At 63.4% G+C, this 47,727-nt stretch carries 53 protein-coding genes, 2 tRNA genes and 3 pseudogenes (1 of these 58 cut by a window edge); 19 read left to right on the top strand and 39 right to left on the bottom strand.

Features of this window, described 5'->3' with window-relative positions:
- Nucleotides 1-36: 36 nt before the first annotated feature.
- The 4 genes from G4223_RS18795 to G4223_RS18780 form a co-directional block, all read right to left on the bottom strand.
- A complete protein-coding gene (locus tag G4223_RS18795) occupies nt 37-1,818 on the bottom strand; it encodes an ATP-binding protein (RefSeq protein WP_163682881.1) in 1,782 nt (593 codons plus the stop codon).
- A 73-nt stretch (nt 1,819-1,891) separates the two neighbouring features.
- On the bottom strand, nt 1,892-2,122 hold the full coding sequence (locus G4223_RS18790) for a TraR/DksA family transcriptional regulator (RefSeq protein WP_163682880.1): 231 nt from the start codon (nt 2,120-2,122) through the stop codon (nt 1,892-1,894).
- A gap of 87 nt (nt 2,123-2,209) precedes the next feature.
- The gene (locus tag G4223_RS18785; RefSeq protein WP_163682878.1) at nt 2,210-2,938 is read right to left on the bottom strand and encodes a PhoH family protein; all 729 of its coding nucleotides are present in this window, start codon (nt 2,936-2,938) and stop codon (nt 2,210-2,212) included.
- Nucleotides 2,939-3,235: 297 nt separating this feature from the next.
- Nucleotides 3,236-3,988, bottom strand: a complete 753-nt coding sequence (locus tag G4223_RS18780; protein ID WP_163682876.1) for a tetratricopeptide repeat protein — start codon at nt 3,986-3,988, stop codon at nt 3,236-3,238.
- Between the two features lie 111 nt (nt 3,989-4,099).
- Here G4223_RS18780 and G4223_RS18775 point away from each other — a divergent pair, with 111 nt between their 5' ends.
- Nucleotides 4,100-4,942 carry an SDR family oxidoreductase gene (locus tag G4223_RS18775; protein ID WP_163682909.1) on the top strand — a complete coding sequence of 281 codons (843 nt, stop codon included), beginning with the start codon at nt 4,100-4,102 and terminating at the stop codon, nt 4,940-4,942.
- Between the two features lie 51 nt (nt 4,943-4,993).
- Entirely contained in the window at nt 4,994-6,487 is a 1,494-nt protein-coding gene (locus tag G4223_RS18770; protein ID WP_163682874.1) for a DnaJ domain-containing protein, read from the top strand.
- A gap of 164 nt (nt 6,488-6,651) precedes the next feature.
- Here G4223_RS18770 and G4223_RS18765 read toward each other — a convergent pair whose 3' ends face one another.
- Nucleotides 6,652-7,632, bottom strand: a complete 981-nt coding sequence (locus G4223_RS18765; protein ID WP_163682872.1) for a response regulator — start codon at nt 7,630-7,632, stop codon at nt 6,652-6,654.
- Nucleotides 7,633-7,856: 224 nt separating this feature from the next.
- On the opposite strand from G4223_RS18765, the gene ubiT reads away from it, so the two are divergent.
- The 5 genes and pseudogenes from ubiT to G4223_RS18740 form a co-directional block, all read left to right on the top strand.
- Nucleotides 7,857-8,498 carry a ubiquinone anaerobic biosynthesis accessory factor UbiT gene (gene ubiT, locus G4223_RS18760; RefSeq protein WP_241004216.1) on the top strand — a complete coding sequence of 214 codons (642 nt, stop codon included), beginning with the start codon at nt 7,857-7,859 and terminating at the stop codon, nt 8,496-8,498.
- Nucleotides 8,498-9,493: a ubiquinone anaerobic biosynthesis protein UbiU gene (ubiU, locus tag G4223_RS18755; protein WP_163682868.1), complete on the top strand. Its 996-nt coding sequence runs from the start codon at nt 8,498-8,500 to the stop codon at nt 9,491-9,493. The genes ubiT and ubiU overlap by 1 nt, the downstream gene beginning before the upstream one ends.
- A 5-nt stretch (nt 9,494-9,498) precedes the next feature.
- The gene (ubiV, locus tag G4223_RS18750; RefSeq protein WP_163682866.1) at nt 9,499-10,407 is read left to right on the top strand and encodes a ubiquinone anaerobic biosynthesis protein UbiV; all 909 of its coding nucleotides are present in this window, start codon (nt 9,499-9,501) and stop codon (nt 10,405-10,407) included.
- Nucleotides 10,408-10,521: 114 nt separating this feature from the next.
- Nucleotides 10,522-11,547, top strand: coding sequence for a hypothetical protein (locus G4223_RS18745; protein WP_241004215.1), 1,026 nt, complete (start codon nt 10,522-10,524; stop codon nt 11,545-11,547).
- A 209-nt stretch (nt 11,548-11,756) separates the two neighbouring features.
- Nucleotides 11,757-11,864 (top strand): annotated as a pseudogene (locus G4223_RS18740) (IS481 family transposase); the annotation flags it as partial.
- A gap of 3 nt (nt 11,865-11,867) precedes the next feature.
- Here G4223_RS18740 and G4223_RS18735 read toward each other — a convergent pair.
- The 10 genes from G4223_RS18735 to G4223_RS18690 all read right to left on the bottom strand — a co-directional run bounded on the left by G4223_RS18735 (nt 11,868) and on the right by G4223_RS18690 (nt 21,013).
- On the bottom strand, nt 11,868-13,766 hold the full coding sequence (locus tag G4223_RS18735) for a PAS domain-containing sensor histidine kinase (RefSeq protein ID WP_163682864.1): 1,899 nt from the start codon (nt 13,764-13,766) through the stop codon (nt 11,868-11,870).
- Nucleotides 13,763-14,743: a substrate-binding domain-containing protein gene (locus G4223_RS18730; protein ID WP_163682862.1), complete on the bottom strand. Its 981-nt coding sequence runs from the start codon at nt 14,741-14,743 to the stop codon at nt 13,763-13,765. Before G4223_RS18730 ends, G4223_RS18735 begins: the two co-directional genes overlap by 4 nt.
- Nucleotides 14,744-14,920: 177 nt before the next feature.
- The gene (locus G4223_RS18725; RefSeq protein WP_163682860.1) at nt 14,921-15,943 is read right to left on the bottom strand and encodes an NAD(P)/FAD-dependent oxidoreductase; all 1,023 of its coding nucleotides are present in this window, start codon (nt 15,941-15,943) and stop codon (nt 14,921-14,923) included.
- A 22-nt stretch (nt 15,944-15,965) separates the two neighbouring features.
- A complete protein-coding gene (locus G4223_RS18720) occupies nt 15,966-16,835 on the bottom strand; it encodes a TIGR01459 family HAD-type hydrolase (protein ID WP_163682858.1) in 870 nt (289 codons plus the stop codon).
- On the bottom strand, nt 16,832-17,899 hold the full coding sequence (locus G4223_RS18715; protein ID WP_163682856.1) for a quinone-dependent dihydroorotate dehydrogenase: 1,068 nt from the start codon (nt 17,897-17,899) through the stop codon (nt 16,832-16,834). The genes G4223_RS18720 and G4223_RS18715 overlap by 4 nt, the downstream gene beginning before the upstream one ends.
- A 4-nt stretch (nt 17,900-17,903) precedes the next feature.
- Nucleotides 17,904-18,251 (bottom strand): DUF952 domain-containing protein, encoded by a 348-nt coding sequence (locus G4223_RS18710; protein WP_163682854.1) that lies wholly within the window; start codon nt 18,249-18,251, stop codon nt 17,904-17,906.
- 558 nt (nt 18,252-18,809) lie between these two features.
- Nucleotides 18,810-19,475 carry an NnrU family protein gene (locus G4223_RS18705; protein ID WP_163682852.1) on the bottom strand — a complete coding sequence of 222 codons (666 nt, stop codon included), beginning with the start codon at nt 19,473-19,475 and terminating at the stop codon, nt 18,810-18,812.
- A 4-nt stretch (nt 19,476-19,479) separates the two neighbouring features.
- Nucleotides 19,480-20,394: a bifunctional methylenetetrahydrofolate dehydrogenase/methenyltetrahydrofolate cyclohydrolase FolD gene (folD, locus tag G4223_RS18700; RefSeq protein ID WP_163682850.1), complete on the bottom strand. Its 915-nt coding sequence runs from the start codon at nt 20,392-20,394 to the stop codon at nt 19,480-19,482.
- Nucleotides 20,391-20,711 carry a DUF167 family protein gene (locus G4223_RS18695; protein WP_163682848.1) on the bottom strand — a complete coding sequence of 107 codons (321 nt, stop codon included), beginning with the start codon at nt 20,709-20,711 and terminating at the stop codon, nt 20,391-20,393. The genes folD and G4223_RS18695 overlap by 4 nt, the downstream gene beginning before the upstream one ends.
- Nucleotides 20,708-21,013 carry a YggT family protein gene (locus tag G4223_RS18690; RefSeq protein WP_163682846.1) on the bottom strand — a complete coding sequence of 102 codons (306 nt, stop codon included), beginning with the start codon at nt 21,011-21,013 and terminating at the stop codon, nt 20,708-20,710. Before G4223_RS18690 ends, G4223_RS18695 begins: the two co-directional genes overlap by 4 nt.
- 156 nt (nt 21,014-21,169) lie before the next feature.
- On the opposite strand from G4223_RS18690, the gene G4223_RS18685 reads away from it, so the two are divergent.
- The 3 genes and pseudogenes from G4223_RS18685 to G4223_RS18675 all read left to right on the top strand — a co-directional run.
- Nucleotides 21,170-21,568, top strand: coding sequence for a group III truncated hemoglobin (locus tag G4223_RS18685; RefSeq protein WP_163682844.1), 399 nt, complete (start codon nt 21,170-21,172; stop codon nt 21,566-21,568).
- Nucleotides 21,569-21,606: 38 nt separating this feature from the next.
- Nucleotides 21,607-21,682, top strand: a tRNA-Ala gene (locus tag G4223_RS18680).
- Nucleotides 21,683-21,824: 142 nt separating this feature from the next.
- Nucleotides 21,825-22,055, top strand: a pseudogene (locus tag G4223_RS18675) (DUF6538 domain-containing protein); the annotation flags it as partial.
- On the opposite strand, the gene G4223_RS18670 reads toward G4223_RS18675, so the two are convergent.
- On the bottom strand, nt 22,039-22,824 hold the full coding sequence (locus G4223_RS18670) for a hypothetical protein (RefSeq protein ID WP_163682840.1): 786 nt from the start codon (nt 22,822-22,824) through the stop codon (nt 22,039-22,041). The pseudogene G4223_RS18675 and the gene G4223_RS18670 overlap by 17 nt on opposite strands.
- Between G4223_RS18670 and G4223_RS18665 the strand changes: the two genes are divergently transcribed.
- Nucleotides 22,792-24,021 carry a DUF6398 domain-containing protein gene (locus G4223_RS18665; protein ID WP_163682838.1) on the top strand — a complete coding sequence of 410 codons (1,230 nt, stop codon included), beginning with the start codon at nt 22,792-22,794 and terminating at the stop codon, nt 24,019-24,021. The genes G4223_RS18670 and G4223_RS18665 overlap by 33 nt on opposite strands.
- A gap of 32 nt (nt 24,022-24,053) precedes the next feature.
- Here G4223_RS18665 and G4223_RS18660 read toward each other — a convergent pair whose 3' ends face one another.
- From G4223_RS18660 to G4223_RS18645, 4 genes are all read right to left on the bottom strand, one after another.
- Entirely contained in the window at nt 24,054-24,341 is a 288-nt protein-coding gene (locus G4223_RS18660; RefSeq protein ID WP_163682836.1) for a type II toxin-antitoxin system RelE/ParE family toxin, read from the bottom strand.
- Entirely contained in the window at nt 24,338-24,586 is a 249-nt protein-coding gene (locus G4223_RS18655) for a CopG family ribbon-helix-helix protein (protein ID WP_163682834.1), read from the bottom strand. The genes G4223_RS18660 and G4223_RS18655 overlap by 4 nt, the downstream gene beginning before the upstream one ends.
- Nucleotides 24,587-24,666: 80 nt before the next feature.
- Entirely contained in the window at nt 24,667-25,359 is a 693-nt protein-coding gene (locus tag G4223_RS18650; RefSeq protein ID WP_163682906.1) for a DUF7168 domain-containing protein, read from the bottom strand.
- Between the two features lie 191 nt (nt 25,360-25,550).
- Nucleotides 25,551-25,994, bottom strand: coding sequence for a site-specific integrase (locus G4223_RS18645; protein WP_163682832.1), 444 nt, complete (start codon nt 25,992-25,994; stop codon nt 25,551-25,553).
- Here G4223_RS18645 and G4223_RS18640 point away from each other — a divergent pair.
- From G4223_RS18640 to G4223_RS18625, 4 genes are all read left to right on the top strand, one after another.
- A complete protein-coding gene (locus tag G4223_RS18640) occupies nt 25,993-26,169 on the top strand; it encodes a hypothetical protein (RefSeq protein WP_163682830.1) in 177 nt (58 codons plus the stop codon). The two genes, G4223_RS18645 and G4223_RS18640, sit on opposite strands and share 2 nt — an antisense overlap.
- Nucleotides 26,170-26,474: 305 nt before the next feature.
- On the top strand, nt 26,475-26,984 hold the full coding sequence (locus tag G4223_RS18635) for a GNAT family N-acetyltransferase (protein WP_163682829.1): 510 nt from the start codon (nt 26,475-26,477) through the stop codon (nt 26,982-26,984).
- Between the two features lie 181 nt (nt 26,985-27,165).
- A complete protein-coding gene (locus G4223_RS18630; RefSeq protein ID WP_163682828.1) occupies nt 27,166-27,549 on the top strand; it encodes a peptidoglycan-binding domain-containing protein in 384 nt (127 codons plus the stop codon).
- Nucleotides 27,550-27,593: 44 nt separating this feature from the next.
- Nucleotides 27,594-28,097 carry a radical SAM protein gene (locus tag G4223_RS18625; RefSeq protein ID WP_163682827.1) on the top strand — a complete coding sequence of 168 codons (504 nt, stop codon included), beginning with the start codon at nt 27,594-27,596 and terminating at the stop codon, nt 28,095-28,097.
- Here G4223_RS18625 and G4223_RS20140 read toward each other — a convergent pair.
- Nucleotides 28,040-28,423, bottom strand: a complete 384-nt coding sequence (locus G4223_RS20140) for a hypothetical protein (protein WP_241004226.1) — start codon at nt 28,421-28,423, stop codon at nt 28,040-28,042. The genes G4223_RS18625 and G4223_RS20140 overlap by 58 nt on opposite strands.
- Nucleotides 28,424-28,464: 41 nt before the next feature.
- Nucleotides 28,465-28,605 (bottom strand): annotated as a pseudogene (locus G4223_RS20135) (hypothetical protein); the annotation flags it as partial.
- A gap of 456 nt (nt 28,606-29,061) precedes the next feature.
- On the opposite strand from G4223_RS20135, the gene G4223_RS18615 reads away from it, so the two are divergent.
- Both G4223_RS18615 and G4223_RS18610 read left to right on the top strand, forming a co-directional pair.
- Nucleotides 29,062-29,146, top strand: a tRNA-Leu gene (locus tag G4223_RS18615).
- Between the two features lie 146 nt (nt 29,147-29,292).
- The gene (locus tag G4223_RS18610) at nt 29,293-29,436 is read left to right on the top strand and encodes a hypothetical protein (protein ID WP_163682823.1); all 144 of its coding nucleotides are present in this window, start codon (nt 29,293-29,295) and stop codon (nt 29,434-29,436) included.
- Between the two features lie 5 nt (nt 29,437-29,441).
- Here the strand turns inward: G4223_RS18610 and G4223_RS18605 are convergent, their stop codons facing one another.
- The 17 genes from G4223_RS18605 to G4223_RS18525 all read right to left on the bottom strand — a co-directional run bounded on the left by G4223_RS18605 (nt 29,442) and on the right by G4223_RS18525 (nt 45,668).
- Nucleotides 29,442-31,877: a hypothetical protein gene (locus G4223_RS18605; protein ID WP_163682821.1), complete on the bottom strand. Its 2,436-nt coding sequence runs from the start codon at nt 31,875-31,877 to the stop codon at nt 29,442-29,444.
- A gap of 11 nt (nt 31,878-31,888) precedes the next feature.
- Complete coding sequence (locus G4223_RS18600) at nt 31,889-33,616, bottom strand: hypothetical protein (protein ID WP_163682820.1); 1,728 nt, start codon at nt 33,614-33,616, stop codon at nt 31,889-31,891.
- A complete protein-coding gene (locus G4223_RS18595; protein ID WP_163682818.1) occupies nt 33,616-36,207 on the bottom strand; it encodes a hypothetical protein in 2,592 nt (863 codons plus the stop codon). The genes G4223_RS18600 and G4223_RS18595 overlap by 1 nt, the downstream gene beginning before the upstream one ends.
- On the bottom strand, nt 36,207-36,755 hold the full coding sequence (locus tag G4223_RS18590; RefSeq protein ID WP_205762574.1) for a hypothetical protein: 549 nt from the start codon (nt 36,753-36,755) through the stop codon (nt 36,207-36,209). The genes G4223_RS18595 and G4223_RS18590 overlap by 1 nt, the downstream gene beginning before the upstream one ends.
- A gap of 2 nt (nt 36,756-36,757) precedes the next feature.
- A complete protein-coding gene (locus tag G4223_RS18585; RefSeq protein ID WP_163682816.1) occupies nt 36,758-37,069 on the bottom strand; it encodes a hypothetical protein in 312 nt (103 codons plus the stop codon).
- Between the two features lie 12 nt (nt 37,070-37,081).
- Complete coding sequence (locus G4223_RS18580) at nt 37,082-37,234, bottom strand: hypothetical protein (protein WP_163682814.1); 153 nt, start codon at nt 37,232-37,234, stop codon at nt 37,082-37,084.
- 14 nt (nt 37,235-37,248) lie between these two features.
- A complete protein-coding gene (locus G4223_RS18575) occupies nt 37,249-37,650 on the bottom strand; it encodes a Bbp16 family capsid cement protein (RefSeq protein WP_163682812.1) in 402 nt (133 codons plus the stop codon).
- The gene (locus G4223_RS18570) at nt 37,647-38,378 is read right to left on the bottom strand and encodes a GIL1 family protein (protein WP_163682810.1); all 732 of its coding nucleotides are present in this window, start codon (nt 38,376-38,378) and stop codon (nt 37,647-37,649) included. The genes G4223_RS18575 and G4223_RS18570 overlap by 4 nt, the downstream gene beginning before the upstream one ends.
- A complete protein-coding gene (locus G4223_RS18565) occupies nt 38,353-38,871 on the bottom strand; it encodes a hypothetical protein (protein WP_163682808.1) in 519 nt (172 codons plus the stop codon). Before G4223_RS18565 ends, G4223_RS18570 begins: the two co-directional genes overlap by 26 nt.
- A gap of 90 nt (nt 38,872-38,961) precedes the next feature.
- Nucleotides 38,962-39,285: a hypothetical protein gene (locus G4223_RS18560; protein ID WP_163682806.1), complete on the bottom strand. Its 324-nt coding sequence runs from the start codon at nt 39,283-39,285 to the stop codon at nt 38,962-38,964.
- 25 nt (nt 39,286-39,310) lie between these two features.
- Nucleotides 39,311-39,547, bottom strand: coding sequence for a hypothetical protein (locus G4223_RS18555; RefSeq protein WP_163682804.1), 237 nt, complete (start codon nt 39,545-39,547; stop codon nt 39,311-39,313).
- A 346-nt stretch (nt 39,548-39,893) separates the two neighbouring features.
- Entirely contained in the window at nt 39,894-41,927 is a 2,034-nt protein-coding gene (locus G4223_RS18550; RefSeq protein WP_163682802.1) for an AAA family ATPase, read from the bottom strand.
- A gap of 14 nt (nt 41,928-41,941) precedes the next feature.
- Nucleotides 41,942-42,256: a hypothetical protein gene (locus G4223_RS18545; protein WP_163682801.1), complete on the bottom strand. Its 315-nt coding sequence runs from the start codon at nt 42,254-42,256 to the stop codon at nt 41,942-41,944.
- Entirely contained in the window at nt 42,253-42,498 is a 246-nt protein-coding gene (locus G4223_RS18540; RefSeq protein WP_163682799.1) for a hypothetical protein, read from the bottom strand. The genes G4223_RS18545 and G4223_RS18540 overlap by 4 nt, the downstream gene beginning before the upstream one ends.
- A gap of 366 nt (nt 42,499-42,864) precedes the next feature.
- Nucleotides 42,865-43,101 carry a hypothetical protein gene (locus G4223_RS18535; RefSeq protein WP_163682797.1) on the bottom strand — a complete coding sequence of 79 codons (237 nt, stop codon included), beginning with the start codon at nt 43,099-43,101 and terminating at the stop codon, nt 42,865-42,867.
- A gap of 103 nt (nt 43,102-43,204) precedes the next feature.
- Nucleotides 43,205-44,314 carry a tyrosine-type recombinase/integrase gene (locus tag G4223_RS18530; protein ID WP_163682795.1) on the bottom strand — a complete coding sequence of 370 codons (1,110 nt, stop codon included), beginning with the start codon at nt 44,312-44,314 and terminating at the stop codon, nt 43,205-43,207.
- Between the two features lie 127 nt (nt 44,315-44,441).
- Nucleotides 44,442-45,668: a hypothetical protein gene (locus G4223_RS18525; protein WP_163682793.1), complete on the bottom strand. Its 1,227-nt coding sequence runs from the start codon at nt 45,666-45,668 to the stop codon at nt 44,442-44,444.
- A 324-nt stretch (nt 45,669-45,992) separates the two neighbouring features.
- Between G4223_RS18525 and gpmI the strand changes: the two genes are divergently transcribed.
- Both gpmI and G4223_RS18515 read left to right on the top strand, forming a co-directional pair.
- The gene (gene gpmI, locus G4223_RS18520) at nt 45,993-47,549 is read left to right on the top strand and encodes a 2,3-bisphosphoglycerate-independent phosphoglycerate mutase (RefSeq protein WP_163682792.1); all 1,557 of its coding nucleotides are present in this window, start codon (nt 45,993-45,995) and stop codon (nt 47,547-47,549) included.
- On the top strand, nt 47,536-47,727 hold the beginning of the coding sequence (locus G4223_RS18515) for a peptidoglycan DD-metalloendopeptidase family protein (RefSeq protein ID WP_338086931.1). It continues 1,260 nt past the right edge of the window; the window shows 192 of its 1,452 coding nt (coding positions 1-192); the start codon lies at nt 47,536-47,538; the stop codon falls past the right edge of the window. Before gpmI ends, G4223_RS18515 begins: the two co-directional genes overlap by 14 nt.

Below are 47,727 nucleotides of genomic sequence, written 5' to 3'. Positions count from 1 at the left end.
CGGAAGTGCCGTCAGCCCAGGATGCGCGAAAGCCCTCTAATCCTCGTTTCGCGGGAGATGGATGGTGAAGACCGATCCTTTTCCTTCCGTCGAGTTGACGCTGACACCATGACCGAGCAGATCGCAGGACCGGCGCACGATGGCCAGCCCCAGCCCCAGCCCCAGCGTGCTGTCGCGGGCCGGGTTGCCCAATTGGTGGAACTCTTCGAAAATCTGTCCCAACTGGTCGGCGGGCATGCCGATGCCGGTGTCGGCCACGAGAAGGCGGGCATGGCCGCCACGGCGGCGGCATCCCATCAATACCCGCCCACCGCGCGGGGTATAACGGATGGCGTTTTCCAACAGATTGCGCACGATCCGTTCCAGCAAGGCACGGTCGGTGCGAACCACCAGCGACGTCGGCACGTAACGAACCGTCACCCCCAATTCGGCCCCCCGCAGCCGGTATTCCTCGGCCAGCGGGTCCAGCAAGGTGTCAAGCGCCAGCGGCGCCATCACCGGCACCACCGCGCCGGCATCCAGCCGCGACACGTCGCGCAGACCGTCCAGCAACAATTCCAGCGCCTGCAACGAACGTTCGGCGTATTCCAGCGGGCGGCGCGCCGGGTGCTCGGGCGACAGCATGCTGGAAAGCGTGGCATGGAACAGGAACAACGATTGCACCGGCTGGCGCAGATCGTGGTTGGCGGCCGCGAAGAACTTCGCTTTCGATGCCAGGGCGTTCTTGGCGACCTTGCCGGCGCGGGTCAACGCCGCCTCGCGGCTGGCGATCAAGGTCGCCGCGCGGGCCAACGACTGTCCCACCGCATCCAGTTCGCGAATTCCGGTCGGAACGGGACAAACCGGCGCCCCGGCGCCAAGCCGTCCGGCCAACGCCCCCACATCCGCCAGCCGCTGTTCCAGCCGCCGGGCCATGCGCAACGTCAACAGCCAGGCCATTCCCAGGATCAGGACCGCCCCCCCCAGAAGCACCATCAGGAAGCGGGTGCGCTGGGCGGCGAACTCGGCGAGCGGCGCCCCCACCGCCACCACCCATTGACCGTTCTGGGTGTGCTGAAAGGCGGCAAGAACAGGAACCCCCTCGCGGGTCGTGGTTTCGTAAGTTCCCTGGCGCCCTTCGGCGATCGCCTGCAACAGACCGGCACCGGGCTTGCGTCCGATCGAGGATTCCGGGTCACGGGTTCGGGCGATGGTGATGCCGTCGCGGTCGACCAGCACCGCCGACCATCCCTCGTCTAACCCTTGGGCGCGCAGGAGATCCAACAGACGCCCAGGCTCGATCACCATGTGCAGCACGTAAACCACTTGGTCATGACGGATCACCGGCATGTCCACGGTGACGACGGGACGCGCCTCGATGCTGCCGACGAACAGGTTGGAGACACGAAGGGCACGTGTTCGCACCGCCTCGGCAACCCCCGCCGAATCGCCAGAGAGCGGCAGTGCGCTGCCGAAGGGATGGCGGGTGTTGAACAGGATGCGGCCATCGGGGGTCAGCAGCGAGATGGACTCACCCAGGCTCGACTGGGCGGCGAAGGACACCGCCTCGACATAGGCTTGCGACAGGTCGTCCTCAAGCAGATCCTTATCCACCGCCAGGGTGGTAAGTTCGCGGGACACACCGAACAATGCCCGGTCCACGGCGGCGGCGGCGGCGGCGGTGCGACGCAACAACGTGTCCTCGTCGCGGGTCCGACGGTCCGCGGCCATCTGCACGACCACGAAGACAGCGAAGATGATGACGGGCAACGACGCCACCAGCGCCAGCAATAAAAGCCTGACGCGCAGCGAGGTGGTGCGAAAGACCGTGAAGATCACCGTTCACCGCTTGGGACAATGACAGCCGAAGTCACTGTCTATAGCACAGCCGGCTTCCGACGAGAACAGACGCTCAGCGCGGACCACACAAGCGTGCGCGGCGGCTTTCGCGTTCGATTTCGTCAGCGCATTCGCAACAATGCCGGGCCTGCGGGTTGGCCTTGAGCCGCTCGGCCTCGATGGCGCAACCGCATTCGACGCACACACCCGACGACGACGGGCCGTCCAGGCGATTGAGAACGGCCCTCAGCGCGACCGAATTAAAAGCCTCGATTCGCTCGGCCGCGCAATCAATGTCGTCCATGGGGCTCCCCTCCCACAACATCTAGTGCCGAGGGATCATGCACGCCGGCATGATCCCTGTAAAATGAAAACTCTGTTATGAGATGGCTCACAGAACCGTCAACATGCTGGCCACCAGCGGATGGCGCACGATGTCGGCCTCGGCCAAATCCACCACCGCCACATCGGACAACGCCCGCAACCGGTCGGCGATGTCGGCCAGTCCCGACAGGCCCGGCAACAGATCCGTCTGGTCGGGGTCGCCGGTCAGGACCATGGAGGAATGCCACCCCAGGCGGGTCAGCAGCATCTTGATCTGGCCATAGGTGCAGTTCTGCGCCTCGTCGATCACCACGAAGGCGTTGTTGAGCGTGCGCCCGCGCATATAGGCGATAGGGGCGATCTCGATGGTGCCGTCGGACAGGCTGGCCCGCAGCTTCTTGCCGCCCAAACGGTCGGACAGCGCGTCATAGAGCGGCCGCAGATAGGGCGCCAGCTTCTCTTGCATGTCGCCGGGCAGGAAACCCAGGGATTCACCGGCCTCGACCGCCGGCCGCGACAGGATGATCCGCGACACCCGGCCTTCCTCGAACGCCTCGACCGCCGCCGAGATGGCCAGATAGGTCTTACCGGTACCGGCCGGCCCCAGGGCCAGCGTCAGGTTGTGTTCGCGAACCGCCTCCATCAACGCACGCTGACCATCGCTTTGCGGCCGCACCTTGCGGACATAGCTTTGGTCGCGTGATCCCTCCTCACCCAGCGGATGCCAGTCGGCGTCGGCCGGATACAAGGGAACCACGGACTCGGATTTGGCGGATCGCGCGACTCGTTTGGCCATGCTGTTCTCCCCGAGGAACTGGAAACGAAAAGGCCCTCCCGAACGGGAAGGCCTTGATAACGCGGATGCGAGAGGAGGCGACGATGGCTGCGGCCGCCGATGCGGGCGGATGTTGCAAGCGAAAGGGCGTTCCTGCCATGGACAAGTCGTTCACCGTCCGTAAGTCGCCAACCGGAAATCACGGTAACAGACTTCGATTCGCGCTGTCATCCACAATCAAGATCGCGCACTTACTTTAATCAAACCGCAATCCGCACCAGTTGGCTAAAATTTTAGCAGCAAATGCCAAGTTTTTCGTCACTTTTCCTTAATATCCATTTTCGCCAGATTGCTCCGCGCCGTCTCCGCCACCGGATTCTCGGGGGCCAGATCGATGGCCCGCAGCCAGTCGGCGCGAGCCCCGGCGTCGTCGCCTTGCATGCGCCGCAGGATACCGCGCTCCAGCAACGCGTCGGGATAGTCGGGGTCCAGCTTGAGCGCCGTGTTGACGTCGTCCGCCGCGCCGGGAAGGTTGTCCAGGTAACGGAAGGCCGAAGCCCGCAACACCAGCGCCTCGACCCGGTTGGGCTGAATGCGCAGCACCTGGCTCAGGATGTCCACGGCTTCGGCATAGCGGTTCAACTGTGCCATCAGCACCGCCTGATCCAACAGAATGTCGGGATTGCCGGGACTCAACAGCAAGGCGCCGCGCTGGGCGGAATCGGCGCGCATCAGCTCGCCTTGCAGCACCCACGCCTGGGCCGCCTGGACCAGCATGTCGGCCCGCACGCTGTCGGCCCGCACGCTTTCGTTGGCCAGGGTCTCGAGACGGGTGGCCGCCTCGCCGTACTTGCCCAGCCCGATCAGCGCCACCGCCGCGCAATGCCGCGCCGCCTCGCCGCCGCCCAGCGACTGCCAGGCCAGGGCTTCCTCCCATCCCTGTTCCGGCTTGGTTTTGGCCAGGATCAGACAGTTGCGATATTCCTGAAGCCCGTCGATGACCTCGGCGCGGGCCATCGGGGCGGAAAGGGCGAGTGCGGCCAGAACGGCCGGGAGAACGAAGCGGCGCATGGAACCCTTTGAAGCGGATGATTGCGGCATTACTTTGACCGTGCGCCCCGACAAAGCAAGCCCCGTGATCGACGTACCAACGTGATACGGGCCAAAACGAAGCGAGGAATGATGAGCGGCCGTTTCTTCCTGTTCGGGCTGGGTTTTTCCGGTCGAGTGATCGCGCGGGCCCTGATGGCGGCCGGTTGGCGGGTGGCCGGCACCACCCGTTCGGGCGAAGCGGCCGACCTGCCTGGAATCGAGGTCTTTGCTTTCGACCGCGACCATCCGTTACCTCAAGATGCGCTGGACGGCGTGACGGCCGTGCTGTCCTCGGTTCCGCCCGATTCCGATGGCGACCCGGTGCTCGACCTGTGCGGGGACCGCCTGCGCGCTGTGGCGCCGGCCTGGGCCGGCTATCTGTCCACCACCGGAATCTATGGCGATTGCGGCGGCGCCCTGGTCAGCGAGGACACCGCCCCCAACCCCACCCTGGACCGTTCGCGCCGCCGGCTGGCGGCGGAACAGGCGTGGCAGGCCAGCGGCCTGCCGGTGCATGTGTTCCGGCTGGCCGGCATCTACGGCCCCGGCCGTTCCGCCATCGACAGCGTCCGGGCCGGCACCGCCCGCCGCATCGTCAAGCCGGGACAGGTGTTCAGCCGCATCCACGTCGACGACATCGCCCAAACCGTGCTGGCGTCGCTGGCATCCCCCAATCCCGGCGCGGCATACAATGTGTGCGACGACGACCCCGCCCCCCCCCAGGACGTCATCGCCCATGCCTGCGCCCTGTTGGGAATCGACGCCCCGCCCGAGATTCCCTGGGAACAGGCCAAGGCCACCTTGTCGCCCATGGCGCTGTCGTTCTATGCCGACAACAAACGTGTTTCCAACCGCCGCATCAAACAGGAATTGGCAGTCAGCCTGCGTTACCCCGACTACCGGGCGGGGCTGGCGGCGATCCTTGAAGCGTAGCAGGCACACCCCTTGCTTGACGCAAAGGGGAAACGCACACACAACACTGTCATGACCACCATCTCGCAAGACCCAAAGGGCTATTATTCGGTGCTGGGCATCGCCCCCGGCGCCGATCTGGCTGCCATCAAGATGGCCTATCGCTCGCGGGTCAAGGCGGTGCATCCCGACCGCAACCGCTCGCCCCAGGCGACCGAGGAATTCCAGCGGCTGGTCGAGGCTTACCGCGTATTGCGCGATGTGGTTCACCGCGCCGAATACGACGCCACCGGCGTCCACCCGCTGATCGAGGACGGCGACGACTATCCCTCGACTCCCTTCGCCTGTTCGTGTTGCGGGGCGATCACCGCCCAACCCCGCTACGTCATCTTCCACCAGGTAAAAAGTTACCTGCTATGGGCCCGCCGCCGCCGCCTGGAAGGCATTTTCTGCCGGGACTGCGCCGACCGTACGGCGACACGGGCCAGCACCGTCACCTGGCTCATGGGGTGGTGGTCTCCGCCCGGCCTGGTGCTGGCGCCGCTGGCCCTGGTCCGCAACCTGTCGGGTGGAACCAAGCCGGCCGACCAGAACGCCCGTTTGCTTATACGCCAGGCCCGCGCTTTCCTGGCGCTCGATGAATTCGATTTGGCCCGCGCCCTGGCTGACCAGGCAGCCTCCTTCGCCAGACTATCGGTGCACAAGCGTCAAGTGGACGATCTGGTGCGCGACATTCCCTCGACTCCCGGCCGGCGACTGCGCGGCCGCTGGGCGCCGTGGTCGGGAGGCGCCTTCCTGGCGCAACTGGCACCGCTGGTGGCGTTACCGGTGGTGATCGGCATGTTCGCGCTGATCGTCACCCGGCCGTGGGACAAGCCGGTGACAACCTCGGCCGGCATTTCCGTGCGCGCCGCCGAGATCGGCGCCATCCGCCATGTGGCCATTCCCGACCTCAAGCTGCGTCAGGCGGCGGCGCCGGGTGCTCCGGTCCTGGCGCTGCTGGACCGGTTCACCACCGTTCAGGTGGTGGACAGCGACGGCGGAGAATGGTCCAAGGTGCGCGCGCCCTCGGGTGTCGAAGGATGGGTGCAGACCCGGTCGCTCTATGCCGGCTCGGGATCGTTGTTCAAACAGGAATGGTGTGCCGACAACCGTGGCGCCCCCCCGCAATCGGGCGAACTCCTGGTGCGCCGTGCCACCGGCGAGCACCGCCTGCTGATCCACAACGATGGCCGCCAGGACGCGGTGGTCAAGCTCAAGACCGCCACCGGCAATACGGTGGTGGCCTATTTCGTGCCCGCCACCTACACCATCGGCGTGGCCGGCATTCCCGATGGGGCCTACCGCATCGAATTCGCCACCGGAGCCAATTACTCGCGCTCGTGCGGCACCTTCGTCACCGACATGCGCGCTGGCCTGCTGCCGTTCACCCTGACCTACAAACAGGTCTCGGCGGCCCGCGCGCAAAGCATTTCCACCATCCCGGAAATCAATCTGGTGGCGCCGCCGGGTGACCCGCGCGCCCCGCAACCGCTGGACCTCGACCGCTTCGCCGCCGACGACTGATACCGGCCGCCCTTTGAAATGATCCGTTCAGGCGGCCGGCAAGCCCGCGCGGCGCTGAGCGTCACCGTCTCGGCGTGAATTGGTCCAACGGATCAATTCATTCGCCGGGCGGTACGAATACGCCTTAATTCCCGACCTGTGGTCGGAAATTCGCGGAACCGGCCTTACGACGCCGCCCGCCGGGCCTTGAGCCGGGCGCGGGCTTCGACCAGTTCGCGGCCCATCTTGCGGATGTCGTGCAACAGGGTTTCCACCACCAGGATCACCAGATCGGGCGTACGATTGATCTGGGCCTTGAGCGCCGCCTTGGGGATGACCATGCAGATCGTATCCTCGGCGGCCAGGGCCGAGGCCATGCGCGGGTGGTCGTCGATCAGCGCCATCTCGCCGAAGATGCCATGGCTGTTGATCTCGCCCAAGGTCACCTGGCGTCCGGCCACGTCCTTGGAAATCAGCACGCGGCCGGCTTCGACCACATAGGCTTCGTCGCCGCTGTCGCCTTCGCGGAAGATCACCGTTCCCGCCTTGAACCGCTTGCGCGAGGTCTTGTCGCCGCCGTCCTTGGCCGCCTGCTGCCCCTGTTCGACGGCACGGCGGATGGTGGGCTGGGCGATGCCCGGCGGCACGTCGACCAACGGACGCGGGCGCGGCAAGGGCGGCGCCGTCCGCCGGTCGTCGCCCTCGACACCGGGACGCTGGACGGTGCGGCGGCACGGCCCGACATAGGCATCGGTGACCACGAAAGGACGCGGATTGACCAGGGCGTTGCGCACCCGGCGAAACAACGAATCGGCCGAGACCGGCTTGACCAGGAACTCGTTCACTCCGGCATTGCGCGCCTCGATCACTTTTTCCATCTCGGCCATGCCGGAAACCATGATGATCGGCACGTCGCGGCATTCCACCTCGCCGGCGCGCACCAAACGGGTGAAGCCGACGCCGTCCATGGGTTCCATGTCGTGATCCACCAGCACAAGATCGATCTTGCGCTCGCGCAGGGCGGTGATGCCGTCGGGACCGTCGCCGGCCTCGGACACGTTGCGCACGCCAAATGAAAACAACGCCGACTTGATGAACGAGCGGGCATACCGGCTGTCATCGATGATCAGCACGTGAACCGGCGAAAGATCGATATCGACGATCATGGAAGTGCCGATGAATCCCGTTTCCCCGGCCCGCCGTCCCCTGTGCGTGCCGTTCCGTTTCCTGTTCTAGCTCCAAACAGCGGCGGAACCAAGGCCCCCATGCGCCCACCTTGCTTGACGGCCATCAATGAGGGGGGCTATGACCGTCTCCCAGAATGCGTGCCGCTTTATCGGGGGACCAGCAAGCCATGACGGAAGCTCAGTATCGGTCGGGGGCCAAACCCATGACGCCTCCCTTCTCGCCCGTGCTGCTGCTGGGGCTGGCGCTCAAGCCGTTGCGTCCCGCGGTGCTTCAACCGGTGTTCGACGCCATGCTGCGGGTGGTGAGGAAGCGCCATCCCGACATCCTGGAACGCATGGAACCGTTTCAGGACAAGGTGGTGTGCGTCGATCCTGTCGATCTGCCGTTCGTTTTGCTGCTGGAACCCAACATGGCCGAGCCGCGCCTGACGGTGCGCCGCGCCGTAGACCCGGATGAATCCCACGCCACCATCCGCGGCCCGCTGGAAACCCTGATCGCCCTGGCCGAAGGGAAAGTGGACGGTGACGCCTTGTTCTTCTCGCGACAATTGGTGATCGAAGGCGACACCGAGGTCGTGGTGGCGCTGAGGAACGCCATCGACGGCGCCGGCATCGACCTGATCGCCGACCTGACCAGCATGCTGGGGCCGCTGGCCAACCCGGCACGCCGGGTGGCCGACGCCACCATCGAGACCATGTCGCATCTGCGTGCCAATGTCGAAACCCTGCGTCAGGCGCTGATCGCTCCGGCCATGGCCGGAGCCGCCGCCCGCGACGCCCGGCTGGCCGAACTGGAAGCCGAGGTCAAGGCGCTGCGCAAGGCCAACCGTCGAGGACACGCCTGATGGAGTTGATCCGCCCCGAACTGGTATGCCCCGCCGGCACCCCCGCCGCCTTGAAAAGCGCGGTCGAGGCCGGTGCCGATTGCGTCTACGTGGGCTATCGCGACGAAACCAACGCCCGTAACTTCCCCGGCCTGAATTTCAGCCGCAAGGAACTGGAAGAGGGCATCGCCTTTGCCCACGACCATGGCGCCAAGGTACTGGTGGCCATCAACACCTTCCCGCGCGCCGGCACCCCCGAATTGTGGCACCAGGCGGTGGACGACGCCGCCCGTCTGAAGGCCGACGCGGTGATCCTGGCCGATATCGGGCTGATCGCCTATGCCGCGGCCAAGCATCCCGACCTGCGCCTGCATCTGTCGGTTCAGGCCGCCGCTTCCAACCCCGAAAGCATCCGCTTTTACGCCGAACGCTTCGGGGTACAGCGGGTGGTGTTGCCGCGCGTGCTCACCGTCCAGGAAATCGCCGCCCTGAACCCGCAGATCCGCCCGGTCGAAACCGAGGTGTTCGTGTTCGGCGGCCTGTGCGTCATGGCGGAAGGCCGCTGCGCGCTGTCGTCCTATGCCACCGGCCAGTCGCCCAACATGAACGGCGTGTGCAGTCCCGCCGCCCATGTCCGCTATGTGGATACGGCCTCGGGAACCAAGTCGCAACTGGCCGGTTTCACCATCAACCAGTTCGGCCACGGCGAGCCGGCGGGTTATCCCACCTTGTGCAAGGGACGCTTCGTCGCCAACGGCAAGACCAGCTACCTGTTCGAGGAGCCGACCTCGCTCAACACCCTGGCCATGCTGCCCGACCTGATCAAGGCCGGCGTCACCGCCTTCAAGATCGAGGGTCGCCAGCGCGGCCGCGCCTATGTGGCGGCGGTGGTCCAGGCGTTCCGCGCCGGCGTCGACGCGGTGATGGCCGGACGCCCGTTGCCCGACATGGACCTTGACCGCATCACCGAAGGCGGCCGGCAAACCACCGGCGCGTACGAGAGGGCCTGGCGTTGACCGACATGACCGTTTCCCAGCCCAAGCTGACCTTGGGTCCCGTGCTGTTCAACTGGAAGCCCGAGGCGCTGCGCGACTTCTATTTCCGTGTCGCCGACGAAGCCGACGTCGACACCGTGCATGTGGGCGAGGTGGTGTGCTCCAAGCGCAGCCCGTTCTTCGCCCCCATGGTCCCCGAGGTGGTGGCCCGGCTGGCCGCCGCCGGCAAGGAAGTGGTGTTGTCGTCCTTGGCGCTGATCATGACCGAGCGCGAACTGCGCGAGGCCCGCGACCTGGCCGGCACCGAGGACACCTTGGTCGAAGCCAACGACATCTCGGTCGCCTCGATGATCGGCGGCAAGCCGTTCGTGGTCGGCCCGCTGGTCAACGTCTACAACGAAGGCACGCTGGCCTATCTGGAAGGCATCGGCGCCATCCGCACCTGTCTGCCGGCCGAATTGCCGGCCGAGGTGGTGGGCACCCTGGTCAAGGCGGCCAAGGGCGAAATCGAAATCCAGGCCTTTGGCCGGCTGCCGCTGGCCATTTCGGCGCGGTGCTATCATGCCCGGTCGCGCAACCTGGCCAAGGACGGTTGCCAGTACGTCTGCGCCGAGGACCCTGACGGCATGGCGGTGGATACGCTGGACGACGAACCGTTCCTGGCGGTCAACGGCACCCAGACCATGTCCTATCATTACCTCAGCCTGCTGACCGACCTCGAGCGGTTGCGCGCCCTGGGCGTGCGGCGTTTCAGGCTGTGGCCGCAGGCGGTGGACATGGTGGCGGTGGCCGCGCTGTTCCGCCGCGTCCTTACCGGTGCCACCGCGTCCGCCGAAGCGGCGGCGGAACTGGAACACCTTTGCCCGCGCGCCGAATTCGCCAACGGCTATATCCATGGCCGCGAGGGGCATCTGTATCTGGAAAGCGACGCCTGAATCCCGGCACGGCAACCTCTTGTCGGCCGGACGCGGCGCCTGCATACTGTCATCCCTTGGGGGCGGCGACCGTGATTGGGGACGGGGCCGCGGGGAAAGGCAAGGATGGGTGGAATGGCTGGTGAAGCCAATACCGACAAGAAGCCGGCGGCCGAAATGGGCGAGAACTGCGTCCACTTCGAACACAAGTTCTTCGGTTCGTTCGAAGACCTTTACTTCCGCCTGACCGACACCGGCGAAGCGGTGGCGGTGATCAAGCTGGCCAGTAACGAGGCGGTTCTGGGCTTTGATGGTATCCGCCGCGAATTCATGCTGACCGACCAAACCGCCGACGGCCAGATGCTGTCCAAAGTGGCCGAGGGACTGCAATTCGTGCGCGGCCTCAGGGTCGGCGACCCGCTGCCCAAGGAAATCCTGACGCGCGAGGCGTCGTGGGAACCGTCCGAACGCCATCTGCGCATCGCCCGGCAACGCCTGACCATGCAGTTGGTCACCTGGCTGACCGGCAACGAACACATCTTCACCTCGTCCGAAGAGCTGATGCAGATCGCCGAGGACCCGCAGGTCAAGAAGAACGTGCAGCTCGCCTTCTCGGAAGCGGCCGAGGCCCTGGGCTTGGGACGCGAGAACCGCGAACAGGTGGTGCTGTATATCGAAACGCTGGCCAAGGAACTGGCCTATATCGAGGCCGAGCGCGACATCTACGCGGAAATCAGCCGCAACGACGAAAAGGTCCAGGGGCTGCGCCGCCTGTACAGCTCGGATCGCGGCATGATCGAAACGACGGATCAGGTGGCGCGGCTCTATCAGCGTGCGCTCAAGATCCTGGTGGATTATTTCGACCAAGTGGACGCCCAGACCGGCGAAATCCTGGCGATGCTGAAGAATATCGACAACCAGATCGATTACATCCGCGAGGTCCGCGACGAAGTGCACCGCCGCCTGTTGCCGTGGGAAGACATCCTGCCGGTGTGGAAGACGGTGTTCGTGGTGAAGTCCGAAGAGAACATCGCGCGTATCCGCGAATTGTACCAGTTCCTGGCACCGCGCTTCATGCAGGTCAACGAATGGGTCCTGGTGACCAAGCGCGGCTTTGAACAAGCCAAGAAAAAGCCGATCGGCGGCGTCATGCGCTGGTGAGATGCCTCGGCCACCCCCCCCCCCCCGGCGCAAACGCCGCCGCGACAAGCGCCCGCTTCTGCTCCGCCGTCCAATGCCGCCGCCGTTCCGGCCCGGTCAGAACATGAACCTGCCCCATCACCTCGCCCTTGGCATCGGTGCAAACCACGGTGCTTGCACCATCGCCAAGGCTGGCACCGTCAAACGGGGCCAGCAAGCGGGCCGACTGCGGCCTTCACCGCTACAATTGGCACCGACCGCATGGTAGCTTGAAGGCGCAGACACCCATCAGCCGACTCGGTCTGACCGGCGACAACGTCATGCGACTCCACAACTAGACGTCACCGGTTGGGCGACGGTTCCGCCATGACCGGCAAGGTGAAGACGAAACGGCTGCCCTGGTCGATGCCAGCGGATTCCACCCAGATCCGTCCGCCATGGCGCATGACGATCCGTTTGCACACCGCCAGACCGACGCCGTTGCCTTCGAATTGTTCGTAGGTGTGCAGGCGGCGGAACACCTTGAACAATTGCTCTATCTGATCCGGGGGGATGCCGATGCCGTTGTCGGTCACGGCGATTGCCCACATTTCGTCCGTTTGGCGGGCGGAAACGGTGATTCTTGGCCGGGTTTCGGGACGCTGGTATTTGACGGCGTTGCCGAGCAGGTTTTCGAACAGGCGCGCCATTTGCGAGGAATCGGCCATGACACGGGGCAAGGGGCCGGCGATGATTTCGGCGTTCCTGTCGGCCAGGGTGGTCGACAGGTCCTGCAAGGCGGTGTTCAGGGCGTCGCCCAGGTCCAGAGGTTCGAACGTCCGTCCATGCGAGCCGACCCTGGAATATTCGAGAAGGCTCAGGATCATCTCGGACATGCGCTTGGCGCCGCTTACCGCGAAGTCGATGTATTCGTTGGCGTCGGCGGGCAACTGGTCGCCACACCGCCGTTGCAGAAGTTGCAGGAAGCTCGAGACGTTGCGCAGCGGCGTCTGAAGGTCGTGCGAGATGGCATAGGAAAACTGTTCAAGGTCTTCGTTCGACCGCCGCAGGTTGTCCTTGATCCTTTCTTGTTCCGCCTCGACCCGCTTGCGTTCGGTGATGTCGAGATGAGTGCCCGACATGCGCAGCGGCCGTCCGTCGGCTGTCCATTCCGCCACTTTGCCGCGGTCCAGCACCCACACCCATTCGTCCGTCTTGTGGCGCATGCGGCATTCACATTCGTAGAACTCGGTCTCGCCCGAGAAATAGCGTTCAAGCGCGGCGTCCGAGCGGGCCAGGTCGTCGGGATGGGCAAGGCGCTGCCACGTCTCGATGCTGACCGGGTTGAGTTCGTCCAGCGTGTAGCCGACGATCTCGGCCCATCGGTCGTTCAGCTTGAGGTCGCCGCTTTCCACGTTCCATTCCCAGGTGCCGGCATGGGTGCCCCAGATGATCTCGCGCTGGGCACGCTCGGCCGCCGCCAACGCCGCCTGATGGCGTTCCAGTTCGGCGTGGTTTTGTTCGATGTTGTCGATCGAGGCGCGGATCATCGCCATCATCCGGTTGATGCCGCCGGCCAGCGCGGAAATCTCCCGCGGGCCGTTCACCGTGGCGGGGGCGATCGGAACGCCGCGGGCATCCGTGCGCGACACCGCGTCGGCGATGCCGGTAACCGGAATGATCACGATGCGATAGACGATCAGCGACAACACGGCGATCAGGATGATCGAAACCAGGGCCAGATTGACCGTTGTGTCGCGGATGGTCCGCTGAAGTTCGCGTTGGACCGACAGGTCCGAGGCGCAAATGGCGACCTCGCCGACGGTTTGGCCGGTGTCGGCGAGAACCGGCACCCGGCTGGAATGGAAGCAATTGGCGGTCATGGCACGATGCGTCGCGTCGTCCGGGTCGTAATCGACCACGGTGTCGGGCGTCACCCGCACCTTGCCCGAGACGAAATCCGCCTGCCCGGTGAGTTCGGCCATGCGGAAGTCCCGAAGCGTGATCGCCAGGAAATCCGCTTCCTCCATCTCGCGGTTCAGGATGCCGAGATAGTCGTTGACCGCATAAGCCTGGACATAGGGGGCGGCGCCACGGGCGATGGTGTCGGCCTTGTCCTCGGTATGCGTGCGCAATTCGGCGGAGATGACGCTCTTGGCATACAGGAACGTGGCGATGCCGCTGACCGCCATCACGGCGGCGACGGTCAGCACGATCGCCAACCCGATGACGGTGAAGATGGAATAGCTGGGGCGTGTCATCTCAGACCCAGCACGTTCCGTCGGATGGTTTCCATTTCCACCGCGATGTTTTCGTCCGACACGGCCAGCACCGGTAATTTCTGTTCCCGTTCGACCGCCTGTCCGCTCAGGTGGCGATCCATGGTCTCGACCGCTTTTTCTCCCATCAGGAACGGCTGTTGCATTCCGGCCCCGGCCAGGATGCCGCGCGGGATGAGATCCAGGAACTCGGGTTCGGCGTCGAAGGTCAGCAACAGCACCTGCCCCGTGCGTCCGGCGTCGGCGATGGCGTCGAGCGCGGCTTGATAGCGGTCCGATCCCTGAAGCCAGACGGCGCGGATGTCGGGGGCGGCGGCCAACAGGTCGCGGGTATGGTCGAACGTTTCCTGGTACGAGAAATCCACTTGCTGGCGAATGCCGGCGCCTCGGATGCCGGCTTCCTGCATGGCCTGCATGAAACCGGCCGTGCGGGATTGGCCGTTGGCACGTTTTTGTGGAATGGCGACGATGGCGACGCGGCCGTCGGTCCATCCCCGTTCCTTCAACTTGGCGGCGAGGATGCGGCCGATACGATAGGCGCCGTCGCGGTTGTCCGACGAGATGTAGGACACATAATCGCCGCTGTCGGCGCCGATATCGGCCACCACCACCGGAATAGCGGCTTCCTTGGCCAATCTCAGCAAGGTGACGGCCGACGACGAATTGGTCGGCGACAGCACGATGCCGTCGACCTTGGACTTTATGGCGGCGACAAGGTTGGAGATCTCGGTCTTGGCGTCGTTGCCGGCGCTGTAGGCCTTGGCCTGATAGCCCAGGGCCGCCGCGCGCTCGTGGACGCCGCGCCACATGATGTTCCAGAACGGAATGCGCAGGTCGGACACAACGTAAGCAAGTTTTTTTACCGTGCCCGATGCGTCGAAGGGCGTCAGGCCAAGGGCGCAGGCGGAACAGCCGATGATCCGCAGGAGCGAACGTCTGTCGATGAAGCTTGTTGCCATGGTCCCGCGCCTTGGGAAACCGTCCCGCCGTCAAACGTCCTTTGTTGACAGGACCATAGTGACCCCTGGGAACGAACCTTCACTAATGCAGAAAGAGAGGAGCTCTTTTGCGCGGAAGTAGAATATCGCGTCGCGTCCAATGCCGGACAAGCCGGCATTGGACGCGACGGCGTTTGCTTACTTGGCCCCAGGGACACCCGACGTGGTGGAATGTTCGAAATGCAGCGCCTCGCCGGGATGGGTCACCTCGTGGGCGGTGTGGGCGGCGCGTGCGGCCTCGGCGAAGCCGGCCAGGATCAGCTTGAGCTTGCCGGGATAGGTGCAGACGTCGCCGGCCGCCAGGATGCCCGGCGCGTTGGTCGCCATGGTGGCGGCATCCACCGCGATCTGGCTGCGGTCCATGCCCAGGCCCCAGCCGGCGATCGGTCCCAGGTCGGTGGCCAGACCGAAGAACGGCAACAGCGCATCGGCTTCCAGGCGGCGGGTGTCGCCATCAAGCGTCGAGACCACCACCGCCGACAGCTTGCCGTTTTCGCCTTCCAGGCCATGCAGTTGATAGGGCACCACCAGGTCGACGGTGCCGGCCTCGGCCAAGGCCTTCAGGCGCGCCTCGGATTCGGGGGCGGCGCGGAACTTGGGGCGGCGGTGCACCACCATGACCTTGGCCGCCACCTCGGACAGCGAGATGGCCCAATCCACCGCCGAATCGCCACCGCCGGCGATGACTACGCGCTTGCCGCGGTAATCCTCGCGCCGGGTGACGAAATAGGCGACGCCGTTGCCCGCGCCCTTGCCCTCGTACGCTTCGATACCGTCCAGCGGCGGACGGTTGGGGCCGAAGGCGCCGCCGCCGGCGGCGACGATCACCGCCCGTGCGGTGATCACCGTACCGTCGGACAGGGAGCAGCGCCATGCTTCGCCCAAGCGTTCCAGCCCGACCATCTGGCGGCCCAGATGGTAAGTGGGGGCAAAGGGCGCCGCCTGTTCCTTGAGCCGCTCGATCAGGTCGGCGGCCAGGATCGACGGATGGCCGGGAATGTCGTAGATGGGCTTTTCCGGGTAAAGCGCGGCACATTGGCCGCCGACGGCGTCGAGCGCATCGACCACATGGCATTTCAGTTTGACCATGCCGCATTCGAACACGGCGAACAGGCCCACCGGGCCGGCTCCCACCACAACGACGTCGGTTTCGTAATTCATCGGTTCGCTCTCTTGTTTTGTGTCACCACCGGAAGGTGGGGATGGCGGCCAAGGGGCGTTCGCCATGGCGGCTCACCACTTGGCGCAAGGTTTCTGGATCGGCGACCTCGCCCGGACGGATGCCCAGTTCGGCGGCGTGGATGCCCTGGGTCACGAACACCGCGCACAGGCCGGCGGCGTTGGCGCCCTTGACGTCGGTGTGCAGCGCGTCGCCCACCGCCAGCACCTTGGCCCGCTCGACACCAAGCAGTTCCAGCGCGTTGTCGTAGATGGCCGGGTCGGGCTTGCCGCGCATGGACACCACGCCGCCCATTTCCGCGTAACGCGCGGCCAGGGCGCCGGCACAGACCACCGGCTTGCCTTGGCGGATCACCACATGGTCGGGGTTGGCGCAGATCATCGGCAGGTTGCGGGCCAAACCGTCCTTCATCTTGGGCACGTAATCCTCGACCGTTTCCTCCAGGTCCCAAGGGCCGGTGTTGAGGATGAAATCGGCGTGCTCGATGTCCACCGGCACCAGATCAAGGCCGGCGAAGACGTTTTCGTCGCGTTCCGGCCCCATGTGGTAGATGTTGCGGCCCAAGGTCGCGTAGAACGGGTCGGTGCGCCGCGCCAATTCCATGTGCACCGCCTCGCCCGATGACAGCACATGGTCGTACATGTCGCGGCCGATGCCCATGCGGGCCAGTTGTTCGACCAGCGCGTCGCCACGGCGCGGGGCGTTGGACAGCAGCAATGTCGTCTTGCCGGCGGCGCGCAGCGCGGCCAGGGTGTCGCGGGCGCCGGGATAGGCCTCGACCCCGTCATGGATGACGCCCCACAGATCCAGGATGAAGCCGTCGAAACCCGACGCCACCTCGGACAGACCGGCGATCTGGCGGATCGGCATCATTTCCCCCTGTGACCGGCGCCAACGGCGTCGGCGATGCTGGCGAAGCCGTCGCGCTTGAGCAATTCGATCAGTTCGCGGTTGATGCGGGTGACCAGGGCCGTGCCCTGATAGACCAGGGCGGAATAAAGCTGCACCAGCGAGGCGCCGGCCTTGATCTTGGCATAGGCGTCGGCACCGCTGGCGATGCCGCCGACGCCGACCAGCGGCAAGCGGCCTTCGGTCAGGGTGTACATGCGGGCAAGCACGGCGGTGGCGGCATCTCGCAACGGCGCCCCGGACAGACCGCCGGTTTCCTTGGCATGGACCGAGCACAGGCTGTCCGGCCGAGCGATGGTGGTGTTGGAAACGATCAACCCGTCCAGCGCCCCGCCCAGGGCGACGGCGGCGATATCGGCCAGATCCTCGTCATTGAGGTCGGGGGCGATCTTCAACAGCAACGGCGGCCGTTTGGCGCCCTCGGTCGCCGTGTCCAGGGCGGCACGGGTGCGGCCCACCAATCCTTCCAACTGGTCGCGGCCCTGAAGCGCACGCAAGCCCGGCGTGTTGGGCGACGACACGTTGATGACCATGTAATCGGCCAATGGCCCCAGACGTGCCGCGCCCTTTTCGTAATCGGACGCCGCGTCCTCGGTATCCTTGTTCTTGCCCAGATTGGCGCCGACGATGCCGATGCGCGCACGGGCCTGCAACCGGGCGGCCACCGCCTCGACGCCTTCGTTGTTGAAGCCCATGCGGTTGATGACCGCGTGGTCCTCGGTCAGACGGAACATGCGCGGGCGGGGATTGCCCGGCTGCGGCCTGGGCGTCACCGAACCGATTTCGACGAAGCCGAAGCCCTGGCGCAGCATGGCGTCCGGCACCTCGGCGTTCTTGTCGAAACCGGCGGCAAGACCGACCGGGTTGGGGAAGCGCAGGCCCCACAGCGCCACTTCCAGCGACGGCGCGGTGACGCGCGGCTGTGACGGCACCAGACCGCTTTTCAGCGCCTTGATGGTCAGCCCATGGGCACATTCGGGATCGAACAGACGGACCAGCGGCCCGGCGAGCTTGAAGTAATCGAACACGGAATCAGTCCTCGAGCGGAGGGAAGACGTGGCGACCATCGCCGCCCAGCGGCAGGTCGTGAACAGCGGCGACCGCGCGCAGCGGCAGCGGGCCGTAAAGATGGGGAAACAATTGACCACCGCGCGACGGCTCCCATTTCAGGGATTCGCCCAGGGCGGCGGCCTCGACCGCCAGCAACAGCAGCCCGTCCTGTCCGGCGCGATGCCGGGCGGCGCTTTCCACCACCTGGGCGGCGGTCGAGAAATGGATGAAGCCGTCGGCGGCGTCCTGGGACGAGCCCGCATAGGAGCCGACGGTCAGGGCGACCGCCCATTCGTCGCGGCGGCACATATGGTAGATGATGCGTGTCATGGCGCCGCGACCTTAGCGCAAAGCGCCCGTCAAGGCCACGCCGACCTTTGTCGTCAGGGGTATAGCTAACAGGCCGCGCAGGTGAACCTTCATCGTCCTGAGGACAAGCTCAGTCCAGCCATCCTTATTGCTCCCCACGGACAAGTAGTCCGTAAAAAAGGGCGGCATCTGCCGCCCTTAAATCTTATCCCAACGGCGGGAACCGCCACCGCTCCACCAACTCCTTGAAGAGCTCTCTGGCCTCAACAATAAGCAGGCAAAGCCTCAAGAAAAGAACCATAACTGGCCTCCAATCAGTTGCCATTGACAACCGCGAGCCAAAAGCCATTCTTAGGGCAGCTACACCACGTAGCAGCAGGCTCACGGTCTGCCTGAGGGCGGGGTTTCGGTACCAGCGAAGCCCCGCCTTTTCATTTCAGACACCACCGTTCTAGGTGTCCAAGGCGCGTCTACGCAATGAGAACAAACAGCGAATAAAGAAAATAAATTATTTGATTTCGTTAATTGCATGAAATTCCGCATTTTACAGACCCCCATGTAAATCCACCTCGGCTTCGCTCACGGCCAGGGACTCGCCCCGATGACCGGTTCGTGCAGGTACAGCAGGGCGGCGTAAAGCAGTACACCGTTCAGCAGGCGCTTCCAGCCCATTTCGCGCACTCCCGCCACCGGGTCGCGGGCAAAGTCCGCCAGCCGGCTCCATTCCTCGAATCCCAGGACGCAGCGGCGCTTGCGGTCCAGCATCATCGGCCCCAGCACCGCCAGCAACAGCAGCGGCGCGAACAGGATCAACGCGCCGACGTCGCCGTTCGGCACCATGTGGGCCGTCGCCCACAGTCCCGCCGCCCACAGGATGGGGTGGCGGGTCAGGCGCAGGATACCGGGCCGCGCCGGATCGTAACCATGCGCGCCGGGACCGATGGAAAAGGGGTTGGGGGTGCTGAGCCCCGCCACCGCCAACACGCACACCGCCGGCATGACCAGCGGCGGCACCCAGCGCATCCACGGTTCCTGGCCCCAAAGCAGCACCATGGGGGCGGCCACATAGGCCGCGATCATCCACGCCAGCAGCAGCAGCGAGAGGATGGAATAGGCGATGGTGAACCCGCGCGACCCGCCCAGCACCGCCTCGGCCCGGCGACGGAAGCCGGGGCGGTTGGTCAGGCTGTGGCTGCCCAGGAAAACCGCCACCGCCAGCACCAGATGACCCAAGCCGCCGGTCATCGCGTCACGCCCAGGGATGGGCTTCGGGAATGTCCAGGTTGTGCAGGCGGGCGCAGGCGGTCAGCGTGTTGCGCAACAGGCAGGCGATGGTCATGGGGCCGACACCGCCGGGAACCGGGGTGATGGCGCCGGCCACCTGGACCGCCTCGTCGAACTTGACGTCGCCCACCAGCTTGGTCTTGCCGTCGGGCAGGGTGATGCGGTTGATGCCGACGTCGATCACCGTGGCGCCCGGCTTGATCCAGTCGCCCTTGACCATTTCCGGCTGGCCGACGGCGGCGACCACGATGTCGGCGGCGCGCACTTCGGCCGCCAAGTCCTTGGTCCGGGAATGGGCCACGGTCACCGTGCAGCTTTCGCGGATCAGCAGGTGCGCCATGGGCTTGCCGACGATGTTGGAGCGCCCGATCACCACCGCCTTGAGCCCCGACAGGCTGCCCAGGGTGTCGCGCAACAGCATCATCGAGCCCAGCGGCGTGCACGGGATCAGGCCGATGCCGCCCGAGGCCAGCATGCCGACGTTCCACGGGTGGAAGCCGTCCACGTCCTTGTCGGGACGAATGGCCTCGATCACCTTTTGCGCGTTGATGTGCCGGGGCAACGGCAATTGTACCAGGATGCCGTGCACCTCGGGGTCGTCGTTCAGCCCCTCGATCAAGGTCAGCAGATGGCTTTCCGGGGTGTCGGCCGGCAGCTTGTGCTCGAACGAGTTCATGCCCGTCTCAAGCGTGCGCTTGTGCTTGTTGCGCACATAGACCTGGCTGGCCGGGTCCTCGCCCACCAGCACCACCGCCAGACCCGGCACCACATGGTGCAGGTCGCGCAATTCGTGGACGCGGGTGGCGATCTCGTCGCGCAGGGCGGCCGAAAAAGCGTTGCCGTCGATCAGTTTTGCCCGCGGGCTCTGGGAGTCGGTCATTTCCGGGTCGCCATCCATTGTTCGAGGCGGGCCAGGATGTCTCCCGGCTCGCCGGTGATGAGGATTACCTTGCGTCGGTCGGTGGCGCCCTGGACGATGTCCATGCCGGATTTGGGCACCCGCCATTCCTTGCTCAACAACTTGATCAACGCGGCGTTGGCCTTGCCGTCCTCGGGCACCGCCGTTACCGAAACCTTGAGCACAGTACCGCCATCGGCCTCGGATACCGGGCCGTCGACACGGTCGCGCGACGCCTTGGGCGTCAGGCGGATCTGAACGCGCACGCCGCCGGTCGCGGCGGCGGCGAAGGCGGTCACAGGGTCATCACCGCGCGCAGCAGGTTTTCCATCACCATCTGCACGAACAGGATCAGCAGCCACAGCGCGATGGGCGACAGGTCGACCGGTCCGAAATCGGGCATGATGCGGCGGATCGGCCGCAACGCCGGTTCGGTCAGCCGGGCCAACACGTCGCCGATGGTGCGGACCGCCTGATTGTAGGTGTTGATCACGCCGAAGGCCAGAAGCCAACTGAAGATCACCGTGGCCAGAACCACGTACCAATATATCTTGAGCGCGATCAGAATGACCGTGAACAACGGTACAAGAATGACGTCCATCGGCCTGGAACCTCGGTTTGGTTGCGCGCGGGCCAACCCTACCCACGAAGTGGTCCGCGTGCAAGGGGAGGCGCTTGCGCGGGAGGAGAGAGGAATGGCACTGTGGCCCAGTAGCCCCAGATGCCGCCCCCAGATACCGCCAAGGACCATACGGCCATGACCGATTCCGAGCGCGAAGCCAGAATATACCACATGGTCGAACGCTTTTATGAATTGGGAGACCAGGACCCGGTGCTGGCCCCGGTGTTCGCGGCCATTCCCGACCGGCCCGGTCATTTCCGCATCGTCGCCGATTTCTGGTCGCACGCGCTTTACGGCACCGGCCGCTATCAGGGCAGCCCGTTTCCGGTGCACATGCGCATCGACTTTCCCTTCGAGGCGTTCGAGCGTTGGCTGGTGGCCTTCGAACAGGCAGTTTCCGAGGTCCTGACCCCCATGGAAGCCGAGATCGCTCTGCAACGGGCCCGGCATATGACTCAGTCGTTCAAGGTGGGGCTGTTTCCGTTCCAGACTGCCGACGGCACGCCGTCGAGGCACCTGCAAAGGCGCTCTTGACAGCCCAAATCGCTTTGCCTATTTTCGGCGCCTCGCGTGGGGCTGTAGCTCAGATGGGAGAGCGCCGCAATCGCACTGCGGAGGTCAGGGGTTCGATTCCCCTCAGCTCCACCAACGCTATAGGGAAGCCCGGCCAGAAATGGCCGGGCTTCTTGCTTTTCAGCCAAACCCAGCGAAATCCTGCACTTAGCCGCTTTGCGACTGCTCCACACGGTGATACACGCGTGGGGTATGAAGAAGGTGGCTCCGGGTCCGCGTTCCCCAGGATGTGCGGTCGAAGATCGGCAAATCCGAGGTGTCCAAGTCGCTCGGAACCTCCAGCTACCGTGATGCCATCGGGCAGGCGCGCAAGGTCGCCTATCAGATCGAAAGCATGTTCGATCAGGTGCGGTGTGGGCTGCCCGTGCAGGTCGATGTTTCCGGGAATGTGGGTGAACGGTCTGAACCCACCCAGCCCATCATCGTGGATGTCAGACCTGGAAGGTAAGCATCCGGCTGTATAAGGCAGTCTTTCTATAAAGCTTGGGCTGGAACCAATCATCGTTGGCGGCAGCCTGTTTTTCTTCGATCAGCCCGAACCAGCGCAGATAGCGCAGCACCCGCGCCTCAAATGTTCGCCAAGGGGTATCCGGGGTTCGTGCCCCTTCGGCTTCCTTGCACGGAATGGTGACCGAGCGCATTAGCGCATCGGCGGGGCGCCAGTCGTCGTTGAACTGATCGATCAGGTAGAGGATCAGGGAAATCTGCCAGGAGAAGATTTCCTTCATCTCGTAGCGGTCAAGGAATGCCGGGTTGTAGCGAGTGAAGGTGGTGCGCAGCAGCACCGCCTGAAGTTTCCCCGCAGCCTCTTCGGGCAACAACGCCTTGCCCTTCTTGGTCAGTTTGAGGGAGCCTTTCTCGGTGCGCGCCAGACCGCCCAGTTTCAGCACGGCATGCAGGTAAAGAGCGGGCGTATAGTCGTCCTCGTTGATCACCTTGTTCATGTCGCGGATGCGTTCGGCGGGATAGCCCTGCCACTGAAACCGATCCACCAGGGACTCGACCAGCTTGCGGTTGAGGTTACCCTTGGCGGTCAGCTTGGCGCCCTTGCCGTCCAGTTCCGCCATCAGGATGCGAGCATTGGGCACCACGTTGGTGGCGGCAAGGTCGGTCAGGGTCAAACCCTCGTTCATCAGACAGGGACCGGCGCCGTCAAGATCGTCGTGGACCAGGGCGGATGCCTGTTGTTCGGTGAGTTTGACGATCCCTTTGGACATGATCGCTCCTTGTCGTCGGCAACAGTAGCGAGCATCCTGACTGCCATCAACGATAGGGCGAGGATGATGACCCGGCACCGTGTTCCCAAGGCGATGGAGCCGATCTTCCTAGCAGTGACCACCATCACCGACGAATTCTGCCTCGCCCATCTGGACGGACAGTATGCCGCGCTTGCCCGCAAGGCGACGGCGACCCTGGCGCGGAAAGCGTCCAGCCCGCTGGCCAAGGGCAACGTCAAATCGTGGGCGGGCGGCATTCTCTACGCGCTCGCCAAGGTCAACCATCTCGGCGGGGGCGAAGGACAACCTTTCTCGTCGCTGGGAGAAATGTGCGATCTGCTTGGCATTGGTCGCAGCACCGGCACCGCCAAGGGTGGCGAGGTCATCGCCGCGCTGAAGATTCGTCCGTTCGATACGACGTGGCTTCATCCCGACGTACTGGCCAACGATCCCCGAGCGTGGTTCCTTGATGTCGGCGGCATGGTGGTGGATGCCCGCCAGTTGCCGCCCGACATGCAGCAACAAGCGTTCCGCCTGGGACTGATCCCCTTCGTGCCGTCCGCCCCATCCAGCCGCAAGGTGGCGGGCGAACGTGATGCCGTTCTCGCGGAGTATCAGCGATGGCGGCGCTTGAACACCGACATCCAAAGCGACCTCGCCAGTCAAATCATGATCGATGGCACCGCCATCAAGCAGGCAGTGAAACTTGGTATCGCCAGGACGCCCGCAGCGGCGCTGGGGCTGCCGTTGGACAAGTTGGCGCCCGCCTTCGACCTCGCCATCTATGGCGGCAAGCTCCCCGAGCAGCAACTTGCCGTCAAACCCGCGCCCAAGGGACAGCGGGCGACCCTGCTGAAGGCGATGGCGGCGGCGACATTTTCGCTGTTCGAGGTGATCGACCTGCACCCCACTGCCGGTCTCCGCCTGCGTGATCTCAGTGATGACCACGAAGTGTGGCTGATGGACAGGGGAATGGAAGTGTCTGCCCCCAAAGGCATCACACTGGCGGCACGGGTGATCAAACCCGCCGATTTCGCCATGACCACCGGGGTTTCGGTCAACATGACCGATGCGGTCTGGAATGCCGTCGAGAATTCCATTGGCGGCACCCGCGCCGACATCGTTCGGCATGATGACCGTGATCAGCTTGCGGAAGCCGTTTATCGCGCCGGGGTGAAGGCGAAAGCGGTTCTGTAATCCAACTGTTCGGAAATCCCGACCAGTTGCCGTTACGCTTCTTCGCCAGGATAGGTTTGAGCGCCATGGAGCAGGCGCAGGATGATCACCGTGGAATCGGTGACGGCATAGACCGCGATCCAAGGTAGCCCCGCCAGCACCAGTTCACGGGTGCCATCCACCCGCCCGGCACGACCGCGAAAAGGGAAGTCCGACAATCCTTCGACGGTGGCGAATATGTCCGCACCGATGCGGGCGGCAAGGGCGGGGTCTTCCTTGGCGATGTGGTCACATTGGTCGGTCAGGTCGGCTTCGGCGCGCCGGGTCCAGCGGACGTTCACTCAGCCGCCCCGAAACGCTGACGGAAACGCGAAACCACCTCTTCGTGCGCAACGGTACGTCCTTCGTGCAGATCGGCAAGTCCGTCCTCGACCGCTTCGACAAAGGCGAGTTCGGTGTCGATATAGGCTTGCAGTGCCTTGCCCACCACCCAGGATTTGCTGCGCCCCTGGATGGTCGCCAGCCGGGTCAGCCGGTCGGACAGATCGGATTCAATCCGGGCGGTGATGGTCACATCCTTCTGCATGGCTCACGCTCTCCGTACACAACCGAATACAACGTATTCATAAGGCGCGGCGAGAACAACCCCGGCTGCGACGAAAGCTGTTATTTCCGGCTGACGGCGGAATTGATGGTCACCGCCTGACCTGCGGCATGACCAGCTTCGAACGCTCCTGCCGCCACCTTCTTCCCCGACGCTCGCCCACGACGGAGATTCAGGTCCAGCTTGGCGAATTCGGACTCGACCACCGCATGGCGAAGCACCACCAGATCACGCCCGCTGCTGATGCGGATGGCTTCGTCGCGTTCGTGTTTCATCGCCAACAATTTGTCCGCGATGGACACCGCCATGCCGAACAGGAACGAACCTCTTTCGTCATGCCCATAGCGGATGAATCGCTGGCTTCGTGCGTATTGCTCCCAGGCGCCCTGCATGGCGACAGCGATCACGTCATAGACGTAATGCGCCATTTCGATGCTGGGGCGCAGCCCGAAGAAGACGTATCGGATGCGCCCGGCTTCGTCCTTTTCACGCCAAACCTTGCAATCGCAAAACTCAGCGATGGCGGGGACGCAGGCAGAGATGGGCTGTCGTTGTTTTTTGTTTGTGGCGATGGATGATTGCTCGCACTGCTCTTCGCGGATTTCCAAATCGCTGAGGGACAGGTCATGGCGATCCAGCAGTTCCGCCACCTTGGACGCGGCAGCCAGAGCCTCTTCCTCGGTGCAGCCGTTCATCACGGTTTTCGCCCGAAGGGCTTGAAGACGGCTTTTCAACTTGTCCAGATCGGTCGTCATAAGGGTGTCCATTTGATAGGCATGCCGGGAAGCTTTAGCCGGGCGACCATCACGATTTCCGGCGCAATTCCCGCCTTCATGCTCCGTCCAGGTGCAGATGTTTGAGATCAAGATCATAGCTGATCTGGGAAATTGCCGCGAATAACGTGCTTGCTCTGAACCCACGACCATAATTGTCGGCGGTTGCCTCCTCATCCATGCCGTCGCCCGCCTCCCCCGAGCGCCAAGGCGATCTCACGATCCACTCGCGCCTCGCGAAGTGCGTCACGGAAGTTGTGTCGGAACGAATGAAACGAGGTTCGGGGTGCCTTCGCCTTCGCTTTGTCGAGGAAATTGGCGAAGAATTTGGAGAACGTATCGCTGTAGTAGCCCGATTTTGCCATTGTGAGTTCGGGGTGAACTGGGATCAGCCGCTCTCCGTTGGCTGTCTTGAGCTTCTTATCCGCGATACCGTTTTCTACCTCCGTCGTGACGATGAAGCAGTGGACATCATCGACCACCCGCACGTCTTCGACGTTCAACTGGCAGATTTCGTTCAGGCGCATGGGCGGCGAACGAAGGCTACCTCGACAAGAATCCCGCTCGCGGCTTGACCCGCCGCGCGCCGAAGCCGACCCGCTGCTGTTGGAACCCATGGAGCGCACCCGAGGTCATGCCGCTTTCGTCGGCAACGCCGCCATCGACCTCGACGCCCGCATCCGCGCCGCGCTATTGCGCAAGGAACTGGCCGACAGTGGCGAATGGCCGCTGGTCGATCCGATCCCGGCGGCGTTCCCGCCGCAAAATGATGGTGGGGACGGCGGGACTTGAACCCGCAAGGCCGAAGCCGGGCGATTTTAAGGAAACTGCATTTAGGCAGCGGGTTGTTTTTATTGTCGTTTTCTGCCAGTTGACAGAACTGTGCACGTTTCTGTGCATACACAGTCGCGGCATGAATATGAATTTCCACGCCTCCGAACAGCAAGCTTACCTGACGTAAGCTTGCCGGGGGCACCGGCTGATTCTAAGCCATGATCCGCTCTGTTGCCCAGCTCACATCCAACAGCGTAACCTTACCCCAAAGCCCCACTTTTAGTTGGATGAAATTTACCAAGACCAGACGGTGGAGAGACGCAATGAACGAGGAGATTGCTGAGGTCAAATTGGTTCGGTTGGCACCGAACCAGGATGTTGGAGTTGAGGCGACGGACCTATTGGCTGCGCAGGTGGCACATATCCTCAACACTGACGAGGGGTTGCCGGAAGGCATGAGGCGCCCCTCTCATTTACCACCTGAAACTTCACAAGGCGTATTGTCATTTACGATGGGCTGGTGCCGAGACCATAGCGCCGAATTCTACGCGATCGTTCTGCCCGATGGGGTCGTGGCAGGTGCGATCACCTTGAGCCATATAGATTTGGCGAACCGACAAGCGCGTTCGGGCTTTTTCCTGGCGACTCCCTATCAAGAGCGGGGGTACGAAACGCGGGCGTTGTCATTGCTATTCGACCTTTGCCGCTCTCGCGGAATGCTACGGGTTTCGAGTCGAGTGCCTGAAGCGGACACCGTCATTCGGCGGGCGTGGCAGGATTGCGGCATTCCCCTGGAGATCGATCCGAACCAGATTACCGCCGTACTGATTTAGGGCAACGTTCCAGCCATCGCAGATGGGGTGCAGCAGGAATAAATACCCGCGCACCTCTTATGATAGCTTATTATGGGTATATATTCTTGCACGTTGATGATCTTTCAGGCATACTGAATCTCGCCTGCCCCACTGAATGTGGCCAGCAAGTCAAATCAATTGGAACAAATGGAGTACATCTATGTCATGGTTCAAACTGAAAGATCCCTTCGGAACGAACTATCGCGTCGACAAAGGCGATCTAATGAACACCAAGCGGGCACTCAACCAACTTGGCTACTACAGCATCCCTGCCAATCGTGGCATCGATGATTGGACCGACGATGCCACGTTCGACGGCATCCGGCGGTTTCAACGCGACAGCGGCTTGAAGGTCGATGCCTTCATGCGTCCGGGCGGGCCGACCGAAGCCGCCATCAATCAACGTCTACAGCACTCATCGTTTGGAGCGCCCAAAGCCTTCAACCTGTCAGCCATGGAATCGTTGATGGGGTGTCACTGCGGCCCGGAAGGCGACCAGCCATTTCACCCCCGTCCCGATGAGGACATTCTGTCCGTGCGCTGATCAACGAGTTGGCGAGCGTCCAATGCCTTTGCCTGGGGAATGACATGACAAACATCGTAAGCCGAGCCCTTGTTTCACTTCCCCGTGAAGAAGGATTGCTGCTCATCAATCGGAACAATTTGCGTGCGGCTCTCCTTCCCTCAGAGGCAGTCGCAAACCTTGAGGACGCTGTCGCGGCCAGAACCCCTTATCCGCCAGGGGAATTCGGTGACGCAATTGCGGAAATCGGTTTTGCCATCCCTCCCGACAGCCCTTGGTATGTTCACATTGTTTTGCGAGACCGCCCCGCAGCAAATTTCGGACGCGTTACCTGGGAAATTACCGAACGCTGCAACTTTCGATGCGTTCACTGTTACCTTGACGAAAAAGAGCAACGGGGATTGCCCCTGACCCAACGCCTGCAGGTTCTTGACAAATTGGAACGCGCCGGGTGCCTGTGGCTTCAGATTACAGGCGGCGAAGCATTGGCCGACCCACTCTTCGAAGAAACTTATCGGGCGGCCTGGGAGCGGGGAATGGTCATCTCCGTCCTGACCAATGGCGCGTAGGGATAGACCGGGTGCTGGGGATGAGGATCGGTGACCAGAACCTTGTCGCCATTGCGCACCAATCCCGCCTCGACCATGGCGATGAAGCGGTTGACCTGCTGGTTCTTCCACAGATTGGTGGTGGCGAAGTTGAGGAACGCCCCGGCGCTGGTTCGCTGCGTACCGCCATCACCCGGCACGTTGACGATGTTGAGGACACCGCTGTCGATAGCTTCCTGGCCGAAGCCCGCAGGGTCCATATGGACCCGCGCCGCGCCCCCCTGGGCCTCGGCATGGGCGGCGATCTGCCTGGGAACACCCGCGAACCAACGGTCATCACCGCGCAATCGTGCTCGGCATATGGATCGTTGTCTGGCGTGAAATCGGAAAACGCTGCCACGGCAGCGAGCACATCCAAGATGACTTGGTGACCGAGGGCCTGAATGCCCCTGGTGATGACCACCTTGCCACAACTGTGGTCGCGGCGGAGTTGGTCGTTGAGTGCGGCGATACGTTCCGTCCGGTCCATGCGGCCCTCGCTGTTACGCGGGCACGTTTCCGGGATTGGGCATTGCGCCCGGTGCTGCTGCTATAGCTGCGGAACGCGCGGGGCGTCTACAGGCTGCGCTTTCCCATCCCCAGTACCTTGGTGCTGGGCACCCCGCGACGAGCTGTGTGCGAGCACGGCAGGGCTGCGCAAGCGTTGTTGATCCGTGTTGGGAGGAAAACGTACACAGTTTGGCCGACTGTGTATTGGTGGGGACGGCGGGACTTGAACCCGCAAGGCCGAAGCCGGGCGATTTTAAGTCAAGGTCCAACTTCCTGCCACTACCCACACTTTCGCGCAACCGCTTATATCGTGCGCCCTTCAAGCAGTACGGGTTAACTGCGGCTAAGAAAAACTAGTGGGATTCGGCAAGAATCAGGCTGGCGGTTACGCGCACTTTACGCAGCGGGTGGACACCGGTAACATGCCGCCCGCCCTGCCGTGGTGGCGAAATTGGTATACGCAGTGGACTTAAAATTCACCTCCTTATGGATTGCGGGTTCGAGTCCCGCCCACGGCACCACCCCCTAGCATCGCCCGGATTTCGGGCTACAATGGCGCTGAGGCGTCGGCACGGCTAGCTGTGTCATCCGTGCCCGAGAGGGCGCCAATGTCTGTCGTAGTGGCGTCGCCGCCTCCCCGACCGGGAACCATGCGCAGGGGGATGGGATGAACGACGAAAACCCCGTACTGGACGAACCGACGGAGACAAGCGACGCCAAGCGCGCGATGCTGGCCCTTGTCCAGTCGCTGGCACGCCAGCAGGCCCGGCGGGACCATGACAGCCACGGGGGCGAATCGGGCCACGACTGACAGCCCTACCGTCCCGTGGCCGCAGACAGGTCCGGGGCGCGATCCGGCAAGGTGCTGCCGGGCCGCCACCAATAGTCCTGCCCCCAATCCTGGTGCGCCCGCTGGCGCATCCGCGAGAGGTAGCCGGGCGACATTATTTCCTGAATGTCCTGCAAGCCGGCGTGATCCAGGGCGGCTTTCGCGTACCAGAGATTGACGAACGGCAGGTGGGACCGGGCGAAGCGCACGGCTTCGGCGCCCGCGTGCGTTTTTTCGCCTCGGATGCCCTGGCCGATATTGCCCACGGTCAGGTCCACCGCTTCCAATCCGCTGCCGACCACGGGGCCGAACAAGTTCATCCAGTTCGGAACGCCCGCCCGGTTCTGGCCCCCCATCCCGGTGTAGAGGAAATCGCCGAAAATGCCGACACCGCCGCCCTGGGCGAACGCCGCGCCCCAAAACTTCGCACTGGTCATGTCGCGGGGGTCTTTCCCGTTGACCAGATCCTTGAGTTCCAAGGCTAGGCCGCCGAAGATGGTCAGCGCCGTGGTCAGACCGACGCCATAGGCAACTGCGGATGCCTTCTCGCCGACGCGCCACTGGTCGGCCACACGCCCCCAATGGCGGGAAATCATCGCCATCGGAAAGCCCTTGAACAGCATGATAGAGCGCAGGAATTCACCCTCGATGGTGCCCTTCTGCGTGCCACGGATGACAGCGGCGCGGGTTTGCAGGTCTTGGGCCAGGGAGGCGAACTCGGATTCATCAACAATCGCCCCCAGCAGCTTGGACACGGCCCGGCTCTGGTCGCGTAGCGACAGTCCGGCCGCCTGTAAATCGGCTTCCGAGATACCGCGAAGGGCTTGCAGGGTCAGCATGTCGCTACCGCGCCATTTCTCGGGCGTGGCGAGGCGCCACACCGCGAAATCCCTCTCGGTGACGCCAAGGCGTTCGAGGCGTGCCCGGTCCCCGGCTTCAAGTGCCGACCAGTCGAGGCGGGACAGCTTGCCCATAGCCCCCATCATCGTGACGGAAAAGCCGCGCCGGATGGCGTTCGTCCACGCTTCCAGCAGGCTGGCCTTCATCGTCGCGTTGGCAAGTTTGCCCGTCCAGCCCTTGCCGATATTGCCTTCGGCCCAGCGGTTCATGTCGCTGACGATGGAATCGGCGACCAAACCGGCCCGATTGGCGTAATCGGCCGATTCCTTGCCGAAGGAGCGGATCAGATTGACCAAGGAATTTCCGACGCCCAACCGGTTGAAGCCGGTCGTCGCGAAATAGGTGGGCAGGTCGGTGACGCTGGAAATGAACGCGCTCCCCAGCTTCCCGAACACCTCGATGTTCCGCACCCCCTGGGCAATTTCCGCGAGCCGGACGTTCGCCACTAGCCCCGTGCTGCCGTTGAGCACGTCCCACATGTTCTGCGTGCTGACCAGCCAGGGGCCGACCAAATCCGATTGGCCCGTTTTCCTGGCGGTATCATGCAGGAAGCCCCACTGCGTTTGCGGATTGGGGCCGAATTCCTCCACCAGTGCGATATCCTTGGCGAGGCGGGACACGTGGCCCTGCATTGCCGACAGGATGCCCCCGCGGTTGTAGCTGGCGGCATAGGTCAGGTAGCTGGCAGCGTCCTTGAAGTGAATGACGCGCTGTTCGTTTCCGCGGTTGGCGCGCATCCCGTTGCCGCCGGGCTGCCCCGGTTGCAGCTTGTTCAGACCGCCCGTTGAAAGGGTTTCCCACGCCTGGTTGAGCAGAGCGACCATCTGCGCGTCGTTCAGCAGCACCCCGTTTTCGTCGATGTAGCGGGAGCGATCGAGCAGCGGCAGGGTATCGCTCACCCATTTTGCCTGACCAGCCTTGAGAACGCGCAAATCGTCGTGCGGCTGGGGCAGATAGCCGTAATCCAGCTTGCCCACATCGCCGCCGGCCGCGTTGAACCGCTGGCGCATGGCCTCCACGGTATCAAGCCAGGCTTTGGCCCCCTTCGCAGCCAGAGGGCTGCCGGTGTGCTCGCCGAAAATTTCACGCACCAAGGCGGCAGCTTCGCGGGAATTCTCGACCATGCCCAAGAATTTGGGATGCACGGCGTTGAGCGTGTCGATAAGGCCTGAGAAATATTCGTTGCCCACGCCCTTGGCGAACCTGTTGGCGTCGTCCAGCACACGGGCGATGGCCTGAAACGGTTTCAAACCTTCGGAAACCAGCGTGCTGTACCGGTTCATGACCTTGTCGTGCGCCAGGATCGTCAGTGCCACGCGCTGCTTGCGCTTGGCCGCCTCATGCAACAGGGCTTTCCCGGCTTCGGCTCCCGCCTGCCGCAGGCGTTCGTCCCGGCCAAGCTGCCGCCACGTGGTCGGGTCTTTGCGGGCCAACTGCCGCATGCTGTCGAGAATGCGGGCCTCGACGTTCTCCGCCTCCCGCTGGGTGATGCTGCGCCCGATGGCCTGGGCGACGGCGTTCATGCATTCTTGCCTCATAGCGGAAACCTCAAAGCGCAGTTGACGGCCGCATCGAATGCGGCGGTTTCGACCTTGGCCTGCTGTTCAACGTCCTTCACATGGCGGATCAGGTCGGCTATCGGGACTTCGGTTCCATCATCCAGGCGGATCAGGGCGTCCGGGTTGCGCATCGCCACTTCCAGGGCCTGGAACTGTTCGGGCGTTTCCGCCTTGATGGCGGGATGCTTGTTGCCGAGGGCGTCGGCCGCCCGTTTCAGGGAACCAAGCTGTTCGGCACCGGCCAGGGAATCGCCCCCGAGGGTGGGCCGTTCACGGGAAACCGGCATTCCCTGCGCATCGTCCGCCGCGCGGACGGAAACTACATGGCGGCCCGGCTGACCATCGGCCGGAGCGTCGGAATAGGTGACAACGCGGGGCAGGCCGTCGGCATCCGTGCGGGCGATCCGCCACGAACGGGACTGAACACCCGAGGGAGCGGTTTCCTCGATAGGCTCAAACCGCCGGAAAAGCTCGGGGAAACCCCGGATATCTTCGCGGGTGATGCGCTGGCTGGGCTTTCCTTCGCCGTGATCCCACACGAACCGCACATCGCCCCAGCCGGGGGCTTTTACCGTGGCCTCGGTGAGGTTCCCCCAGCTTTCAGGCGCACCCAAGGCCCCGTCGATGTCTTCGGAGCGGACATGTCGCAGCGGGTCGACCGCCTCCTTGGCATCGCTTTCCGCTACTCGCCGGTAGGCCGCGTCGAGCCGTGCCGGGTCGGGGGCCACCCGTTGGGCCACGCTGACCGGCTCCCCGGCGTCAAGCTGCTGTCGGGCCAGGGCTTGGGCATCACTCGCCGCGCTGGCCGTTGCCGGATCGCCTTTCGCGGTCAAGCTGTCCCCTTCCCGAACCCGCACCTCATGCATGGTCAGCGCGGCGGCGTGTTCGTCTTCCGTCAAGCGCGGACCCTTGGCAGAACCATGGAACGCAGCGCCGAAAGCGCCGCCCGTGATGGCCGCCACGGTCAGGTTCACCGGGTCGAAAGGCTGGTATTGGGCGGCGATCTGGTCGTAATTGGCGTGTTCCAGCAGCAGGCGGGTGCTGCCAACGTCCAGTACGTTCAGGGCGGGATTGATGACCGCCCCGGCAACGGCGCTTTGCAGACGGGTGGCGCCGATGGCGGCGGGAACGCGCAGACCAACAGCACCGGCAGCGCCGGAAATCAACCCCGCGGCGGCAGCCGTCCCGCCGTCAACGCCCTGGTCGGTCAATTCCTTGGCCTGGTTGACGCCGATATCGAGGCCGAACATGACGGGACCGGCGTAAGGCCCCGCCAACGAATAGGCGCCTGCCTTCACCAAGCTGCTGACCACGCCGTGCGCGATCTGCCCGGCCGTACCCACCGCCGCCGGATCGGGAGCGAAATTCTTGGCGTAGTCCCGCAGGTCACGGGCCGTCTGGCTGTCACCCATCTTGCCGATGGTTTCGGCTTCCAGCGCCTTCATGTCGAAATCGGGCGTTTGGTACCCGAACATCGATGCATAGGCGTTGGCCTCGACCATCGAGGAATAGGCATTGGCCTTGCCGACGGCATCGAGCATTTCCACCCAGGCTGCCGCTGCCGTGACACCCGCGTAGGGCACGGCGTCAGCGACCGTACCGCCGAAGCCCTGCCACGTTCCGACCTTGGGCGGTTCATAGGGCCGCAGGATAGACTGCGAGAGCGAGGTATCCCGCTCGACGGGGAACATTTCGTCGAACATCACGGATCAACCTTGAGGATGAAGGGCCGATTTTCCGCCGTGCGCACCACATCGTTGCCGGACATGATGAGGTAGGTGCCTTGGCCGTAGGTTTGCAGCCGAGCACCTGGAAGGGCCGCAGCGAGTTCCGCTGCACCGACCTTCTGGCCGCCGATGTTGAAGTCCGCCCCCGTCGCCTTGATGGCGTCGGGCACACGGTGGCGCATGGCGTCGCGGAACTGGTTGTCGCTCCAACCATACGGCTTGGCAATCTTGGCCCCATTGAACTGCATGATCCCACCAGTGGCAAGATCGACGGCGCGGTCCACGTTGTCGTTTCCGTCGGCCTTAAGCTTGGCGAAGATGCCATAAGCGGCTTCGGCGGCGGCGTCCCTGCCCTGCGGCGTCTGGTACACATCGTTGATGGCCTTGTAGATTTCGGCCTTCGCACCGGTTTCCGCCGTCTGGTCGATTTTCGCCCGCTTCTGTTCCAAGGCATCCTTGCCTTGCAGGTACAAGAGCGCGGCATTGTCCCCTTTCTTCGACTGGTACGGGGTGAGCATGGCGGCCACGGCGAGGCTGCTGTCTTTCAGTTGGGTGGCGAGGGACTGAACGCCGTCCGCTCCCGCCGCCTTGAACACGTCGCCCAGGGCGCGGGCCTTGTCGGGGGCCTGCAAGCTGCCGAGGTAAAGACCGAAGGATTCGGCTTCCTGGTCGGCCATGATGGCCGGTCGCGTGCCGAAGCTGCTGGCGATGCTGTACATGGCGGCATGACGCTTGCCGAGTTCCTGCGCCATGGTCTGCGCGTTGCCGAAATTGGTCAGGGGAGAGAAGCCGCGCGCGGGGTCTTGCAGCGCATAAAGGATCGGGTCTTTCTGCCGCGTCTCCATCGTCGATTTCACAGCCCGTTCCAGAATTTCATAGTTCCGAGCACGCGAGGCGAAACCTTCGCCCGCCGATGGCCTGGCCTCGGTGAGCATCTTCGCGAGGTCGGCGTCAGACGCGAACTTGACGCGCTGCAATTCGACGCCCAGGTCCGCCGCGTCGCGCAATTCCCGATACCGCTTGACGCCATCGGTCTGCCCATACGCGCGGATGAACTCGGCTTCGCTGGGCGGATTGCTCGCCGTGCCGCGCGCGAGATATTCGGCCGTCGAATCCTGCACCCTGGCATGCAGAGACTCGCGTAGCTGGGCCATGTCCTGGTGCACCTGCGCTTGCGCAAGTTGGAACACCCGAAGGCGCTGGTCGGGCGGCAGGCCGTCGAGAACGGAAACCCCGGTCACGGCGTCGGGGGAACGCCAGTAGGGTGCGGCGATTTCTCCCTTGTCGGTGCTGCTGGGAAGGGCGGTCGTGCCCAGGGCGGCCCCTACGCCCGCATCGATCTGCGCATTGCTGTAGGGCTGCTTGCCGTTCTCAACCTGGATCATGGAGCGGACGACCTTGCCCAGGGTATTGGCGTCGTGCAGATCAATAGGCGCATCGGTCTTCACCCCCAGCGCCTTCGCCACCGATGCGGCATAGCCGGGGGTGTCGTTCTCGGTGGCCGGTGCCCAGCGGGACACGATGGCCTCCACCGAATTCAGGCCGTACTTGTCCTGATAGGTCAGCAGGTTCTTGCCCATCGCCCGAATTCCCGCCTCGGGAGTGGCGAACGAAGCATAACGCGGGTCGTTGCCGGGAACTTCGCCCTGCCAGGGTTCATCACTCCGCTGAATGTTGCCGGGGTTGTTGTTGCGGACACCTCGCGGCTCACCGGCCAAGGCCGGATTGCCGACCGGCGCCGATCCGGTGGACAAAAGCCAGGGCTTCGCCTTGTCAGCAAGGAGGGGCGCAGCGGATTGAAACAAGTCGGTGGCGATCCTGTCGCGCACCAGCGGGCTGATATCGGATTGGCGCGCCTGATAGTTCGCCAGGGCGCCCAGGGGGTCCGACTGCTGCCACGCTTTGTACCGGGCCTGATAGGTCTGGTCTGCCAGCTTCCGATATTCGTTTTGCGCGGCCTCTTCGCCGCTGCCGGTGGCCGCCGCCTGCTCGTAAACGGTGGCGCGGATAGCGCCGAGGGCTTGGTTGAACGATCCTTCGTCGGCACCCAGGCGGGCAGCACGGTCAACGGCGGTTTCCAGCGTGGCCTTTCGGGTTTCTGCCTGAAACACCGACTGCTGCTTGACCATGTGGGAGGTCATCGACCTGTAGAAATCAAGCTGGAACTGCGCGGCCTGCTGCTTGAAGGCGTCCCGCTGAACGTCGTTCCCCAGGTTCGTGGTGATGCTGTCCGAAACTTCCTTCAATTTGGCGCCGTATTCGTCGGCCAGGGATTTTCCGCCCGGCCGTTCCAGCGCATTGCGCCCCGTGAGTTGTCCGGCCTCGACGGTCAGATCCGTACCGGCCTTCACAAGCTGGTTCATGCCGTCCGCGATGCGTGCACGATTGGCCTGCACCGCCATGTCCTGCGCGATATAGCCGACATGCCCGCCGAAATTCTGCATCGCCATGCCCATTTCTTGGGCCTGCTGTCCGGCCACGGGGGGCATGGCCGGAGCGGAGAAACCGCGAGCGGGTAGCGAATTGGGCGCCACCTGGGGCGTGTTGTAGACCGGAACGCGGGCCATCAGGGCTTGCCCCCCTTGTTCTCAATGATCTTGGTGTAGTCGTACCAACTGGACGCCACCCTGCCGGCACTGCCCAACAGGGACGTTGTGAGCGAACCGAACGGGCTGATACCGGCGGCGGTACCCCGCTTTATCAGGGCGTCGACCTGGGCGTTCGTTCCCTGAAGCCGGTAGCCCCACGCGGATTGCAGCGCGTTGGTGGTGATCGTGTTTTTGTCGATTTCCTTCACGATATCGGTGGACGCCAGCACCTCGGCGGCATTCCCTTCACCCAGGTCAATACCGTTGGCCGCCATCGCGGCGCGCTGTGCGCCTTTGATCTGGCCCGCACGCAAGGTCTGGGCGGCAACTTGCCTTTCCCCGGCCGCAAGCTCGGACTGTGCCCCGAGTTCGGCGACACGGGCGTTGATATCGGCGATGTCGGCCTGAAACTTGAGGCTCGATGCCTGGCTTTTTGCGCTGTAATAGCTGCCGATGGCGCTGTTCACTGCACCGCCAGTATTCGACACCGCCGCTATCATCGCCGTCTGTTCGGATGAGAGGCCCATGACTACGACCCCAACAGCGTGTTCTTGCCCAGGGTCAAGGAAGTCGGGTCAACGCCCTGCGGCCCGGTCAACATGGTGCCGGACTGACCGCCCCTTCCGGTCTGCTGAGCCGCCGACAGGATGGCCGACGTGTCGGGCTTCTTCTGGTTGGCCTGGTTCAAAGCCTGCTGGGCGGCGTTGGCTTGCTTGTCGGCGATTTCTCGCGCTTGGGCCTGGGCCGATTTTTGCGCGTCGGCCGCCCGTTCGCCCGAGTAGATGCCATAGGCCGCGGAAGCGACGGATGCAATGGCAACGGCGGTGATGGCACCGGACATTTCGGCCCTCCCTCAGTATGCCCGGCGCAAGGCCATGCCGAACAGCAGGTCCAAATGCGCGGGGTTGTAGAGCAACTGCAACGCATAGACGGCCTGCCGGAAACACACGTCGGCATGGCCGTTCAGATAGTCGCGGACGAAGGTTCGTTTTTCCTCGGTACTCATGACGCCCCCTCCCTCTATTCCTGACCGCGGGCCGGAAGGTTGCCGACGCGGGCGGCGCTCGAAAAGCCGCTGCCCGCTACCAGCATGGACATGATGTTGAACGCCCCGCTCACCACGTAGCGCAGCCGCAGGTACTTGCGGAGGCCGGCGACGTTGTTCAGCGAAAGGCTGAAAACGGCCTCGCCGGAGGGCTTCGCCACGCCCGCCACCTTCGCCCAGGCCGTGTTGTCGCTGGACGTTTCCAGTTCCACGGTCAGTGTCGCGGCTTCGCTCGACGCGCTGCGAACGACGATCTGCACGGCCATGTCGAGGCCGGCGGGGCTGAGGTTGGGGTGAATTTCCACCGTGTTGGACGAATAGCCCGTCGCGCTCACGTCCTGCTTGTCGGAAAACATGAGGTCGCCGTCGATAATCATGGCTGGATTCCTTCGTTGGCATATTTGCAAGCGTCGGTCATGTACACCGTCAGCTTTTCGACCCGAGCTTCGATGCATTCCTCGATGGGAGACAGATCCAGACGGGGCAAATCGACGTGGGGGTTGACCGCAAATTCACGGAAAATACGAGCCTTGCGGAGTTCATCGGCGACGCAGTGGCCCAACACGCCATCCGTGAAGCGGACGTATATGGGAAGGTGCAAGAACACCGAGGAATAGAAACGGCGTTCGTCAATCTGCTGCGTCAGGGAATAGGCCAGATCACCGCACTGATCGGCGATGGTTTGGAAAGCGGCGATCTGGGCGGCCAGGGCGGCCACGGCATGCCGGATTTCGACGGCGCGGCCCGGCAGCTTGCTGGAAAGCCGCTTGAACTGCGCAAGGGCCTCATCGTTGGCTTTGCGCCGGGCCTGTCGTTCAACCTCGGAATCCTGCGCATGCAGCTTTTCGATACGGCGCCCATAAGACGCGATCATTTCCCGCGTGGCGGCGATTTCCGCCTGCAATCGCTTCACGTCGTTGGGCTTGTTGGCATCCGCGGCATCGTCGAGGGCGATCCGCAAGGTATCGAGGCTTTTTTCAAGGCGGACCTTTTCCTCGGTCGCCGCCTGAATTTTGGGATTGAGTGGCATCCTGGTGCGGCCCTTTCTCTGGTTGGCGAAACAACCCGAGAATGCCATGTCACCAGATGCTTGCGGGCTTCGCACACGCAGAAAACACGCCAGCTAGGCGCAGCCTCAACGACATATCAAAGCACGCCGATCCGTCCTGTTGGACCTTGATGCCCCGAATAGCCACCGCCAGGGGCGGGTATCGCCGGTCAACCCACTCCGCGGCGCGCGCCAAGGCGTTGCGCAGCCCGTTTGATGTCATGCCCTTGTCGGCGGCGAAGTAGACCAGGGGGGCGCTGGGGCCTTCCAGAAAGATGTCCCAGGCCGCTTTCAGACCGACCAAGCCCGGATTGGGTACCGCGCGGGCATCGTCTTCCGAACCGAGCAGCACATAGCCGGGCACCTCAAAGGAAAAGATGAGCGGCAGGGCTTCCCGCCGCGCCTGACGGTCCAGCCAGGCGAGCGTGGCGCGGGCGTCGTCCGGGGGCAAACGGTTGGCGAGCACTTGGCCGACCGGACTATCCGCCGGGTACTGCTGCAAGGTCATGATTAGGCGGCGCAGGGCCGCAGGGATGTCTTTGTCGTCCATTTCGAGGCCCTTCTTACACGCCAAATTACGCGAAGCGCCGGAATGGCGCGGATTTCCTTGGGTTTTGAAAGTCTACATATCTGTTGAGGGTCAAATCAGGTCGCTCACATCGTCGGGATTGACCTGTCGGCGAAGGAGGGCCGTCATCTTGTGCAGCCGCTTCTCCATACGTTCCCGCTTCCTGGCTGCCCAACGTGGTTCTGGCCGCCGCCGCTTCTTTGGCATGGTTTCCACCCGCAGTTCCGCGTGCAGGCTGTCGGCGTCTGCAAGCCGGGAGCGGAGCACCTTCAACATTTCCTCGACCAGAGGCCAATTCTTGAAACGGAAGTGGTCCTGCGAGAGACACCACGCGATGTACGCAGTGGGCATCGCTTCGATAGGCTGGCCCTTAAATTTCCCGATAGACATTTCCATGACAAAACCCTTCATATCCGGTGGGCTATTCCTGAACGCGCACTTTCTTTTCGTGTAGTACGAACTGACCGCGCCGCCTGTACTTGCAGATGTCCGCGATGCAGCTTTTCGACACATCGAATTTATCGGCCAGGACGCCGTAGCTCATGCCGCTTTCACGCAATTGGCGGATCAACTCGACTTCGCTATCCGTCAGCTTCGCCCCCGGATGGTCTTCGCCGCAGCGCAGACCGGCTTCGTTAACTGCGACCACCCTGAACATCAATGCGCCCTCCTTCTGTCCTGCACGATCCGCTCGCGCGTTTTTTAGGTGTGCGGATGTGCGGATCGCACCCGGGCAGCGCCCTGTTTTCTATATCGCGCGCCCGCGTGTGCGATGCGTGCCGTTTGACGGCACCGTGTGGCACCCCCGCCGCGTCGCACCGGGGAGCCGGAATTTCGGCCAGGGGTCTTTGTAAAATTTTGCACCTTCACCCCGCGCCACTGCACCACTGCACCACCCCTATAGGGTGGTGGTGCGGTGCGGTGCAGATGGGCGGATCGCGCGCCGCACCTTGGTGCACCAAGGTGCAAAAGATGGTGCAAGGTGCATGTAATTTTCTGCACGTTCATTCCGCCACCTTGATGTAATCGCCGTCCAAACGGTACGGCGCGTCATCGCCTTCGCAGACCGCGCGCAAGGCGCGATCCGCACGCTGCTTTCGGGCATCGCGCTTGCCTTCTTCCGCGACGGGGCCGCGGACCAGCATTTCGGCGACCACTGCGGAAGGCTCGATGCCCTCGGTCTGACCGATAGCGAACTCGTTCAGGATTTCGAGAGCCAATCGCTGCCATATGCCCAGCGGTCGCTGTCGGCCGCAGGCGGCGGGAACGGTGTCGGCACGTTCCACGACGCAGGAATCAACCACGTCGCCGTCGTCATCCATGCCGATAGGCACCTTCACCAAATCGAAGCCCCATTCGAGGCCGTCCTCCCCGTCCTTCTGCTTGGAAATCCGGGCGATGCGTCCGTTCGGTAGGCGCAGGACTTCAATCTCGGCATCGGCCGCCGCCTTGAGGCCGGACCAGCCGCGCGCCCCCCTGGTTGGATCTTTGCCTGCGTGGTGGATCAGGACGACGACCGCGCCCGTGGCCCGGTGGATGCCCCGGCAGTGCGTGAGGGCCTTGCCGATGTCTTCCGCCGCGTTCTCGTTGGCGCCGGGTGTGACCTGGGCAAAGGTGTCCACGAACACCACGTCGGCGGAGCCGATGGCCCGCGCCACGTCCAGCGCGTCGTCCTTTTGCAGGAAATTGGGGGCCGCGTGGATGATGCCCAGCGGCAGGCTATCCAGGCTGACGCCTCGGGCCTGTTCGTAGGCGCGCAAGCGATTTCGGAAGCCGCCGCCACCTTCCGCTGCGATGTAGACCACGCGGCCCGGCTTGGTGCGATTGCCCCACCAGTCAGCCCCGCGCGCGATGGCTGCGGCCATGTCCAAGGCCAGGAAAGATTTTCCCGAACCAGATTCCCCGAACAGCACGACAAGTTCGGCACGGGGAACCACGCCCTTGATGATCCAGTCGGGCGCCCGCCCGCGGGAGAACTCCCCCGCTGGGACCACATGAAAACGCCCGCCGTCGTTCCGCGCGTCCATCGTCGGCGGTGTGAATTCGTCGAGGGAAAAGACGTTCAGGCCAACGCCATGCTCTTTGGCGAGCTTGACCAAGTATCGGGCCGTGACCGGCCTGCCCCCCTGGCCACCGAAGGAACCCCACTTTTGTTGAAGAGGGTCGGCCCCTGGGTATTTGCTTCCACCGGCCGACCAGTCGTTCCAAAAGTCGAAGCCTTCGCCGTCGGTTTCATGGTGCAGGGCCATGCCAACATTCAGCCAGTCGCCATAGCCCATGTCGGGATCGAGCACGGCCAGGGCCGCTTTGATCTGGTCCGGGGTGAGGCCAAGGCACGGTTCATAGGTCAACAGGGGATCGGCGGTGCTGGCGCTGGACGGTACGCGGTTGAACCGCTTTGCGGCCAACGCCTGAACTTCGGTTGTCACGTCCGCGATGGTGTCCGCCGTCCCCAACATTTCGGTGACGGGAAGCGTTTTGCCGGTGAACGTGACGAACCCGGAATCGCTGAACACCTCGAAACCGAATTCCCCCTTGGTGTCCTTGCCATTGCCCAAGTTGCCCCGCATGAAGGCCCGGACTCCGTTGCCGGACGGCGAATATTCGGCGTAGGTGCCGGCGACCAGCTTTTCCACGTCCTGATGCACGGTGCCGTCGACGACGCAGCGGTCGAAATCGAGGGCGACCACGTTGAATTCGGGCAGGGTGGCAAATCCCACGCCGTCAAATTGACGACGCTTCGCGGCGTCGGTGGCCGCGTCGAAGGTGACAAGGTGGGCGCGATCCTCGGCGCCACCCTGGGTTCCCTTGCGACGGCCGCCGGTCACGTAGTACGGCACCTTGCGCGGTTTTTTGTCGCCGGGTTCGTAACGCCAGATCAGCCAGGCAGACAAATCCCGAAGTGCGGAGGGTGCGCGTAGCTCACCACAATGTGAGCTACATTCCGTTTCGACCCTCGGTAAACCAAACTCATGACCCAAATTGAAAGCCCCGGTGCCCACCGGGGCTTTCGCCTTTTCGGATGCGATCCGGTTCATGCATGCCCCCCCCGTCACTGGACGTTCAGAGGGGGCGGGGCATCGTCATGCCCTTCTTCCGCCTGTTCGGCACGTACCAACGCGTTGATGTGGTAGACGAGGATTTCCAATCCTGCCAGACCAGCCGGGGTCCGCTTCGTGATTTCCCGTGCCAAGGCCCAGATTGACCACCGGGACTCGCCCGAGCGCACGCTATCGGGGGGCGCAATTTCCTTATTCATGTAGGCGACAAGGAATTCGTCATCGGTCATGTTCAGCGCAGCGGACATGCCGCGTTCGCCAAAGTCGAAGTTGGATAGTGGCGTTGGCCCATGTGCTGTTTTGCTCATGATGCGGCCCTCGCGGCGTCAGTCTGCGTTGCCAACCACTGTTCAAATCGCGACTTGGAAATCAGAATTTTGCGGCGGAAGCCTTTCACGCACGCGGTGTCGAGGCCGTTCTTGTGGCGGTTGAATAGATGCCATTTCAAGGTGTTGATGCTCAGCACCTTGGGGAACATGGCGACCAGTTCGGACGGCTCGTACAGGTCATCCAAAGGGATGGCGTCGGGCCGGTTCTGAGAAGTTTGCATGGGGCAACTCTTCCTGTGAGTCGCCACCGGTCGTTCCGCATAAATTAAAGACCGGCAGCATCGTAGTGCTCCGGTCTATATCTCTCACAGCCCGTCCCAGCCTTTCGACTAGGGGATGACAGTTCCAAGGGCGGTGCGTTCCTTGGGGTCTGCCACCACCACCTTTAGCTTACGCTCGGGGGTGTTGCCTCGTACTCACCAGTCGTCGCGGTCTGGCATCGCTAATGTTCAGCTTCGAGATACTGTCAGTAGATTCCCGCTGCATACTCGAAATGTCAAGCAGTTTCCGAGTGTGAATTTTGCGTAGGTACGACAGCATAAAAGTGGAGGCCGCTGAAGCGGCCCCCACGAGGTCAGTTCGCTATGTTAATGCGCAGACGCATATTTGATCTTTCCGAGGAAGTCTTCGGACTGTTCCAGCAAGGTGACTGCTGTCCATATGAGGTTTACGACTTCTTCGTGGGCGAGACGCTCAAATTTATCGACATACTCACCGTCATACAGAAGAACATTCAGGACGGTGCGGGCCTGGGCCAAGCGGGCTAGCGCGTCGGCGCGGAGTTCACTGCCGGTCGGAATGCTGGTATTGTGCTGTTCAATCATGATGCAACCTCCAACGTTGCGTCTTGGTCAGGATCGGCACAGTGCGGGAACACCGTGCCGATCCGCTCTGCCTGAAGCCGTCAGGCGGCGGGGTCCGGGGTGCTCACCCCTTCTTGCCAAGCAGGCGCTCGGCGAGTTCAACGGCGTCCTGCGCGGCCAAATGCTCGTACCGCTTGAGCATGGCAAGGGTCTGGTGGCCGGAAACCACCGCAGCCTGCGTCAGGTTGGCGCCGCCTTTCAGCATCTTGGTGATGGCGGAATGACGGGTGGTGTGCAGCACCACTTGGTCGAGGGGATCGTCCCTGTCCTTCAGCAACCCGGCGCGCTTGCGGACGAACCGCCAAATGGTATCCACGTTTTTCGGTCGTTCTGGGTGCCGGGGATCGAAGAACACGTAATCGGAATTGATCGGGCGCACCTTGCTGGCCTGTTCCAGCGTGGCCCGCACGTCGGAAACCAGGGGCAACGCCCTGGCCCGGCCGTTCTTGGTTTCGTTCAGGATCGCCACCGATTCCGTCAGGTGCACATCCTGCCATTTCAGGTTCAGCACTTCGGATTTCCGCGCGGCCGTCGTCAGCAGCATGCGAAGGAACAGGGGCATCATCGACCACCGGCACGCTTCGGAAGCGTCCAGCAGGCGCGTGACCTCAGCTTCGGTAAGGATGCGCCGCCGTCCGTTGCCCTCGGTCAGCTTCCCCACCTTTCCGGTCTTCATGGGATGGGCGTCAATCATTCCCCGCTTGAGCGCGAAGTTCATAACCGCCGACAAGGTGGCGAGATAGCGATTGACCGTTGAGGGCGCCAACGGCTTGCCGGTCGGCTTCGGCCCGCGGGCGGTGATCCGCATAGCCGGGCGGGTCTGTAGCACCGCTACCGCCGCGTTGATTTCGGCATGGTTCACCTCATCGAGGTGCAGCGCCCCAAACTGTTCAATCCAGAAATCGAGGTGGCAGGAATCCCAATACCGGGTGCCCTTCATCGGGGGCGCTACGGCGAACAGATCGGCGAGCTTCTTGAACGTGGTGCCCGCGCCCTTGGCTTTCTTGTCAAGCAAGACGGAGGCTTCGTTGTTGCGCAGCCACTCTTTCGCATCGGTCTTGGTGCGGAACGTCTTGGACTGGCTCTTGAAGCCCTTGCGCCGAATGTGCGCCCGGTAGGTCGTAACGGCCTTGCCGTCCTTACCGACCCGCTTCTCTTCGACGATAGATCCCATGGTGTAGGCTCCTTCCTAGGGAATTACGCGCTTTTACGCGCATAGCTGCTAAAACCCTTGGAAAACCTACACTACCATAAGATTTTAAGTCGCCAGAGTTTACCAATTTCTCCACGTCCCCGCGTGGTCAGAAGTCGATATTCTTTCGTTTGCGGACAACGCTGTCAATGTTGATGCCGGGCAAACTTGCGGGCTTGCGTGTTATGCCCGAGAAAGCCGAAGCCTTTCGCTTTGGATCGGCGTCGGCATAGTACCTTTCCAGCATGGCGACGCTGGTTCCCATCGCACCCGCCAGGAATATGGGATCGATGTCCGGCTGGAACACCAGGATGTTGGTTCCATAGAAGTGGCGGCAGCAGTAGAGGGTCCGCTTCCTGCCCTTGTGGTCGATCAGCAACCCGGCATTCTTCAGCACCACCTGGAAGGTGCGGTTCATGTCGCCAACAGCCTCGCCATCGGGATAGCGGAAGATCAGGTCGGTGTCCTTGCTGGGCGGCGAAATCTCGCGCATGCGGGTCAGCCATTTACGGCAGGCAGCGCGAACGATGACACCGCGTCCGCCGCGCTTACCGGCCTGGACACGAAGTTCCGGATGCGTCGAGCCGTCGGGAGCTTCCCATTCCGGATCGTAATCGCACCAGCGCAGGGTGTTCATCTCGATACCGGGACGCAGGCCGCTGGTGCACAGCACGCCCACATAGCACTCAAGGATCTCGCGCTTGACGCGGCTGCGCGCCTTCCGGCCCGTGCCCGCCGCGTCGCTCAGCGCCTGCATGATGGCGGTGTAGTCGTCATCCAGGAAGGCGTTACGTGCCTCCGGGGCCTTGCCGCCGTTGTATTGCTGGGGAACCTGGAAGTCCTTCATCCAGCTGTGCAGCAGCGCGCATTTGAACACCTGCGACATGGCCGAGTTGTGATTGCGCAGCGTGCTGTAGCCCATGCGCCGCCCCCATTGCGCCTGTTTCCAGTCCTGCCACTCCTTCATGTCCTTGTAGGTCAGGCCATCAATGGGACGATTGCCGAAGAAGGGGATGATCCACTTGTCGATGGTGAACATGTAGTGGTTCCAGATGACCTTGCCCGAACCGGCGTCGAGGGCCTCCTGCATCTCCATCTTGGCTTGTTCGCAGACGTGACGAACCGTGCGGGAATCCGGAACAAGGTTATTGCTGACGCGGAACTTCATTTCCGCGTAATGGTGCAGCGCCTGTTCCCGCGCCTTGTTTTCGTCGGAAGTGCCAGTTGAAATCCGCTTCCATTTGCCATCAGGCAAGCGAATGCGCGCCGAGTAATTTTTGGTTCCGTCGCGGATATAAAGCCTGATATCTTCAGTGACGGTAATTTCTGTTGCCATACCGCGCTCCAAGTCCATGGGCACGCAGCAGCGTGCGCGCGAATACTGTGCATGGACTGTGCACGCGCGTCAACGGCAAGAATTTCCAGCTAAATCAATGCGGTAAGTGGCAAAAACACGTAGGCGCAATCTTTTTTAAGTCGCCAGAGTTTACCAATTTCTCCACGTCCCCGCGTGGCATGGGGCGCCATTCTTCCGCCAGCGCCCGACGCTGTCAATGTCGATGCCCGCAACCGCATGGCCCCCAACCGGGAAAAGGTATAGGCTTGCACCGCCCGCGCCTGCGGACCAGATCAACAAGAAAGCTCAAGACCAGCGCCCGACATGACCAAGCAAGCCCACACCCCGCGTCCCGTCGTCCTGTGCATCCTTGACGGCTGGGGACATCGCGACGATCCCGCCGACAACGCCATCGCCCTGGCCGACACCCCCACCTGGGACCGGCTGATGGCCAGCGTCCCGCATGCCCTGCTCAAGACGTCGGGTCTGGCGGTGGGGCTGCCCGACGGCCAGATGGGCAATTCCGAGGTGGGGCACATGAATCTGGGCGCCGGCCGCGTGGTCATGCAGGACCTGCCGCGCATCGACCAGGCGGTGGCCGACGGTTCACTGGCCGGCAATCCCCTGTTGGCCGAAGCCTTCGCCAAGGTCAGGGCGGCGGGCGGCACGCTGCACATCATGGGACTGATGAGCCCCGGCGGCGTCCATTCGCACCAGGACCATCTGGCGGCGCTGGCTCGCATCGCCGACGCGGCCGATGTCCCCGTCGCCGTGCATGCCTATCTGGACGGCCGCGACACGCCGCCCAGCTCGGCGCGCGACTTCGTCGCCAAGTTCCAGGCGGACATCAAGGACACCAAGGCGGCCATCGCCACCGTGTCGGGCCGTTATTACGCCATGGATCGCGACAAGCGTTGGGACCGCGTGCAACTGGCCTTCGACGCCATCGCGCTGGGAAGCGGGCCGCGGGCCGCCGACGCCCTTTCGGCCATCGACGCGTCCTATGCCGCCGGCAAGACCGACGAATTCGTGTTGCCGGTGGTGATCGGCGACTATGCCGGCATCAAGGACGGCGACGGCCTGTTGATGGGCAACTTCCGCGCCGACCGGGCCCGCGAGATCCTGCACACCTTGGTTGACCCCGCATTCGACGGCTTTGTCCGGGCCCGCGTGCCGCACTTCTCGGCGCGGCTGGGCCTGACCGAGTATTCCAAGGATTTGTGCGCCTTTCTGGACACCTTGTTCCCGGCCGAAAGCCTTTCGAACCTGTTGGGCGAGGTGGTGAGCGCCGCCGGCAAGACCCAACTGCGCATCGCCGAGACCGAGAAATACGCTCACGTCACCTTTTTCTTCAACGGCGGCCGTGAACAGGTCTATGACGGCGAAGACCGCATCCTGGTGCCCAGCCCCAAGGTCGCCACCTACGACCTTCAGCCCGAGATGTCGGCGCTTGAGGTCACCGACAAGCTGGTCGAGGCCATCGGCTCGGGCAAGTACGACCTGATCGTCGCCAACTACGCCAATGGCGACATGGTCGGCCATACCGGCATCCTGGAGGCGGCCATGAAGGCCGCCCACACCGTGGACGGTTGCCTGGCGCGGCTGGAAGCGGCGGTGAAGGCGGCGGGCGGCGTCATGCTGGTGACCGCCGATCATGGCAACGCCGAGATGATGACCGATCCCGACACTCACGAACCCTATACCGCGCATACCACCGGTCCGGTGGACGTGCTTCTGGTGAACGGTCCAGCCGGCGCGGATGCCTTGGCCGACGGCAAGCTGGCCGACGTGGCGCCGACCCTTCTGGCTTTGCTTGGTCTGCCGCAGCCGGCGGAAATGAGCGGCCAGCCCTTGTTGTCGGGGCGCCGTGCGGCGGAATGACGGCCTTTTGCCGCTGATGCTGGCGGCGGTTCTGGCGGCGGGTCCGGTTTTGGCGCAAGCGCCGGACCCGGCCACCGCCGACCGCCGTCTGCACGAGCTTGAGGACCAATTGAAACGGTCGCGTGCCGAGCACGAGGAAATCAAACGCAAGGCCCGTGCCATCACCGACGAACTGGGC

It is taken from the genome of Magnetospirillum aberrantis SpK, from assembly GCF_011022235.1.
Taxonomy (GTDB): Bacteria; Pseudomonadota; Alphaproteobacteria; order Rhodospirillales; family Magnetospirillaceae; genus Magnetospirillum; species Magnetospirillum aberrantis.
Note: the sequence above shows the minus strand (reverse complement) of the source record. Positions and strands in the feature narration are given on the sequence as shown.

Bases quoted from the DNA above. Each gene is read 5' to 3' on its own strand.
- G4223_RS18785 (WP_163682878.1), bottom strand. From the start codon at position 2,938: ATGGCCAAACGAGTCGCGCGATCCGCCAAATCCGAGTCCGTGGTTCCC.
- G4223_RS18705 (WP_163682852.1), bottom strand. From the start codon at position 19,475: ATGACCGGCGGCTTGGGTCATCTGGTGCTGGCGGTGGCGGTTTTCCTG.
- folD (WP_163682850.1), bottom strand. From the start codon at position 20,394: ATGACCGACTCCCAGAGCCCGCGGGCAAAACTGATCGACGGCAACGCT.
- G4223_RS18575 (WP_163682812.1), bottom strand. From the start codon at position 37,650: ATGATTATCGACGGCGACCTCATGTTTTCCGACAAGCAGGACGTGAGC.
- G4223_RS18625 (WP_163682827.1), top strand. From the start codon at position 27,594: ATGACAAACATCGTAAGCCGAGCCCTTGTTTCACTTCCCCGTGAAGAA.
- ubiV (WP_163682866.1), top strand. From the start codon at position 9,499: ATGACCGTTTCCCAGCCCAAGCTGACCTTGGGTCCCGTGCTGTTCAAC.
- G4223_RS18530 (WP_163682795.1), bottom strand. From the start codon at position 44,314: ATGGGATCTATCGTCGAAGAGAAGCGGGTCGGTAAGGACGGCAAGGCC.
- G4223_RS18650 (WP_163682906.1), bottom strand. From the start codon at position 25,359: ATGACGACCGATCTGGACAAGTTGAAAAGCCGTCTTCAAGCCCTTCGG.
- G4223_RS18685 (WP_163682844.1), top strand. From the start codon at position 21,170: ATGACCGATTCCGAGCGCGAAGCCAGAATATACCACATGGTCGAACGC.
- G4223_RS18655 (WP_163682834.1), bottom strand. From the start codon at position 24,586: ATGCAGAAGGATGTGACCATCACCGCCCGGATTGAATCCGATCTGTCC.
- G4223_RS18595 (WP_163682818.1), bottom strand. From the start codon at position 36,207: ATGGCCCGCGTTCCGGTCTACAACACGCCCCAGGTGGCGCCCAATTCG.
- G4223_RS18630 (WP_163682828.1), top strand. From the start codon at position 27,166: ATGTCATGGTTCAAACTGAAAGATCCCTTCGGAACGAACTATCGCGTC.
- G4223_RS18600 (WP_163682820.1), bottom strand. From the start codon at position 33,616: ATGTTCGACGAAATGTTCCCCGTCGAGCGGGATACCTCGCTCTCGCAG.
- G4223_RS18690 (WP_163682846.1), bottom strand. From the start codon at position 21,013: ATGGACGTCATTCTTGTACCGTTGTTCACGGTCATTCTGATCGCGCTC.
- G4223_RS18545 (WP_163682801.1), bottom strand. From the start codon at position 42,256: ATGAGCAAAACAGCACATGGGCCAACGCCACTATCCAACTTCGACTTT.
- G4223_RS18635 (WP_163682829.1), top strand. From the start codon at position 26,475: ATGAACGAGGAGATTGCTGAGGTCAAATTGGTTCGGTTGGCACCGAAC.
- G4223_RS18710 (WP_163682854.1), bottom strand. From the start codon at position 18,251: ATGACACGCATCATCTACCATATGTGCCGCCGCGACGAATGGGCGGTC.
- G4223_RS18605 (WP_163682821.1), bottom strand. From the start codon at position 31,877: ATGAACGCCGTCGCCCAGGCCATCGGGCGCAGCATCACCCAGCGGGAG.
- G4223_RS18645 (WP_163682832.1), bottom strand. From the start codon at position 25,994: ATGGGTTCCAACAGCAGCGGGTCGGCTTCGGCGCGCGGCGGGTCAAGC.
- G4223_RS18535 (WP_163682797.1), bottom strand. From the start codon at position 43,101: ATGATTGAACAGCACAATACCAGCATTCCGACCGGCAGTGAACTCCGC.
- G4223_RS18745 (WP_241004215.1), top strand. From the start codon at position 10,522: ATGGCTGGTGAAGCCAATACCGACAAGAAGCCGGCGGCCGAAATGGGC.
- G4223_RS18550 (WP_163682802.1), bottom strand. From the start codon at position 41,927: ATGAACCGGATCGCATCCGAAAAGGCGAAAGCCCCGGTGGGCACCGGG.
- G4223_RS18565 (WP_163682808.1), bottom strand. From the start codon at position 38,871: ATGGACGACAAAGACATCCCTGCGGCCCTGCGCCGCCTAATCATGACC.
- G4223_RS18640 (WP_163682830.1), top strand. From the start codon at position 25,993: ATGGAGCGCACCCGAGGTCATGCCGCTTTCGTCGGCAACGCCGCCATC.
- G4223_RS18720 (WP_163682858.1), bottom strand. From the start codon at position 16,835: ATGATGCCGATCCGCCAGATCGCCGGTCTGTCCGAGGTGGCGTCGGGT.
- G4223_RS18610 (WP_163682823.1), top strand. From the start codon at position 29,293: ATGAACGACGAAAACCCCGTACTGGACGAACCGACGGAGACAAGCGAC.
- G4223_RS18735 (WP_163682864.1), bottom strand. From the start codon at position 13,766: ATGACACGCCCCAGCTATTCCATCTTCACCGTCATCGGGTTGGCGATC.
- G4223_RS18725 (WP_163682860.1), bottom strand. From the start codon at position 15,943: ATGAATTACGAAACCGACGTCGTTGTGGTGGGAGCCGGCCCGGTGGGC.
- ubiU (WP_163682868.1), top strand. From the start codon at position 8,498: ATGGAGTTGATCCGCCCCGAACTGGTATGCCCCGCCGGCACCCCCGCC.
- G4223_RS18540 (WP_163682799.1), bottom strand. From the start codon at position 42,498: ATGCAAACTTCTCAGAACCGGCCCGACGCCATCCCTTTGGATGACCTG.
- G4223_RS18730 (WP_163682862.1), bottom strand. From the start codon at position 14,743: ATGGCAACAAGCTTCATCGACAGACGTTCGCTCCTGCGGATCATCGGC.
- G4223_RS18585 (WP_163682816.1), bottom strand. From the start codon at position 37,069: ATGTCCGGTGCCATCACCGCCGTTGCCATTGCATCCGTCGCTTCCGCG.
- G4223_RS18560 (WP_163682806.1), bottom strand. From the start codon at position 39,285: ATGGAAATGTCTATCGGGAAATTTAAGGGCCAGCCTATCGAAGCGATG.
- G4223_RS18580 (WP_163682814.1), bottom strand. From the start codon at position 37,234: ATGAGTACCGAGGAAAAACGAACCTTCGTCCGCGACTATCTGAACGGC.
- gpmI (WP_163682792.1), top strand. From the start codon at position 45,993: ATGACCAAGCAAGCCCACACCCCGCGTCCCGTCGTCCTGTGCATCCTT.
- G4223_RS18775 (WP_163682909.1), top strand. From the start codon at position 4,100: ATGAGCGGCCGTTTCTTCCTGTTCGGGCTGGGTTTTTCCGGTCGAGTG.
- G4223_RS18780 (WP_163682876.1), bottom strand. From the start codon at position 3,988: ATGCGCCGCTTCGTTCTCCCGGCCGTTCTGGCCGCACTCGCCCTTTCC.
- G4223_RS18525 (WP_163682793.1), bottom strand. From the start codon at position 45,668: ATGGCAACAGAAATTACCGTCACTGAAGATATCAGGCTTTATATCCGC.
- G4223_RS18770 (WP_163682874.1), top strand. From the start codon at position 4,994: ATGACCACCATCTCGCAAGACCCAAAGGGCTATTATTCGGTGCTGGGC.
- G4223_RS18555 (WP_163682804.1), bottom strand. From the start codon at position 39,547: ATGTTCAGGGTGGTCGCAGTTAACGAAGCCGGTCTGCGCTGCGGCGAA.
- ubiT (WP_241004216.1), top strand. From the start codon at position 7,857: ATGACGCCTCCCTTCTCGCCCGTGCTGCTGCTGGGGCTGGCGCTCAAG.
- G4223_RS18670 (WP_163682840.1), bottom strand. From the start codon at position 22,824: ATGTCCAAAGGGATCGTCAAACTCACCGAACAACAGGCATCCGCCCTG.
- G4223_RS18590 (WP_205762574.1), bottom strand. From the start codon at position 36,755: ATGGGCCTCTCATCCGAACAGACGGCGATGATAGCGGCGGTGTCGAAT.
- G4223_RS18790 (WP_163682880.1), bottom strand. From the start codon at position 2,122: ATGGACGACATTGATTGCGCGGCCGAGCGAATCGAGGCTTTTAATTCG.
- G4223_RS18765 (WP_163682872.1), bottom strand. From the start codon at position 7,632: ATGATCGTCGATATCGATCTTTCGCCGGTTCACGTGCTGATCATCGAT.